General features: G+C 41.0%; 62 protein-coding genes and 3 pseudogenes (1 of these 65 only partly in view). 45 read left to right on the plus strand and 20 right to left on the minus strand.

Annotated features, from left to right (window positions below):
* Positions 1-173: 173 nt before the first annotated feature.
* From ACMZ6Z_RS02505 to ACMZ6Z_RS02575, 15 genes are all read right to left on the minus strand, one after another.
* Entirely contained in the window at positions 174-626 is a 453-nt protein-coding gene (locus ACMZ6Z_RS02505; protein WP_416131093.1) for a type II toxin-antitoxin system HicB family antitoxin, read from the minus strand.
* A gap of 39 nt (positions 627-665) precedes the next feature.
* Positions 666-848, minus strand: coding sequence for a type II toxin-antitoxin system HicA family toxin (locus ACMZ6Z_RS02510; protein ID WP_416131169.1), 183 nt, complete (start codon positions 846-848; stop codon positions 666-668).
* Between the two features lie 189 nt (positions 849-1,037).
* A complete protein-coding gene (locus ACMZ6Z_RS02515; RefSeq protein WP_416131094.1) occupies positions 1,038-1,415 on the minus strand; it encodes a sigma-70 family RNA polymerase sigma factor in 378 nt (125 codons plus the stop codon).
* 473 nt (positions 1,416-1,888) lie between these two features.
* The gene (locus ACMZ6Z_RS02520; protein WP_416131095.1) at positions 1,889-2,389 is read right to left on the minus strand and encodes a hypothetical protein; all 501 of its coding nucleotides are present in this window, start codon (positions 2,387-2,389) and stop codon (positions 1,889-1,891) included.
* Positions 2,390-2,458: 69 nt separating this feature from the next.
* Positions 2,459-2,899, minus strand: coding sequence for a hypothetical protein (locus tag ACMZ6Z_RS02525; protein WP_416131096.1), 441 nt, complete (start codon positions 2,897-2,899; stop codon positions 2,459-2,461).
* A gap of 334 nt (positions 2,900-3,233) precedes the next feature.
* Positions 3,234-4,757 carry a DNA primase family protein gene (locus ACMZ6Z_RS02530; protein ID WP_416131097.1) on the minus strand — a complete coding sequence of 508 codons (1,524 nt, stop codon included), beginning with the start codon at positions 4,755-4,757 and terminating at the stop codon, positions 3,234-3,236.
* Positions 4,754-5,617, minus strand: coding sequence for a primase alpha helix C-terminal domain-containing protein (locus ACMZ6Z_RS02535; protein ID WP_416131098.1), 864 nt, complete (start codon positions 5,615-5,617; stop codon positions 4,754-4,756). Before ACMZ6Z_RS02535 ends, ACMZ6Z_RS02530 begins: the two co-directional genes overlap by 4 nt.
* On the minus strand, positions 5,614-5,886 hold the full coding sequence (locus ACMZ6Z_RS02540; protein WP_017768772.1) for a hypothetical protein: 273 nt from the start codon (positions 5,884-5,886) through the stop codon (positions 5,614-5,616). Before ACMZ6Z_RS02540 ends, ACMZ6Z_RS02535 begins: the two co-directional genes overlap by 4 nt.
* Positions 5,879-6,229 (minus strand): hypothetical protein, encoded by a 351-nt coding sequence (locus tag ACMZ6Z_RS02545; RefSeq protein ID WP_416131099.1) that lies wholly within the window; start codon positions 6,227-6,229, stop codon positions 5,879-5,881. The genes ACMZ6Z_RS02540 and ACMZ6Z_RS02545 overlap by 8 nt, the downstream gene beginning before the upstream one ends.
* A 78-nt stretch (positions 6,230-6,307) precedes the next feature.
* On the minus strand, positions 6,308-6,514 hold the full coding sequence (locus ACMZ6Z_RS02550; RefSeq protein WP_416131100.1) for a hypothetical protein: 207 nt from the start codon (positions 6,512-6,514) through the stop codon (positions 6,308-6,310).
* Between the two features lie 3 nt (positions 6,515-6,517).
* Entirely contained in the window at positions 6,518-6,715 is a 198-nt protein-coding gene (locus ACMZ6Z_RS02555) for a hypothetical protein (RefSeq protein WP_416131101.1), read from the minus strand.
* Entirely contained in the window at positions 6,675-6,905 is a 231-nt protein-coding gene (locus tag ACMZ6Z_RS02560) for a hypothetical protein (protein ID WP_416131102.1), read from the minus strand. Before ACMZ6Z_RS02560 ends, ACMZ6Z_RS02555 begins: the two co-directional genes overlap by 41 nt.
* Complete coding sequence (locus ACMZ6Z_RS02565) at positions 6,895-7,170, minus strand: hypothetical protein (RefSeq protein ID WP_416131103.1); 276 nt, start codon at positions 7,168-7,170, stop codon at positions 6,895-6,897. Before ACMZ6Z_RS02565 ends, ACMZ6Z_RS02560 begins: the two co-directional genes overlap by 11 nt.
* Positions 7,171-7,558: 388 nt before the next feature.
* Positions 7,559-8,182: a Rha family transcriptional regulator gene (locus tag ACMZ6Z_RS02570; RefSeq protein WP_416131104.1), complete on the minus strand. Its 624-nt coding sequence runs from the start codon at positions 8,180-8,182 to the stop codon at positions 7,559-7,561.
* Between the two features lie 10 nt (positions 8,183-8,192).
* Positions 8,193-8,390, minus strand: coding sequence for a helix-turn-helix domain-containing protein (locus tag ACMZ6Z_RS02575; protein WP_023370983.1), 198 nt, complete (start codon positions 8,388-8,390; stop codon positions 8,193-8,195).
* 161 nt (positions 8,391-8,551) lie between these two features.
* Here ACMZ6Z_RS02575 and ACMZ6Z_RS02580 point away from each other — a divergent pair, with 161 nt between their 5' ends.
* The 10 genes from ACMZ6Z_RS02580 (at position 8,552) to ACMZ6Z_RS02625 (ending at position 16,588) form a co-directional block, all read left to right on the plus strand.
* Positions 8,552-9,283: a helix-turn-helix domain-containing protein gene (locus tag ACMZ6Z_RS02580; RefSeq protein WP_416131105.1), complete on the plus strand. Its 732-nt coding sequence runs from the start codon at positions 8,552-8,554 to the stop codon at positions 9,281-9,283.
* Positions 9,284-9,678: 395 nt separating this feature from the next.
* Positions 9,679-10,824 (plus strand): tyrosine-type recombinase/integrase, encoded by a 1,146-nt coding sequence (locus ACMZ6Z_RS02585; protein ID WP_416131106.1) that lies wholly within the window; start codon positions 9,679-9,681, stop codon positions 10,822-10,824.
* Positions 10,825-10,919: 95 nt separating this feature from the next.
* Positions 10,920-11,156, plus strand: coding sequence for a DUF2829 domain-containing protein (locus ACMZ6Z_RS02590; RefSeq protein WP_416131107.1), 237 nt, complete (start codon positions 10,920-10,922; stop codon positions 11,154-11,156).
* On the plus strand, positions 11,149-11,850 hold the full coding sequence (locus tag ACMZ6Z_RS02595) for a 3-oxoacyl-ACP reductase (RefSeq protein WP_416131108.1): 702 nt from the start codon (positions 11,149-11,151) through the stop codon (positions 11,848-11,850). The genes ACMZ6Z_RS02590 and ACMZ6Z_RS02595 overlap by 8 nt, the downstream gene beginning before the upstream one ends.
* A gap of 170 nt (positions 11,851-12,020) precedes the next feature.
* Positions 12,021-12,467 (plus strand): ASCH domain-containing protein, encoded by a 447-nt coding sequence (locus ACMZ6Z_RS02600; RefSeq protein ID WP_416131109.1) that lies wholly within the window; start codon positions 12,021-12,023, stop codon positions 12,465-12,467.
* A gap of 3 nt (positions 12,468-12,470) precedes the next feature.
* Positions 12,471-13,469, plus strand: a complete 999-nt coding sequence (locus tag ACMZ6Z_RS02605; RefSeq protein WP_416131110.1) for a Gfo/Idh/MocA family protein — start codon at positions 12,471-12,473, stop codon at positions 13,467-13,469.
* A gap of 156 nt (positions 13,470-13,625) precedes the next feature.
* Positions 13,626-15,017, plus strand: coding sequence for a bifunctional UDP-N-acetylglucosamine diphosphorylase/glucosamine-1-phosphate N-acetyltransferase GlmU (gene glmU / locus ACMZ6Z_RS02610; RefSeq protein ID WP_416131111.1), 1,392 nt, complete (start codon positions 13,626-13,628; stop codon positions 15,015-15,017).
* A gap of 15 nt (positions 15,018-15,032) precedes the next feature.
* The gene (locus ACMZ6Z_RS02615; RefSeq protein ID WP_416131112.1) at positions 15,033-15,581 is read left to right on the plus strand and encodes an NUDIX domain-containing protein; all 549 of its coding nucleotides are present in this window, start codon (positions 15,033-15,035) and stop codon (positions 15,579-15,581) included.
* Positions 15,582-15,587: 6 nt separating this feature from the next.
* Entirely contained in the window at positions 15,588-15,884 is a 297-nt protein-coding gene (gene macP, locus ACMZ6Z_RS02620; RefSeq protein ID WP_416131113.1) for a cell wall synthase accessory phosphoprotein MacP, read from the plus strand.
* Between the two features lie 14 nt (positions 15,885-15,898).
* Positions 15,899-16,588: a 5'-methylthioadenosine/adenosylhomocysteine nucleosidase gene (locus tag ACMZ6Z_RS02625; protein WP_416131114.1), complete on the plus strand. Its 690-nt coding sequence runs from the start codon at positions 15,899-15,901 to the stop codon at positions 16,586-16,588.
* Positions 16,589-16,751: 163 nt separating this feature from the next.
* Here ACMZ6Z_RS02625 and ACMZ6Z_RS02630 read toward each other — a convergent pair whose 3' ends face one another.
* Positions 16,752-17,399 carry a metal-dependent transcriptional regulator gene (locus tag ACMZ6Z_RS02630; RefSeq protein ID WP_416131115.1) on the minus strand — a complete coding sequence of 216 codons (648 nt, stop codon included), beginning with the start codon at positions 17,397-17,399 and terminating at the stop codon, positions 16,752-16,754.
* 146 nt (positions 17,400-17,545) lie between these two features.
* On the opposite strand from ACMZ6Z_RS02630, the gene ACMZ6Z_RS02635 reads away from it, so the two are divergent.
* The 4 genes from ACMZ6Z_RS02635 (at position 17,546) to ACMZ6Z_RS02650 (ending at position 21,105) form a co-directional block, all read left to right on the plus strand.
* Positions 17,546-18,481 carry a metal ABC transporter solute-binding protein, Zn/Mn family gene (locus ACMZ6Z_RS02635; RefSeq protein ID WP_416131116.1) on the plus strand — a complete coding sequence of 312 codons (936 nt, stop codon included), beginning with the start codon at positions 17,546-17,548 and terminating at the stop codon, positions 18,479-18,481.
* 174 nt (positions 18,482-18,655) lie between these two features.
* Positions 18,656-19,414 carry a metal ABC transporter ATP-binding protein gene (locus tag ACMZ6Z_RS02640; protein ID WP_416131117.1) on the plus strand — a complete coding sequence of 253 codons (759 nt, stop codon included), beginning with the start codon at positions 18,656-18,658 and terminating at the stop codon, positions 19,412-19,414.
* 1 nt (position 19,415) lies between these two features.
* Complete coding sequence (locus ACMZ6Z_RS02645; protein ID WP_416131118.1) at positions 19,416-20,276, plus strand: metal ABC transporter permease; 861 nt, start codon at positions 19,416-19,418, stop codon at positions 20,274-20,276.
* Positions 20,269-21,105 (plus strand): metal ABC transporter permease, encoded by an 837-nt coding sequence (locus tag ACMZ6Z_RS02650; RefSeq protein WP_416131119.1) that lies wholly within the window; start codon positions 20,269-20,271, stop codon positions 21,103-21,105. The genes ACMZ6Z_RS02645 and ACMZ6Z_RS02650 overlap by 8 nt, the downstream gene beginning before the upstream one ends.
* 52 nt (positions 21,106-21,157) lie before the next feature.
* On the opposite strand, the gene ACMZ6Z_RS02655 is transcribed toward ACMZ6Z_RS02650, so the two are convergent.
* Complete coding sequence (locus ACMZ6Z_RS02655; protein ID WP_416131120.1) at positions 21,158-21,955, minus strand: peptidylprolyl isomerase; 798 nt, start codon at positions 21,953-21,955, stop codon at positions 21,158-21,160.
* A gap of 239 nt (positions 21,956-22,194) precedes the next feature.
* On the opposite strand from ACMZ6Z_RS02655, the gene ACMZ6Z_RS02660 reads away from it, so the two are divergent.
* The 3 genes from ACMZ6Z_RS02660 (at position 22,195) to ACMZ6Z_RS02670 (ending at position 27,065) form a co-directional block, all read left to right on the plus strand.
* On the plus strand, positions 22,195-22,821 hold the full coding sequence (locus tag ACMZ6Z_RS02660) for a YutD family protein (RefSeq protein WP_416131121.1): 627 nt from the start codon (positions 22,195-22,197) through the stop codon (positions 22,819-22,821).
* 721 nt (positions 22,822-23,542) lie between these two features.
* Positions 23,543-25,330: an ABC transporter ATP-binding protein gene (locus ACMZ6Z_RS02665; protein ID WP_416131122.1), complete on the plus strand. Its 1,788-nt coding sequence runs from the start codon at positions 23,543-23,545 to the stop codon at positions 25,328-25,330.
* Entirely contained in the window at positions 25,320-27,065 is a 1,746-nt protein-coding gene (locus tag ACMZ6Z_RS02670; RefSeq protein ID WP_416131123.1) for an ABC transporter ATP-binding protein, read from the plus strand. The genes ACMZ6Z_RS02665 and ACMZ6Z_RS02670 overlap by 11 nt, the downstream gene beginning before the upstream one ends.
* Here the strand turns inward: ACMZ6Z_RS02670 and ACMZ6Z_RS02675 are convergent.
* On the minus strand, positions 27,039-27,617 hold the full coding sequence (locus ACMZ6Z_RS02675; RefSeq protein WP_416131124.1) for a hypothetical protein: 579 nt from the start codon (positions 27,615-27,617) through the stop codon (positions 27,039-27,041). The two genes, ACMZ6Z_RS02670 and ACMZ6Z_RS02675, sit on opposite strands and share 27 nt — an antisense overlap.
* A 103-nt stretch (positions 27,618-27,720) precedes the next feature.
* Here ACMZ6Z_RS02675 and ACMZ6Z_RS02680 point away from each other — a divergent pair, with 103 nt between their 5' ends.
* From ACMZ6Z_RS02680 to asnA, 4 genes are all read left to right on the plus strand, one after another.
* Positions 27,721-28,182, plus strand: coding sequence for a Dps family protein (locus ACMZ6Z_RS02680; RefSeq protein WP_416131125.1), 462 nt, complete (start codon positions 27,721-27,723; stop codon positions 28,180-28,182).
* 127 nt (positions 28,183-28,309) lie between these two features.
* Positions 28,310-28,543, plus strand: coding sequence for a YqgQ family protein (locus tag ACMZ6Z_RS02685; RefSeq protein ID WP_416131126.1), 234 nt, complete (start codon positions 28,310-28,312; stop codon positions 28,541-28,543).
* 35 nt (positions 28,544-28,578) lie between these two features.
* Positions 28,579-29,544, plus strand: coding sequence for an ROK family glucokinase (locus ACMZ6Z_RS02690; protein ID WP_416131128.1), 966 nt, complete (start codon positions 28,579-28,581; stop codon positions 29,542-29,544).
* 284 nt (positions 29,545-29,828) lie between these two features.
* Positions 29,829-30,821, plus strand: a complete 993-nt coding sequence (gene asnA / locus ACMZ6Z_RS02695; RefSeq protein ID WP_416131129.1) for an aspartate--ammonia ligase — start codon at positions 29,829-29,831, stop codon at positions 30,819-30,821.
* An 81-nt stretch (positions 30,822-30,902) separates the two neighbouring features.
* Here the strand turns inward: asnA and ACMZ6Z_RS02700 are convergent, their stop codons facing one another.
* Entirely contained in the window at positions 30,903-31,397 is a 495-nt protein-coding gene (locus ACMZ6Z_RS02700; protein ID WP_416131130.1) for a transposase, read from the minus strand.
* A gap of 22 nt (positions 31,398-31,419) precedes the next feature.
* The gene (locus ACMZ6Z_RS02705; protein WP_416131131.1) at positions 31,420-31,656 is read right to left on the minus strand and encodes a transposase; all 237 of its coding nucleotides are present in this window, start codon (positions 31,654-31,656) and stop codon (positions 31,420-31,422) included.
* Between the two features lie 573 nt (positions 31,657-32,229).
* On the opposite strand from ACMZ6Z_RS02705, the gene typA reads away from it, so the two are divergent.
* The 24 genes and pseudogenes from typA to ACMZ6Z_RS02825 all read left to right on the plus strand — a co-directional run.
* Positions 32,230-34,071 (plus strand): translational GTPase TypA, encoded by a 1,842-nt coding sequence (typA, locus tag ACMZ6Z_RS02710; protein ID WP_416131132.1) that lies wholly within the window; start codon positions 32,230-32,232, stop codon positions 34,069-34,071.
* Positions 34,072-34,103: 32 nt separating this feature from the next.
* Positions 34,104-34,379, plus strand: coding sequence for a DUF3165 family protein (locus ACMZ6Z_RS02715; protein WP_416131133.1), 276 nt, complete (start codon positions 34,104-34,106; stop codon positions 34,377-34,379).
* Between the two features lie 445 nt (positions 34,380-34,824).
* On the plus strand, positions 34,825-36,189 hold the full coding sequence (murD, locus tag ACMZ6Z_RS02720; protein ID WP_416131134.1) for a UDP-N-acetylmuramoyl-L-alanine--D-glutamate ligase: 1,365 nt from the start codon (positions 34,825-34,827) through the stop codon (positions 36,187-36,189).
* Positions 36,182-37,255, plus strand: a complete 1,074-nt coding sequence (locus ACMZ6Z_RS02725; protein ID WP_416131135.1) for a UDP-N-acetylglucosamine--N-acetylmuramyl-(pentapeptide) pyrophosphoryl-undecaprenol N-acetylglucosamine transferase — start codon at positions 36,182-36,184, stop codon at positions 37,253-37,255. Before murD ends, ACMZ6Z_RS02725 begins: the two co-directional genes overlap by 8 nt.
* A gap of 4 nt (positions 37,256-37,259) precedes the next feature.
* Positions 37,260-38,375: an FtsQ-type POTRA domain-containing protein gene (locus ACMZ6Z_RS02730; RefSeq protein ID WP_416131136.1), complete on the plus strand. Its 1,116-nt coding sequence runs from the start codon at positions 37,260-37,262 to the stop codon at positions 38,373-38,375.
* A 160-nt stretch (positions 38,376-38,535) separates the two neighbouring features.
* Positions 38,536-39,726: pseudogene (ftsA, locus tag ACMZ6Z_RS02735) on the plus strand (cell division protein FtsA); the annotation flags it as partial.
* Positions 39,703-39,906, plus strand: a complete 204-nt coding sequence (locus tag ACMZ6Z_RS02740) for a cell division protein FtsA C-terminal domain-containing protein (protein ID WP_416131170.1) — start codon at positions 39,703-39,705, stop codon at positions 39,904-39,906. The pseudogene ftsA and the gene ACMZ6Z_RS02740, both read left to right, overlap by 24 nt.
* Before the next feature lie 17 nt (positions 39,907-39,923).
* A pseudogene (gene ftsZ, locus ACMZ6Z_RS02745) lies at positions 39,924-40,925 on the plus strand (cell division protein FtsZ); the annotation flags it as partial.
* Between the two features lie 57 nt (positions 40,926-40,982).
* Positions 40,983-41,237 (plus strand): annotated as a pseudogene (locus tag ACMZ6Z_RS02750) (cell division protein FtsZ); the annotation flags it as partial.
* A gap of 8 nt (positions 41,238-41,245) precedes the next feature.
* Positions 41,246-41,914 (plus strand): YggS family pyridoxal phosphate-dependent enzyme, encoded by a 669-nt coding sequence (locus tag ACMZ6Z_RS02755; RefSeq protein WP_416131137.1) that lies wholly within the window; start codon positions 41,246-41,248, stop codon positions 41,912-41,914.
* Between the two features lie 9 nt (positions 41,915-41,923).
* Complete coding sequence (locus ACMZ6Z_RS02760; RefSeq protein WP_416131138.1) at positions 41,924-42,520, plus strand: cell division protein SepF; 597 nt, start codon at positions 41,924-41,926, stop codon at positions 42,518-42,520.
* Between the two features lies 1 nt (position 42,521).
* Positions 42,522-42,779 (plus strand): YggT family protein, encoded by a 258-nt coding sequence (locus tag ACMZ6Z_RS02765; protein WP_416131139.1) that lies wholly within the window; start codon positions 42,522-42,524, stop codon positions 42,777-42,779.
* Entirely contained in the window at positions 42,779-43,573 is a 795-nt protein-coding gene (locus tag ACMZ6Z_RS02770; protein WP_416131140.1) for an RNA-binding protein, read from the plus strand. Before ACMZ6Z_RS02765 ends, ACMZ6Z_RS02770 begins: the two co-directional genes overlap by 1 nt.
* A gap of 11 nt (positions 43,574-43,584) precedes the next feature.
* Positions 43,585-44,484 (plus strand): DivIVA domain-containing protein, encoded by a 900-nt coding sequence (locus ACMZ6Z_RS02775; protein WP_416131141.1) that lies wholly within the window; start codon positions 43,585-43,587, stop codon positions 44,482-44,484.
* Between the two features lie 274 nt (positions 44,485-44,758).
* A complete protein-coding gene (gene ileS / locus ACMZ6Z_RS02780) occupies positions 44,759-47,557 on the plus strand; it encodes an isoleucine--tRNA ligase (RefSeq protein WP_416131142.1) in 2,799 nt (932 codons plus the stop codon).
* 194 nt (positions 47,558-47,751) lie between these two features.
* The gene (locus ACMZ6Z_RS02785; protein ID WP_416131143.1) at positions 47,752-48,468 is read left to right on the plus strand and encodes a response regulator; all 717 of its coding nucleotides are present in this window, start codon (positions 47,752-47,754) and stop codon (positions 48,466-48,468) included.
* Positions 48,468-49,808: a two-component system histidine kinase PnpS gene (gene pnpS / locus ACMZ6Z_RS02790; protein ID WP_416131144.1), complete on the plus strand. Its 1,341-nt coding sequence runs from the start codon at positions 48,468-48,470 to the stop codon at positions 49,806-49,808. Before ACMZ6Z_RS02785 ends, pnpS begins: the two co-directional genes overlap by 1 nt.
* A gap of 252 nt (positions 49,809-50,060) precedes the next feature.
* Positions 50,061-50,936 carry a substrate-binding domain-containing protein gene (locus ACMZ6Z_RS02795; RefSeq protein WP_416131171.1) on the plus strand — a complete coding sequence of 292 codons (876 nt, stop codon included), beginning with the start codon at positions 50,061-50,063 and terminating at the stop codon, positions 50,934-50,936.
* Between the two features lie 169 nt (positions 50,937-51,105).
* Positions 51,106-51,954, plus strand: coding sequence for a phosphate ABC transporter permease subunit PstC (gene pstC, locus ACMZ6Z_RS02800; RefSeq protein ID WP_416131172.1), 849 nt, complete (start codon positions 51,106-51,108; stop codon positions 51,952-51,954).
* Complete coding sequence (gene pstA / locus ACMZ6Z_RS02805) at positions 51,947-52,762, plus strand: phosphate ABC transporter permease PstA (protein WP_416131145.1); 816 nt, start codon at positions 51,947-51,949, stop codon at positions 52,760-52,762. The genes pstC and pstA overlap by 8 nt, the downstream gene beginning before the upstream one ends.
* 1 nt (position 52,763) lies before the next feature.
* Positions 52,764-53,516, plus strand: coding sequence for a phosphate ABC transporter ATP-binding protein PstB (gene pstB / locus ACMZ6Z_RS02810; RefSeq protein ID WP_416131146.1), 753 nt, complete (start codon positions 52,764-52,766; stop codon positions 53,514-53,516).
* Positions 53,517-53,546: 30 nt separating this feature from the next.
* The gene (phoU, locus tag ACMZ6Z_RS02815; protein ID WP_416131147.1) at positions 53,547-54,200 is read left to right on the plus strand and encodes a phosphate signaling complex protein PhoU; all 654 of its coding nucleotides are present in this window, start codon (positions 53,547-53,549) and stop codon (positions 54,198-54,200) included.
* 196 nt (positions 54,201-54,396) lie between these two features.
* Complete coding sequence (gene brnQ, locus ACMZ6Z_RS02820) at positions 54,397-55,752, plus strand: branched-chain amino acid transport system II carrier protein (protein WP_416131148.1); 1,356 nt, start codon at positions 54,397-54,399, stop codon at positions 55,750-55,752.
* Between the two features lie 159 nt (positions 55,753-55,911).
* On the plus strand, positions 55,912-56,640 hold the start of the coding sequence (locus ACMZ6Z_RS02825; protein ID WP_416131149.1) for a Tex family protein. It continues 1,404 nt past the right edge of the window; only the first 729 of its 2,133 coding nucleotides appear in the window; it begins with the start codon at positions 55,912-55,914; the stop codon falls past the right edge of the window.

Here is a 56,640-nt window from a genome sequence, read left to right on the forward strand (position 1 = left end):
TACCACGTTATCACTCGAATAGATAAACGCTGCGAAGCGCGTGGTTGACAATTTTGTTGACCTTAACAAGTCAGTTTCAAGCTATTGTCACGCGCAAACCTACTGTATTTTACTGTTTCATACTGTATCCAATAACGCAAAAACAGACCGAAAACGGTGTCGGTCTGCTAATATTAAGCATGAATTCTTTTATCTGCAATAGCGTCTGTTAAGGTCTGTGAGAAATTTAGCCCCAACTCACGCCCTAAAGTATCCGCCCAACGTGGGATAGTTAGAGTTTTCTTTATAGGTTCTTGACTGCCTAAATACTCGGCAACATCAACCATAACCATAGAAATAAAAGACTTACTAGGGTCATAGATAAGCTCTATATCCTCATCATCACGGAAAGGGTTATTATCTGCTAAAGATAAGGTGTTAATAGGGGTAGGAGTGGGAATATCTCGTCCATTCTCAATATAATCAGCTAGGTTAATGCCTAACCAATCGCTAGCCATTGCCATAGCGTCAGCCATATTCTCGCCTTGAGTTGCTGAATGTTCAAAATCTGGGAAAGTGACAAAGTAAGGGGCGTTAGCTCCGTCTGTATCGTCAAAATAAAATAAAGCTGGATAAGTGACAAGCATAGTTTACCTCCAAAATGAAAGACAAGCGGGGGACTGCCTTTATAACAGCCCTGCTTGCTTTTTGATACCCCTTTCGGTGTATTTGTTAATTTCACCGTGGGGAATGGTTATAGGTCGCTCGCCTGCTTTTTCAAGTTTAACGTGTGCCCCTTTACCCCCTTTGGTCTTTGTCCAACCGTTGGCGGTAAGAAGTTTAACCATTTCTTTTTGTGTCATAGGCAGAGCGCTTTTACCTCCTGACAATATCATTATATCATACGTGCAACACGTATTCAAGTAAAAGAAAATAATCTTGTCTAATGTTAGTTATCAAAAATAGCCCCTAAAATCGTTTCTAAGGGCTTTGAGTTGGATTGTGATTAATTTATCGGACAAGATAAAACACGCGCCAAAATAGGGCTTATATTAAGTCTAGTAACGTTCTAACTGATTTTGTAACTGCTCTAAGTTCTTAATGGCTTTTCTTTGTATACTTTGAACTTCTTTACCTTTTAGCCCTAAAAAATTAGCTAGGTTCTTAGTTTTTATGCCTTTGATATATTGTGCCGTTAATACATCACGTTGCCTTTTATCTGATAACTGATTGATTAAGTCAGCCATATATTGCCGTCTAGCTGTGATTTCTCTAATGGCTGTTAGTATTTCAGTTTCTTGGGGTTCTAGTAGTGCTGGCTGTGATTTGAATTGTTCCCTTACCTGTACTAGCTCGATTTCTAGGCTTTCAATGAATGGCTTTAAGTCTCTAGCGTTTCTTAGTTGCTCGTTAATCGTCATATTGATTTCAAACATAATTTAATACCTCGATATGACTATGATTATATCAAAAATAGCGCGTGTTCTTTGCTTTATCTTTGCTTCAATTCTGAGAAGTTTTCATTGTTCGTCCATTGTTCGATTGGGTAAAGTCTCTTGGTTTGCTCTAGGTTCAAACTATAAAATCTTCTCTGTTCATGGGGGATTTTCTCGCTGTTCCCTCGTTGTTCAAGCACTCAATCCAGCAAGTAACACATACTAAAATATCACCATTATTTATTGACCTAGCCTTGTTAAAATCTTGCTAGATTTTCATTCTGTACCTAGCCATAATCTCAGCAATTTTTAGAACGCTTTGCTATTTGATCACGGCTCTTAAATCTGATGAAATCAATGTTTGTAGGTTTTTAGCGTCCATAAAAGTAGGTATTCCGATCACTCGCGATTTACCTCTGGCCGGTCGGTCAAGTGATCTAAAGACTCCTGTTTGAGTTATGACTCGCTGTCCGTTATTTTAATCCCCCCAACCAATAGCTCACCCCTTTATCTAAATAGCTAGTAAACTTTCTGTAATGTTTCCAGTATGTCTTAGCTCTCATTCTTTTTGGTCTGCTAGGAAAATTGTCATAATCAACGTATCCTTTTTCTGGATAGTAACTGGGGTCTATCTTTCTAGCCTCTTTAAAAGCTAGCTCAAAATAATACTGACAATCTGTTTTACTTCGGTTTAGTGTTTTCTTGTAGACTTGTTGACACATTCCACAACCAAAATACAGATATTGCTTATAAAGTTTCCTGCACCGCTTACCACAATCAGGACAAAGAAAGAAGTAGCGGATACCTCCGTAAGTGCCTGGTATGCTAGCTAGTTTTATCTGTTGGCTATCATAGCTAACAGTTAAGTTGTTGAGGTCAATAGTGATAGTCTGACCTCTCAACTGTCCACATGCTTTTGATGACCCTTTTTCTTTTAGTGGTTTGACTATCTTTTCTATGGTCAATTCAATCATTTTCCCCTCCCTTATTGGCAAAACCCAAATTTATTGATTAAACAACAAAAGAGGCGCGTGCCTCTCTGTTCAATCTTTGGCTAGTAGCCCACTGACTGCCACATCTCGGATAAACTGGCTTTCTATCTCTGCTGGTAGCTCTAACAAATCTAGTAACTCACCTAGTGCCTGTTTGTCTGTGCTGGCAATCATTTTCTTTAAGGTGTTTTCGTATTGCTGTTCTAGATAGTCGCAAAATGCCAATCTTTGGGCTTGTGTTGGTGATAGGTTTAAAGTCATATAACAAGCCTCAGCTACCTGTGAGAATAGCTTAGCACGCGCCTCTGGGTGCTTGTACAGTTCATAGATGTTTAGACTAGTATCTTCTGCCTGTAACTTTTGAGCTATCTCTAGTAGTTTGGGAATATCGCCAACTTCCACGGGTGTATCATCAGCAATATAATTTAGGCGGTGTTGTTCAAGTTCTGATCTATCCTTTTCAGCTTGTTCTAGGTAGTCGTTTTCTGTCATTTTTTAGTCTCCATTTTCTGCTTTAAGATAAATTATGTAAACTTTTGCTATTTGTGACCATCTTTGAAAAAACTTGGTCACACCTTTTAAGCTAGTAGTACCAAGGGTTTAGGTGGTGCCAAAATCTTGTGACCGTCTTTTGAAAAATTATTTATATAAAAAAGATGAAATGATTTCCAACTCCTATATATATAAATAAAAATCTTGGTCACATGGTCACATTTTAATAATTTAGGTGTAAAAAGTCAGTATTATCAAGGGTTTCAGCGTGTGACCGTTTTTTAAAATCTTGGTCACATCTTGGTCACACGGTCACAAACTTTGATCCCTCTTACTATTCTTTGTCGTCTTTATGTATTCCCTTTGGAACTCCGCTCAGTTTTCTACCGTAAAACTCATTAGGGTCTAACTTTTTATAATCCTCTATGGGTACTCGACCAGACTTTATGGTATATGTTCCATCACTTTCTTTGTTCAGTACAGCAAGCATTTTCTTGCCGTAACCGTATAGATTGGCGTTTTTGATACCCTCATCCTCTGTAAATTCTTCTAGCCATTGCTTGATAATGGGTAGTGGTACATGTTGCAATTCATGATAGCCGTTAGGGATGTAAGTTCCGACCACAAAAGAATAATAAAAGTCGTTATCCTCCTTGTACTCGTCTAACATGTCTTTGACTGCTTTAGGTTCAATGAATTTATCAAATTCCGCCATATTTAGGATTTGATAGAGTACCCATCCTAAAAGCTCTTTGTTTTTAATAAAATCGTCTTTGATTTCTGGGCGTTCTACTGTACCATTAAAATCAGCGTTAAAGGGTACGATACATAACCGCCTATACCAGCCTTGTGATTTGTTGCGACTTCTAGGGATACCATTACCAGAAAAGATACATAGTAGGCGATAGGTAGCCTCATAGGGCTGTAAATGTTTAGGGTTTACTTGGATAGTATCGCCTGTGACAATACTCATTAGGTCGGAAACACTGTCCAGGTATTTGTCAGAAATATCATCACCAACATTACAAACCTTTCCATTAAGCGCTGAAAGTAGGTGCTGTTCTTGGAATTGGTCTGGTTTAAGGTTGCTGATGTTTTCCTTGCCTATCAGATTTTCTAATAGAGCTTGAAATGTCCCTTTTCCGTTGTTCCCATCTCCAGTTAAAATGACCATCTTTTTGCGCGTGCGGTTGGGATTGATAGCCTCGTTCATGACTTGCCAAAGTAGTGTGATGATTTCTTGATCGCCACAAGCAAGAGTACCTAACCACTTATCAAAATCAAACCAGCCACCAAGTAAAGGCTTTTTAGCCTCTGGGTTGTATGCTGTGGTTATCTTGGTTGTGATAATATGCTTAGGGTTAAATGGTTCTAATTGTTTAGTATGTAAGTTAAAAATGCCATTTCTGACTGGTATTAAATAGCTTTCCTGCATAGGGGGCTTGATTTTTGTTTCTGTCCTTAGAAAAATAATCACTTCTTCGGTAAATCGCTTAGATGTCAGCCTGCTATCAAATTTCAGAATTAACTTATTGACTATATCACGGCTAGCAATATAATAGCCTAAATCTAAATGGTAGATGTATAGCTGGCTACTGTCTGTTAGTTTGCTGTACCCAATAAAGGTAAAATAGCAATTTTTGAGTAAAATATTAGCTACTTCAGCAACACTAGGGCGTGGTATTTTGGTTTCTACCTCGCCTTTTCTGTTACCTTTAGTGATTTCTTTTTCTTCTTTATGTTCATCACGCCAAGCCTCGCCTAATGATTGTAAAAGTTGGTACAGCTCTTTCATAGTTTGGGGCTTTTTAACTTGTTTGGCGTTATCTAATTCTTGTTGTAATTCATTGATATTCACATTCTCGACCTCTTTCTAATTTCAGATTTTACGATACTTTCAAAAGTTCTATCTAACTCCCTTTGTGGGATTGGCTTATTAGTTACGCTGTTAGCTATTTGTGCAAGCTCATAAGCTGTTTCTACGTCACAATCAACCCATTTATTAAGGAGTAGCCCCACAAAACGCGTGAGTGCCACGTTACGCCCTCCCTCGTTACCAAAACCATGTAATAAGGTATCTATCACGCGCATAGTCATGGATTTTCTTTTAGGTTGCTGATTATTTGGTACAGAGTAAGCAGTAGTAGGATGATCAGATAATGGCTGGCCAGGCACGATATAATCATATCCTCTGTTTACAATTATTTGATAATCTACTAGCTCTCCAGTTGTCACTGGTAAGCCTTGCAACTGTGACCAGGTAAGACTTGCTGTGTCATAAGGTAACCCTATTTTTTCAGCTATTTCAGTTACAACTTGCTTATAGGTTGCCTCATTCATCACATTACTAGGCTTAATTACAAGCCTAAAACGCTGTTTTTCGGCTGTGTGCTTAATAGTTGGGTAAATGATATAGGAAAAGGCACTAAGTGCCTCAGAAACGATTTTAGGGAGGTCTATGCCTGTCTCTATATCGTCATAGTCTAAGAAAATCAAATCACGATAGACAAGGCTAACATTATTACGCTTATAACTTCCATTGGTATCTGGTTTCACTTTACCACTCAAACAGTAAGGGGCTTGTGTCCGCTTAAATTCTTCAAGGTCAACCTCTTGTGGTACAACCATAGGCTTAAATTTAGAGATATATTCAAAAGGTTCTAATTTATCGAAAGGGTGCAAGGTATTGCTGAACCCTCTAGCCTCGTATATTGTCATTTCTCTGCTCCTAAAAATATTAAAAGGTCGTCAATTTTATAAAAGACTTTGCGCGTGTCCTCGATAGGAGGGGTAAGCCTTTTTAAGCCTGCACGCTCCCAACGTTGCAAAGTTTTATAATCTACATCCAGTTCATCTTTTATCTGTTTGGGAGTGATTAAGCCTGTTATCCGTGGTTTGGGTTTTAGATATTCTTTTAGAAACCCAGATATTAGTGATAATATGCCGCGTTTTAGACTGTTTTCACTCTCTTTGCTTAAACTAAACATTCATATCAGCCCCTTTCAGTAACTCCTTATAGCTATCAAGGTCAGCATTTAACAAAACACTTAGGCGCTTTTGTTCTTCCTGTACTTGGTTGTAAAAGGCTTTAGCACCGTCTAACAACTCAGCCTTATCTGCTGGGATAAAGTACCCACGATTGAAACCATGTCTTACGCCAATGATAGGAACACCGTAGCGCGTGATTAAACGGCTGATGATACTTTGTACTGTCCTTTCTTCCAACTTCAAAATAAGGGCTATTTCTGCCCCTGTGGTAGGGTTGTCAGCTCCTACCTTGATAAGATTAAGGACACGTCTATAATTCTCTGGTAGCGGTGGTAGTGTCATTCTGTTACCTCCGTTTGCTTATCTGGTGCATTTTCTGGGTTTGGGTAAATGTCTATTGTGTATGTCATGTAATGCCTCCTAGTTAAATTTCTTGCCAGCAAGCCAAATATAAGCCCCATAGTGCTCTTTTACGTGGTCTGTGGTGTTTTCCCCTACCTCATCAATTTGTGGGCTAATATCAAGCTCTATATAGCTCTCATAACGCCATAACAAGACGAGAAAAACCAAACACACGATAATCAAGATAATATTTTGTGTTGGTGTTAGATTTAGTTCATTTTGCATGTCTTACCTCGCTTGATAGTTGTCAATATAGTTTTGTTGCTGGTCAGAGGTCATAGATAAATAAACACTAACTTCTTCGCGTGTCACTTTTTTATCTATAAAATCCTCGATAAATTGAAATAGATTAGGAGTATTTTCTTTTATCTCTGCTAGAAGTTCATCAAATTCTTGTTGTGTCATGTTGTTTAAATTCATTGTCATACTCCTTGAAAAATTTATCTGATAATTCTGTGTGTTCTGAAACAAGATGCTTTAGTCCATTGGTTGCTACTGCTACAAGAGCTGTTGCTTTGTCTTGATCAATATCACTAATAGCTATCTCTAAGGTGCTGATAACATTTTCCAGCTCTGCACATAGCAATTCATAGTTGCTTAAAATCTTATCGTTCATGTTGTCTAATAGCCTCCAATTCTTTATCATCATCACAATTTATCAACTTACAAGCGATTAAATCTAAGTCTTGATATAGCTGTCCAGTTATTTCAAAAATAACGCTAAATGCTTGTTTTGTTTGATGATGTAAAATAGTGCTATCTGCTCCAGCATTATCAGCAAGTAATAAAGCATTGCCTAGCTGTTGGATAATTTCAATACGTGGGAGCAACTCAGCGATTTGGTTGCCTTGTTGCTTGATGTTTCGTGTGCTTAATGCCATATTTTGATACCTCGTTATCATATTTTTCTGTGTAATTGCCTCATGCTCTCGGTCGCCTAATTTCTGAGTGTGGGGCTTTGGTTGGTGCTTTTCAAATTGGTTTCTTGTGTTATGCTATTTTTAAGAGTTAGTTCTCTCCGTATGGTCAAGATACCTAAATCATGGTATAATCTAAGTATCAATAAAATACTAAAATCCCTTTAATAACGGCTTGCCTGCCCTATTATTGTGCTTTAGTTTAATTGTGTGAAAAGGCTTGGAAGTTTGGTCGCTATCAAAGCCTTTTTTTATTGCTCTCACGCGCCCACAAGGTGCGTTTTTTAATCATCTTCTGGGCTATCTGTTGTAAATGCCCATAGTAAAAGGTGTAGAAGTGCTGTTAGTGTGCCTATTGTGATTCCTCCGTTTTCTGTCTGAATACCATTGTTTTTATATCTTGGTAACTCATGCCTAGGTTAATCATAGCAATAGCCATGTCTTCTAATGCCTGGTATCTGATAAGCTCTTGACTGGTTAGGCTATCGATGCCATTATGACCGCCACGTTGTGCCATAAGTTGCTTTTTATTCAATCCGCTAGCGCCTTTTAGTAGCAAGTTGTTAACGGTTGGGTGCGCGTGTTTCGGTGCTTGTTCCCATGTCTCTATACTATCGTGCAAGGTTTTGCGCTTTGGCTTTTCTAAAGCCCTCTGATAGCGGAACTCTGCCACCTCTTTTCGTAACTCAAAGAATGCTTTAACTAGGTTTGTTTTGAAATTGACAACCTGAGGAGTGTTATCCAGATAAGTGATCAGCAAAGTGGCCTGTTGCTCGTTTAAGTGATAGACCTTTTTGGGTCTCCCTTTTCCATTTAATTTATGGATTTCAAATCCATAAAATCCAAACGCCTCAAATCGTTCTTTATGATTTCTTAATAGGCGTGTAACAGTGTGGTGCTGTACCCCAGCACATTCTGCGATAATCTCGCTAGTGGTGTACGGCTCTTTCTTGCCGTCCATGTAAACAATGTTCATTGTGCGCCTCCTAGTTTTCTACTGTCAGCAGTTCATCAATAGTTACACCTAGATAATCAGATACCTTTTGTAAGGTTTCAATATCCGGGCGCTTAGTACGCTCATAGTATAGTGAGATAAGTGCGCTTTTTGATATACCTGTTGCCTCGTGAACGTCACTAACTTTTTTACGTTGTTTTGCCAATATGACACGAAAATTATTATTCATATCGTCAACCTTTCTTTTAGTTATTCTATGCAATAATTATTGCACAAAATAATAATATCCAATAAAAAATAAATTGTCAACAAAAAAATTATTCTTCGCGATAATTTTTTGTTGAGTATTCTGGAAGATAATTGTAAAATGAATATAAAGGAGGGATGGTTGTGATAAAAAATAATTTAGCAAATATCTTGAAGACAAAAGAAAAAACAGCTGCATGGCTATCGGTTAAAACTGGGATAACTCCAGCAGCCTTGTCTAAAATTGTTAATAACAGTAGTACAAAAATAGATTACATAACATTAAATAAAATTTGTTTGGCGTTAAAAATAGAGCCCAAGGATTTTTTTGACTTTTTACCCTATGATTATGAAGTAGAAAGTATGTACGAAAATAAAGATATAAAAGTTTCTCTAAAATCATTTGAATTAGATGAAAAACCGAACAGTTCTCAAATAGAGAGCTTAGATTTTTATCAGCATCAAGCTGATAATATAGATATTGAAGTTAGTTGTGATTTTGGGTTAGAAGTTAATTTTATGAATACCCCTATGGGAGATAATTATAGTATCTGGTATATCTCAGCTTACTTTTATGATTTGGATTATAATTCTTTTACTGTTAGCATAGATATTGACGATGATAGTATTGGTTTTCTAAAAAAATATATTGCACCTTATGATAAGGGAGAATTATTCAAAAAAATTAAGCGTGAAATAATTTCAAAAATTCAATCTAATTATTCTAATTGGTTCGAAAATCAATATGGAAAAGTTAGTAAAGAAGAATATGGATTTTTAAAATCATTAGATTGGTGGATTGGTGAAGGTACTCGAGTTTACAAAGTGAATGATGAAGAAATTCAAAAAATGATTGATATTGAAAATAAAGATTAACCTACGCGCCTATATAGGCTTTTATGCTCACATTTGCCAACATTCCAAAACCTGAAAGATAGACTTTTCTAGGTTTTCTGCGTGCTACACCTTAAAAAAATGTCTAGTTTTGTCAAGTTTTGTAAAGACATCTTTCATCATATTTCAACAAAATTAGTATTTTTTAGTAAAATGCGCGTGGTACAAAATTGTTTTACCTTACCAAAACCTTACCATTTCATAAAGGCGCTCAAATGCTTTGTATAGCGTTTTAACCCCAATAAATATAAATAGACTATCTACCCCAAATAAACGAAAATAGGGGCTTTCTCGTAAGCCTCAGCATGATATAAACCTAATAACTCAAAATCTTTTTAATAATGGCTTGCCTGCTGATGTTTAGAAAGGTTTTTATCATGAAAATCAAACCAATTACAAAGAAAAACGGTACTATCGTGTACCGAGCTAATGTTTACTTAGGTACTGATCAGGTAACGGGTAAGAAAGCTAAAACAAGCGTAACAGGTAGGACAAGAAAAGAGGTTAAGCAAAAAGCAAAGCACGCGCAAGATGAATTCATTTCTAATGGCTACACGGTTACTAAAGTTGTGCCAATAAAGAATTATCAAGAATTGGCCGAGTTATGGCTAGAAAGTTACCAGCTTACGGTAAAGCCTCAGACATTCATAGCAACTAAGAGAATGCTCTATAATCACTTAATACCAGTCTTTGGTGCTTTGAAATTAAATAAGCTATCTGTTAGCTATATTCAAGGCTTTATCAATGATTTATCTACTGAGTTGGTACATTATAGCGTTGTCCACTCAATCAATAGGCGTGTGTTACAATATGGGGTATCTCTCCAGTTATTGCCATTCAATCCTGCGCGTGATGTTATATTGCCTAAAGTACCAAAAAGGGAAAATAAGGCTATTAAGTTCATAGCTCCAGAAGATTTAAAAGCGTTAATGGCTTACATGGAAAAGCTAGCCAATAAGAAATTTAGCTATTTCTTTGATTATGTTCTATACAGCGTTTTACTTGCTACTGGTTGCCGATTTGGGGAAGTAGTAGCCCTAGAATGGTCTGATATTGACCTAGATAACGGCACTATCAGCATAACAAAGAATTACAGTAGGTTATTAAAGTTAATTGGTGCGCCAAAAAGCAAAGCAGGGGTTAGGGTCATCAGCATAGACAAGAAAACAATCAATCTGCTACGCCTTTACAAGAATAGGCAGCGACAATTATTTATAGAGACTGGGGCGCGTATTTCTGCGGTGGTGTTTGCGACACCTACGAAAGAATATCAAAACATGGCGACTAGACAGGGCAGTCTGGACAGGCGGTGTGCTGAAATTGCTATCCCTAGATTTACCTTTCACGCTTTCCGACACACTCACGCTAGTTTATTGCTAAATGCTGGTATCAGCTATAAAGAATTACAATACCGCCTAGGTCATGCTACTTTAGCTATGACTATGGATATTTACGGACACCTATCAAAAGACAAAGAAAAAGAGGCTGTTTCCTATTACGAAAAAGCCATAAATTCTTTATAAGTCCACAAAAAGGTGAACAAATTTATATTTTAGAACTCATAGGCTAATTGAAAAGCCTATTAAATCAACGATTACAGACGATAAAGGAGAAAATCATGACATTTGAAGAGATTTTACCAGGGTTAAAAGCCAAGAAAAAATACGTTCGTGCTGGCTGGGGAGGGGCTGAGAATTACGTTCAGCTCTTTGAGACGATTGAGGTTAATGGTGAGAAGTTGCCAGCGACGCCGTATTTCCTGATCAATGTGTCTGGAGAAGGCGAAGGCTTTAGCATGTGGAGTCCGACTCCCTGCGATGTTTTAGCCAATGACTGGGTGGCAGTGGATGACTAAGAGCGTTTTAGTGACGGGGGCAGCATCTGGGATTGGTCTTGCACAAGCACGTCTTTTTTTGGAAAATGGCTACGCGGTTTATGGGGTCGACAAGTCGGCAAGGCCAGACTTGTCTCATCCAAACTTCCAGTTTTTTCAGATGGATTTGACCAAGGATTTGGCGCTGCTTTACGAACAAGTTCCCGAGGTTGATATCCTATGTAATACCGCTGGCGTCTTAGATGACTATAAGCCCCTATTAGACATTTCTGAGGCGGCGTTTCAAGCGATTTTTACGACGAATGTGTTTGCAACAGTAGCTATAACGCGTCATTATCTCGCTAACATGGTGGCCAAAGGTTCAGGGACAATCATTAACATGTGCTCTATTGCAAGTTTTCTGGCTGGGGGCGGTGGGGCTGCCTACACTGCTGCCAAGCATGCTCTAGCAGGATTAACCCGCCAGCTGGCCTTAGATTATGCCAAAGAGGGGATTCAAGTTTTTGGCATTGCTCCAGGGGCTGTAAAGACAGGCATGACCGCAGCGGATTTTGAGCCAGGTGGGCTAGCGGATTGGGTAACCCAAGAAACGCCTATCGGGCGTTGGACTGAACCAGCTGAAATTGCTGAGTTAACCCTGATGCTTGCCTCCGGTAAACTCGCTTCCATGCAAGGAGAAATCGTCAAAATAGACGGTGGTTGGAGTTTGAAGTAGGCACCACAAACGAGAAAAAATCAGAAAAGAATGATGAAACGAAAGAACAATCAAACCAAGGAGAGATGAGGCCGTAAGGAGAATGAGTGTTCACCAAGGTGTGTGAACGGCTTATTATTTTGATTGTCAAAGAATAGTGATCAAGGATAGGGTAGTATTGGAGGTTTAGGATGAAAGCAGTAGAGATGTGGCAAGAATACCAGAACGTTAATCCAAGGATTGGAGATGAGATGGATGCTTGGGCGTTTGGTGTTGAGCCAGACTTACTGGCCCAGTTAGTATTAGACGGAACCAAAACAGCGACGGCATCGGCATTTGATTTGTATGATCAGGAGAGAGAACCGCTCCCTAAAGAGGGATCTTACGACCTTATCTTAGATGGTCAAGGCGAGGCTGTCTGCATTATTGAGACTACAAAGGTTTCTGTGGTGCCTTTTAAAGATGTGTCGGCAGAACACGCTTATAAGGAGGGCGAAGGCGATAGAAGTTTGGCTTACTGGCGAGAGGTTCACGAACCCTTGTTCACAGCATGGCTGATGGAGGCTGGTCTAACTTTTAACCCAGCGTCAAAAGTTGTTTTAGAAGAGTTTAAAGTGGTTTTTAAAGAAGGAGAGTAAGGTATGAAACTAGTATTATTAGGTACTGGTATGATTGTCAAAGAAGTTTTACCAGTCTTAAAAGACATTGATGGCATCGAGTTGGAGGCAATCTTATCGACACCACGATCACTTGATACGGCGCGTGAGTTGGCAAGCACCTATGCCATTCCTCAAGCCACCAGTGACTACGATGAGGTGTTGATCAACCCAGCAGTCGATACGATTTACATCGGTCTACCAAACCATCTGCATTATGACTATGCCAAGAAGGCTTTGTCTGCGGGCAAGCATGTTATTTGTGAAAAGCCATTCACACTGCGCTTGGCAGAGTTAGAGGACTTGATAACAATCGCTGAGCAAAGAGGACTTTTCCTACTGGAAGCCATCACCAATCAATATTTAGAGAATTTTACCTATATCAAAGACAATCTTGACCAGCTAGGTGACATCAAAATCGTCAACTGTCAGTACGCTCAGTATTCGTCGCGCTATGATGCCTTTAAGCGTGGGGACATTGCACCAGCTTTTGACCCAGCCCAAGGTGGCGGCGCTCTTCGTGATTTAAACATCTACAACATCCACCTCCTTGTCGGGCTTTTTGGACAACCTAAGCGTGTTGACTACCTGCCTAATATGGAGAGAGGAGTTGACACCTCGGGTATTTTGATGATGGATTATGGCAGATTCAAGGCAGTTTGTATCGGTGCTAAAGATTGTAGTGCTGAGATCAGATCAAGTATCCAAGGCAACCAAGGTTCTATCGCGGTGCTAGGTGCGACCAATACCATGCCACAAGTCAGTTTGACCTTAAACGGACAAGAGCCAGTAATTATCAATCACAATAGTGATAACCATCGTATGTACGCTGAATTTGTGGCTTTCGAGCAAATACTCTCACAAAATCAAAAAGCTAAAGCCAAAGCAGCCCTAGAGCATAGCCTCTCAGTCATGGCAGTCCTAGAAGCAGCCCTAGAGAGCATGGAGAAGACTGCAGTTGGTGAAGGCTCAAATAATGATTGATAGAAGATGAGACCTTACTTAGTTAGGGTTTGTAAAGAGAGTTGGTTGATAAGGTTTGTTTTCTAACTTTTTCAAAGGCTGTCATTATGCTATAATAGATAGTGCTTAAAGTTTGTAGGAAAGGTTGTTGGATGATTATCTGACAAAGACAATAATATGACGAATTATGCCATTATCTTAGCAGCGGGAAAAGGAACTCGGATGAAATCTGACCTTCCCAAAGTGATGCACAAAGTCGCTGGCCTTCCCATGCTAGAGCATGTGTTTAGGGCCGTTTCAGCTATCAATCCTGAGACAATAGTGACTGTTGTCGGTCACAAGGCTTCATTAGTGCAAGAAGCTCTGGCTCAGAAGACACAATTTGCCATGCAGGCTGAGCAGCTAGGGACTGGTCATGCGGTTATGATGGCTGAAGAGGTCTTGGCTGGTCTTGAAGGGCAAACCCTCGTAATTGCTGGTGATAATCCCTTGATCACTGGTGGGAGCCTCAAGAGCTTGCTTGATTACCATATTAGCCATAAAAATGTCGCCACCATTTTGACGGCTGAAGCTTCTAATCCCTTTGGTTATGGTCGTATTGTTCGTAATAAAGACCAGGAAGTCACCAAGATTGTTGAGCAAAAAGATGCCAATGATTATGAAAAAACCATCACCGAAATCAATACAAGCACTTATCTCTTTGATAATAAACGTCTTTTTGAAGCTCTTCAAAAAATCACAACCAATAATGCTCAAGGGGAGTACTATTTAACAGATCTTATTGGTATTTTTAAAGCGTCTGGTGAAAAAGTTGGTGCGTATAAGCTGCGTGATTTTCAAGAGAGTCTAGGTGTCAATGACCGAGTGGCCCTTGCGACAGCAGAAAAAATCATGCGTTACCGTATCAACAAAGAGCATATGCTTAGGGGGGTGTCTTTCCAAGACCCAGAGACCACCTACATTGATAGTGATGTTGTGATTGCTGAGGAGGTTGTCCTTGAGGCAAATGTCACCCTGAAAGGTCATACCAAGATTGGTCCTGCGACCTTATTGACCAATGGCACATACATCAGTGATTCTGAGATTGGCGCCAATGCTATCATTACCAACTCAACGATTACAGATAGCTTCTTGGCTGACGGTGTGACGGTAGGTCCTTATGCCCATATCCGTCCAGGAACAGAACTAGCCAAAAAGGTTCATATTGGTAACTTTGTAGAGGTAAAAAATAGCAAAATGGGTGACAATACCAAGGCTGGTCATTTGACTTATCTGGGCAATGCTAACATAGGACAAAATGTTAATATTGGTGCTGGGACTATTACTGTTAATTATGATGGTCAACGTAAATTCGAGACGGTTATTGGTGACCAGGCCTTCATCGGGAGTCATTCAACCCTGATTGCGCCTCTTGAGGTAGGAGATAATGCCCTTACAGCAGCGGGGTCAACCATTACCAAAGATGTTCCTAAAGATAGCGTTGCTATTGGGCGATCGCGTCAGGAGACTAAAGAGTTCTACGCTCTTAAACTACCACACCATCCCAATAACCAATCATCAAAACATTGAGAGTGAGGATTTTCCATGGCATTTGAAGAAAAAACCCTAAAGCGTGAGACCGTTTTTGAAGGACAGCTATTGACGGTGGTGGTTGATGACGTTGCCCTACCAAATGGCTTAGGCCAGTCCAAGCGTGAGTTAGTCTTTCATAGTGGCGCTGTTGCAACACTGGCTGTGACACCTGAGGATAAGATTATTTTAGTCAAGCAATATCGCAAGGCTATTGAAGGGATTTCTTACGAGATTCCAGCAGGAAAGCTAGAGGTTGGCGAAGCCGGTTCTGAAAAAGAAGCTGCTGCGCGTGAGTTAGAAGAAGAAACAGGCTACACAGGAGCGTTGACTTTCTTGTATGAGTTCTACACCGCTATTGGCTTTTGTAATGAAAAGATAAAGCTTTATCTGGCAACTCATCTAAACAAGGTTCCCAATCCTCTGCCTCAAGATGAGGATGAAGTTTTGGAAGTCTTAGAACTAAGCTACCAAGACTGTATGGACATGGTCGCATCAGGTCACATACAGGATGCTAAGACCATTATGGCTTTACAATATTATGCGCTTCATATAAGGAAATAACCGCTTATGGGAAAACCATTATTAACCGATGAGATCATTGAGCGTGCCAGTCGTGGTGAACCATTAGATGGTCTTTATCAGGATGATGTTGAGATGAGAAAATCAGAGGCTATATCGACTAGCGAGCTGTTGCGGACTTCTCCTCAGCTGCCTTTCTATGCCACCCAAAAAAAGAAACCGATGATTAAGAGTCGGCGGATTGAGAATGCTAAGCGTCAGGCTTTTCAGACTAAAATCAATCGGATCTTGCTCATTGTTCTTCTGCTTTTTGCCCTCTTGTTGCTTGCGACCTTTTATATTTAAGTGAGAAAATTAAGATGAAAATTGGAATTATTGCTGCTATGGAGCAGGAACTGCGTCTGTTAGTGGAAAAACTTGTGGGGAAAACTGAGGAAATTGTCCTTGGGAATACTTATTATAGTGGGCGTCTTGGTAATCATGACCTTGTCTTGGTGCAATCGGGTGTCGGTAAGGTCATGTCAGCTATGTCAGTTGCGATTTTGGTGGATCATTTTCAGTGCGATGCTTTGATCAATACAGGGTCAGCTGGTGCAGTGGCTGACGGTCTAGGGATTGGAGACCTTGTTGTGGCTGATAGGTTGGTTTATCATGACGTTGATTTGAGAGCTTTTGGTTATGACTATGGGCAGATGTCTATGCAACCGCTCTATTTTGAATCCGATAAGCAGTTTGTTCAGGTTTTTCAGGATGTTTTGGCAGAGGCTTCTGTCAATGCTCAATTAGGCTTGATTGCGACAGGAGACAGTTTTATTGCTGGTCAAGATAAGATTGATGCCATCAAAGCACAGTTTCCAGAGGTGCTGGCTGTTGAGATGGAAGGAGCAGCGATTGCTCAAGCGGCTCAATCTTGTGGGAAACCTTTCATTGTTGTTCGTGCCATGAGCGATACAGCTGCTCACGATGCCAATGTGACCTTTGATACCTTTATCATAGAGGCTGGGAAAGCTTCAGCCCAAATGGTAACAGCCTTTTTGGAAAAATGGTAAGGCCCATCAAAAATCAATTTTTTGATGGGCATACCTGATTATTATCACGGTGACTTAAAAAATGAGAGTGGGACAAGATCAATCATTCGTCAGAAGTTGATCTTGTCCCATTCTCACTATCCGGTATCGGATAAGAAAAAATTAGGGTAAGGTCAGTCGATGGCTATGGCTGTTCAACAAATAGTTGTTCCGTGATGACTGTTGGTAAAATCAGGGTTTTATGCTGGGTTTTTAGCGTCATGGTTTGGGTATAGTGATCGATTTTTTGCAACTCAAAGCGATCTCCCAACTGCAGCTGATTTTCTTCAAGATAATTGAGGAGATCCAGATGATCATGATACCTTTTTAGCTGATAAGTGCCAAGTTCTTTGACATCTGACAAGCGCTTGGTGTAGGTTTCATGCAGTAATTCGTTTTTTCGAGGAATACGACTGCCGTGTGGACACGTTTTTGGAAAATCGAGAATGGCCTCTAGGCGATCAATAAACTTATCTGAAACACTATGCTCTAAAATTTCAGCTTCTTCATGCACTTCTTTGGTCGAGTAGCCCAAATCTTTGATTAAGAATAATTCGATCAGACGGTGTTTACGATAAAGACTTGATATCAAAGCCATTCCCTTTTGAGTGATCAGGTAGCCTTTTTGCTTGTCTTTAAGAATCCAATCTTCTTGAATCATTTTTTTAAGCATTTCAGAAACAGCAGGGGCAGAAACCCCCATCTGGGCAGCGATTTCTTTATTGGTGATTTTGACCTGGCCTTCACCTAATTCATAGATGCGCTTGAGGTAATCTTCTTTATTAGGGGTCATAGGGTATTGCCTTCTTTGTTAGTCTATTAAGATAAGTATAGCAAAAATCAAGAAAAAATGTTGACAAAAGAAATAAAATAAGGTAATCTATTTATAAAATTAAGTATACCTAATTTATTTTATAAACATATTTAAGGAGATTTTAAATGAAAAAAATATTGACATCATTAGCTTTCTTGATGCTGCTGGTCTTTGGCTTGACGGCCTGTGCTTCCAAAACGAGTCAGCCAAAGCCTAACCAAGGCAAAGAGCCAGTTGTTACCGTTACGACTTCTTTTTTAAATGACATGGTCAAGCAGTTGGCTGGAGACTACGTCAAGCGCGAATTGATTATTCCAGCAGGGGAAGACCCTCATCTGTATGTGGCTAAATCCAGTGACCTAAAAAAATTACAGGCAGCTGACTTGGTTTTGTATCACGGTCTGCACTTTGAAGGTAAAATGATTGATGCTTTAGAAGCAAAGGGAACGGCTGTGACCAAATCCTTTTCTAAAGATGAAATTGCCACCATGGATGAAGATGGCGAAGAAGTGGTAGACCCTCATTTTTGGTTTGATATTGACTTGTATAAAAAGGCTGTCACAGAAAGCTCAAAAGCCTTGATAGCTTTGGTACCAGAGCATAAAGAGGCTATCGTTAAAAACACCAAAGCCTATCTAGCTGACTTAGATGACTTAGACCAGTGGAACAAGGAGACTCTATCAGTGATTCCAAAAGAGAGTCGTTATCTGGTAACGCCGCATGATGCTTTCAATTACTTTGCCCGTCGCTATGATTTCACGCTCTACGCCCCACAAGGTGTCAGCACAGACTCAGAGGTCGCAAACAGTGATATGATTGAAACGGTCAATGTGATTAAGGAGCACAATATCAAGGCAATCTTTACGGAGTCAACAACCAATCCTGAGCGTATGAAGAAATTACAGGAAGCTGTTGCCGCTAAAGGTGGCAAGGTCTCTGTCGTAACAGGTGAAGGTAAAGAGTTGTTCTCAGACTCTCTCGCAGCTGAGGGAGAAGAAGGTGACACTTATATCGACATGTACAAGCACAACACCAAACTCATTGTGACGTCTTTGCAATAAAGACTATACTTGGTGGGACATAAGGTCTACTCTAAAAAAGCAAGCCTCAAAAATTTAGGTTCTTGCTTTTTCTTGAGTACGAGATGATTTCTCTTGCTTGTTGACCCTCTTTTTCCCTTTTATTTTTTTAGGAAAGGAATGAGCACTCAAGAAGGGTGCTCATCTATTGATGTTATGGAAACAGCAATTCATATTAAGGATTTATCCGTTTCATATCAATCTCATTTGGCCTTATCGCAGGTGGCTATCGACATCCCTAAAGGGAGTCGAGCGGCGATTGTTGGTCCAAATGGAGCTGGTAAATCAACGCTATTAAAAAGCATTCTTCAGCTAGAACCAATCCAGTCTGGCCAGATCTCTTTGTTAGGGGAGACAAGCCCCAATGCGCAATGGCTAGCTCAAAAGGTAGCCTATATCCCTCAGGCTAATTGTGTTAATTGGCAATTCCCAGCAACGGTTTTTGACATTGTATTGATGGGACGCTACCCTCTTATTACTCATTGGCTCAAAAGACCTGGAAAAAAAGATAAGGAAGCTACCCTAGAAGCTCTTGAAAAACTGGATTTGCTGGATTTGCAAAACCGTCAAATTGACCAGCTATCTGGTGGGCAACGGCAGCGGGTTTTTCTAGCTCGAGCCTTGGCGCAAGAGGCAGAGCTCTACTTGATGGATGAGCCCTTGGCAGGTGTTGATATTAAGACAGAAGAGAAAATCATGGCTCTTCTTTGTGATTTTCAAAAGGAGGGAAAGACCTCTGTTGTCATTCATCATGATATCCAAAGTCTTTCCACCTACTTTGACTATCTGGTTTGGCTCAACAAGACGACCATTGCCCAAGGTCCTATCAATCAAGTCTTGACAGAGGCTAACTATCAACAAACCTATCACAGTCAAGCAAATTCTCTATGGTTACCCAAGGCAAAGGAGTTGTAGCATGTACGGTATTTTGACAGATTATGCTTTTGTGACCGTGGCTTTTGGGACATCTGTATTTGCCCTGGCATCTTGCCTTCTAGGCTCGATCAGTGTTCTCAAACGCCAGAGCCTTGTGGGTGATGCTCTAGGCCATGCCTCTTATCCAGGTGTTATTTTGTCCTTCATGGTTTTTGAGTCGCGCCATCCCTTACTATTGATGCTGGGTGCGATGCTGACAGGTTTGCTTTCTTATAGCTTGATTTTTCTCATTCACAGCTATAGTAAGCAGAGCTATGTCAATGCTCTTTCCTTGGTATCGGCTTCCTTTTTTGGACTGGGAATGGTTTTGAAAAACCTTCTCCAGGGCAATAGTCACTATCAAAAAGCTTCACAAGCAGGCCTTCAAAATTACCTGTTTGGTCAGGCTGCCTTCATCCAAAAGTCAGATCTTTATCTTATTATGGGGGTATCTTTGCTAGTGATTGGGCTTTTTTGCCTTTTATTTTATCAGCTTAGTCTCTATCTATTTGATGAGAATTTTGCTCAAATTGCAGCAGTGCCCATAAAAGCTATTAAGATAGGGCAGATTATCTTAATGACTGCCCTGATTGCTGTCGGGTTAAAAGTGGTGGGGGCTATCTTGATGAGTAGCTTTTTGATTGCGCCCAGTGTTTTTGGTCTGCTTGTAGGAAAAACCTATCGCCACAGCTTGATAGCAGGTAGTCTCATGGCTGTTTTTTCAGCCTTTCTAGGCAGTTTCTTAAGCTCTATGATTAAGGGCATGTCTACAGGGCCTAGCATCATCATCGTGATGAGTCTTTTTATCGCCTTAGCTTTTATGTGGTCAACTTATGTGAGAAAGGAAAATCGACATGCCTGAAGTTCTCTTGATTATGGTAGTGCTTGCCATTTCGTGTAGTATGGTTGGTAATATTTTGGTCATCACCAATCAGAGTATGCTTGCGGATGCCTTATCCCACTCGGTCTTGCTGGGGATTGTTCTAGGTTTTTTCCTTGTTAGGGATCTAAATTCGCCGCTTTTGATGATTGGTGCCAGTGTGTTTGGGGTCTTAACCATCGTTTTGATTGATCGCATTCATAGTCAAAAAGTTGCCCACGATGCTGCGACAGGCTTGGTTTTCACCTGCTTTTTTGCTTTGGGGGTCATGCTCATCTCTTTGTTTGCTAGAAATGTCCATCTTGATTTGGATATGGTTTTGATGGGTGAGGTATTGTTTGCCCCTTTTGTCAGAATGGATTTATTTGGCCTTAGTCTGCCTTTGGCATTGGTTAAAGGCTTAATTTTTCTTCTAGTTATCAGTACTTTCTACCTGCTTTTTTTCCGTCACTTGTCTCTCTTTTTGTTTGATCAGACGCAGGCAAGACTAGCAGGAGTCAAGGTTTCACTGTTAATGGTTAGCCTTATGTTTTTGACGTCTTTAAGCATTGTAACCGCTTTTGATAGTCTAGGGTCCATCACAGTGATTAGCTTTTTAGTAGCTCCGGCCATGCTAGCGAGTTTGGTCACCAGACGCTTCGTCTGGTTTAGTGTCTTAAGTTCTCTTTTTGCAGTAGCTATAGCTAGTATAGGCTATTATATCAGTCTGGGACTTGATGTGACTGTTTCTGGCGTAACAGCCCTAGTCGCCTTGATCACTTTTTTAATCGCTTTAGCCTTCAAAAAGTTGCTAGGTTTGAGACGGTCATAATCACAAAAGCACGAGTTCTTCTTAGCTTAAGATGAACTCGTGCTTTTTGTGATTAGTTGATTTTGGCTTCTTTGATAACGGTTATTGTTTTGATGGTGACGGCCTCTTTTGGCTTGTCTGCCTCACCTGTTTCAACAGCTGCGATTTGATCTACAATAGCCATACCATCGATTACCTGACCAAAGACGGTGTAAGAGCCATCAAGGCTTAGATTACCACCATGTTGATAGGCTTCAATGATTGGTTGAGGGTAGTCACCAGGTTTGATATGATCAGACTGGCTATTAGGGTTTTGGTTGATAAAAAATTGGCTACCATTGGTATTAGGACCAGCATTTGCCATCGAAAGAGCTCCACGAAGGTTAAAGAGATAAGGTGTGACTTCATTTTTAAAGCCAGTACCTGAATCAATGTTTTTATCTTTTCCTTGCCAGATGGATTGCCCGCCCGTGCCGTTACCATTTGGATCTCCTGTTTGAATCATAAAATCCTTGATGACACGATGGAAACTCAAGCCGTCATAGTAGCCCTCCTTAGCGTGAGTGATAAAGTTTTGGACAGCTAAAGGAGCGTATTTGGGAAAGAGCTTGACGCTGATATCCCCCATGCTTGTTGTGATGATGACTTGGCTTTCATCTTGAGCAAGGGTTTCAGACAGCTGTGGGAAGGCTTCTTTACCAGCCTTCAGAGCTTTTTGGATCTCTTTTTTGGCACTGCTTTCAGCTTTTTTGGCTTGATTTAAAGCCTCTTTTTGCTCAACATAGTGATCGCCTTTTAGAGAACGTTCAATCTTATCACAAGCGGTTAAAAAAACAAGACCAGTCAAGGTGATTAATAGTATTTTTTTCATGAGAACCTCTATTTTTTATTAAAGTAGTAACATTATACCACAACCAGAAAGGCTTTGATACCAAAAACTGATATGATCTGGATTGATGATACCGTCGTCTGATAATGATTGTTTGTATGGTCACAAATGTTTTGAAATAGTGTATAATAAAAAGACATGAACAAACAGCTGCTAATGCTTTTAACCCCACTATATTCACAAAATGAGGTGTTTAGCAGATCAATCAGAAAGGATTCCCCTTGCGAAAAGACGTTTTACCAGAACAACTTAACTACCATAAATTTCCAGGTCCTACCTTCCTTCACTTTGGTGATGTGGTCAAGAGTGAAGCAGGTGACATTCAGTTCACACTGGTTCACAATGAGAAGGATGCTTTTAACCCCGAAACATTTGGGCAGCGTTTTTCAGAATGGCTCTTAACCTATGATTACTTGGTCGGAGATTGGGCGAGTGATCAGTTGAGAATCAAGGGCTTTTATAAGGATAGTAAGGCTAGTGCTAAGTTTAGTCGTTTTTCGAGGATTACGGAGTATTTAAAGGAGTACTGTGCTTTTGGCTGTGCTTACTTTATCCTTGAAAATCAAGAACCTGTCAACCTCATGACTGAAGAGGAGAGTTCTTCCCAACATAAGCGCAGACATCAGCAGAAGTCATCTAAGACGTCCAAAGCTAATACGAGTTCTCCCAAAGAGACATCTAGGAAGCCTTCGTTTAAGAAAAAGACCAAGGCAGTCAAAGCTCCATCTGATAAAGACTCTGTCTCCCAACATCAAGGACGATCTAAGCATCGCTCATCAAAGAAAAACCCTGTCAAGCCTGCAACATCCTCCCAAGGACAGCATTTCACCATTCGTCAAAAAAGTTAAGACAGAAGGTATGACATGGTTTTGTAATCATTTATGCGTTTCTGATTTTTACGATTTCACAATTTTTTGATGCTTATAGAGAATAGGAATGTTAAGCGTGGTTTATCTTAGTCGGTAGTGAGGTTGGGACAAAAGTCCTAGCCTCTCAATTATTTTTTGAATTGTCAATCGAGACGCAGTGGTTGAGTGAACTCTAATACGCTGATTTTATCAGCTTTTACAGTCCTACTCAACTGTGCGGAGGTGGGAGTGAAACGGTCTTTGGATAGACCGTTTCAGCCCGAACCTAGACATAAAAGAGTGAGGGAAATCGAATTCTGACGAATGACCGATTTTTGTCCCACTCTCTTTATTTTCTTTTCCACTAAATACTTAAAAAAAACAATCATTAAGACAGCTGTTTTTGAATGAATATGCTATAATAGATTGTAAAAACAATAAGATTATAGATAGCGGTTTCAAAAGTTTCTTATTGATGAGCTTTATCATCAGTGAGTCTTGGAATTTGCTCATCATATAATCTAAACGATTATACTATGTAATAGTAGGTTAAAAAAGAAAACAGAGAAAGTGACGTCAATGTCGATAGCGCTAGCCTTCGCCTAAAGCGACTTACGGCTTTTCTAACCTGTACAATCACTATAACGATTTGGGAAGTGAGATATGCTCTGATTGAGTGAGCATATCTCATTCCCTTTTCCTATGAATCAAAAGGAGCATTATGGAAAACACATCACCTAAAACCAAACCCAAAACTATTTTACTAAGACTAGGCTGGTTTTTCAGATTAGAGAAAAAAGCCTATAGTTTAGGGATAGTTGCTTTGATTTTGGTCGCACTTTTAAATTTAATTCCCCCGATGGTCATGGGGGATGTGATTGACAAGATCACCACGCAGCGTTTGCGAGCCTCCGCATTATTAGCTCAACTCTTATTATTAGTCTTGGCAGCCTTTGGGATGTATGCCTTGCGATATGTATGGCGCATGTATATCTTAGGAACGTCCTATCGTTTGGGGCAAATCATGCGTTCACGTCTGTTTAAACACTTGACTAGCATGTCACCATCTTTTTACCAAAAGTATCGGACAGGTGATTTGATGGCTCATGCAACCAATGACATCAATGCCCTCACTCGCTTGGCAGGTGGAGGTGTTATGTCAGCTGTTGATGCCTCAGTGACAGCAGCTGTGACCCTTTTGACCATGTTTTTTAGTATCTCATGGCAGATGACCTTAATTGCGATTATTCCCCTACCTTTGATGGCTTATGCTACCAGTCGACTGGGACGTAAAACACACAAGGCTTTTGGGCAATCTCAAGCTGCTTTTTCAGACCTTAATAATAAGGTTCAAGAGAGTGTTTCTGGGATTAAGGTCACCAAGTCCTTTGGCTACCAGACCGACGAACTGGCTTCTTTTCAAGAAACCAATGACATGACTTATGAGATGAATCTATCGACAAAAAAGTACGATATTCTCTTTGACCCCTTGGTTCTTTTATTTATAGGAGCTTCTTACACCTTGACCTTACTTATGGGGTCGGTCATGGTCTCAAGAGGGCAAGTAACAGTTGGCCATTTAGTGACCTTCATTACCTATCTGGACATGCTAGTTTGGCCATTGATGGCTATTGGCTTTTTGTTTAATATGGTGCAGCGAGGTGCTGTTTCTTATGATCGTATCGAAAACTTATTGGATCAAGTGTCTGATGTGCAAGATCCTAAAAAGCCACTCCCAAGTATTCAAAATGGTGATATTGTCTTTGCCATCGATCAGTTTACCTATCATGATTCAGCAACCACGACCTTAGAGGCCATTCAGTTTACCGTAAAAAAAGGGCAAACCCTAGGCTTAGTTGGTCAGACAGGTTCAGGAAAGACGACCTTGATCAAACTACTCTTACGAGAATATGATGTTAATCAAGGTCATATCAGCCTAGATGGGCATAACATTAAAGATTACAAGCTTTCTGAGCTTCGTCAGCTGATGGGCTATGTTCCCCAAGATCAGATGCTCTTTGCGACCAGTATTATCAATAACGTTCGCTTTGGAGACACTAGCCTGAATCTAGAGCGAGTGATGGAAGCAACGAGACTGTCTCAGGTTTATGATGATATTAAGGATATGCCAGAGGGCTTTGAGACGGTGATTGGCGAAAAAGGGGTTTCTCTATCAGGTGGTCAGAGGCAGCGTATTGCCATGAGCCGTGCCATGATTTTAGATCCAGATATTTTGATTTTGGATGACTCTCTCTCAGCAGTTGATGCTAAAACAGAACATCGTATTATTGACAATCTCAAAGCAACGCGTCAAGATAAAACAACCATTATTTCTGCGCATCGTTTATCTGCGGTAGTGCATGCGGATCTTATTTTGGTGATGCAAAATGGTCGTATTATTGAGCGTGGTAAGCACGAGGAACTCTTGGCACAAAATGGCTGGTATGCTAGAACCTATGATTCACAGCAATTAGCCCAAGCAGTAGAGGAGGTGGCTTATGACATCTAAAGCACAACAATGGCAGGTATTTAAACGCCTTATTGGCTATTTAAAACCCTACCAATTATGGACGGTAGCAGCCCTAGCCTTACTCTTATTGACCTCTGTCGTAAGGAGTTTGATTCCTTTACTAGCTTCTCACATTATTGATCGCTACCTCTCTGATTTGACTGGTTTTGCCTCGGTGGTCTTGCTGGGTTACTATGGCATGTACCTTTTACAGACCTTGATCCAGTATATGGGAAATTATTTCTTTGCTCGCGTTTCTTATAGCATTGTCCGTGATATTCGTCGCGATGCCTTTGCCAATATGGAAAAACTAGGCATGTCCTATTTTGATCGAACGCCAGCAGGAACTATTGTGTCACGTATTACCAATGATACAGAGGCGGTTAGCGAGATGTTTTCAGGTATCCTTTCCAGCTTTATTTCTGCCATCTTTATTTTTACAGTAACGCTTTATACCATGCTGACCTTAGATGAGTGGCTGACAGGGTTAGTGGTGCTTTTCTTACCCTTGATCTTGATATTGGTCAATCTCTATCGCAAGCAATCCATGCCTGTCATCTCTAAAACGCGTGCCTTCTTGGGAGAGATTAACTCCAAACTAGCCGAAAGCATTGAAGGGATCCGCATTATCCAAGCTTTTGGTCAAGAAGCCCGTTTACAGGCCGAATTTGATGCCATCAATGATCAGCACTTTGAGTATTCCAAACGCTCCATGTCATTAGACAGCCTTTTGTTAAGACCAGCTATGAGTTTACTGAAACTGTTGGCCTATGCTGTTTTGATGGCCTATTTAGGCTATCGTAGCAATGACTTAGGCATCACGGCGGGGATGATGTATGCCTTCATCCAGTACATCAATCGTCTTTTTGATCCTCTTATAGAGGTTACGCAAAATTTTTCAGTCTTGCAAACGTCAATGGTTTCAGCCAGCCGTGTCTTTGATTTGATTGATGAGACAGTCTACGAACCAAAACAAGACGCTCAAGACATTCAGATGACAGATGGCAATATTGTCTTTGAGAAGGTGTCCTTTTCTTACGATGGCAAACGCCAGATTCTAAATAACATCTCCTTCAAGGTCAAGAAGGGACAAACCATCGCCTTTGTTGGACCAACAGGATCAGGAAAGTCCTCAATTATCAATGTTTTAATGCGTTTTTATGAGTTCCAATCCGGTCGCGTGTTGATTGATGGCCTTGATATTCGCAACTATCCAGCTCATGAGTTAAGAGACAATATGGGGCTGGTTTTACAAGATCCTTTCTTGTATCACGGTAGCATTAAGTCAAATATTGCCATGTATAAAGATCTTACAGATGAGGAAATCAAGGCAGCTGCTAGATTTGTTGACGCTGATGATTTTATCCAAAAGTTGCCTGATGCTTATGACCATGCCGTCTCAGAACGTGGCTCAGGTTTTTCAACGGGGCAACGTCAGCTACTAGCTTTTGCGCGAACAGTCGCTGCCAAGCCCAAAATCCTCATCCTTGATGAGGCGACTGCCAATATTGATTCTGAGACAGAGACCTTGGTTCAAACGTCCCTAGAGAAAATGCGTCAAGGACGTACCACCATTGCTATCGCCCATCGCCTATCAACCATTCAAGATGCTGATTGTATCTATGTCCTTGATAAGGGGACAATTATCGAAAGCGGTCGTCATGAAGACTTGCTGGCTTTAGGTGGTACTTACCAAAGAATGTACCAACTACAAGCTGGTATGATGGATGATTAAAACAAGAAGATAAGCAAGACTAAGGTAGGGAACAAAAGCGAGTTCTCTATCTTTTTTAGTGGCAAATGCTAAGATGCCTAGAGTGGAAGCGATTTGAACCACCCATAACAGCTCTTGAAACGAGATGACAAAAGACAGCAAGGCTAGGTAAAGAAAGTCACCACTTCCTATTTTGATATTTTTGACTTCAGCGAGTAGGGCAAGTAATATGAGAGCCGTTGTTGTTGATTGCCAATCATGGGTCAATGCCAGAGGGATAATCATCAGTAAGCCGATAATGAGAGGAAAGGCATGTGATGTGACATCATACAAAGATAATAAAAGGCTAGCCCCCAATAGCAGCAGGTGATTGAGTGGCAGGATTTCCCAAAAGGCTAATAAGGCTAGAAAGCCGTAGCAAAAGCTAAGGATAGCACAGTGGTAGGTCAAGTTTAATCGGTAGTAAGGAGAGTGTTTAGCCGATAATTCAAAGGAAGTTCCTGGAAAGAGGTTGAGGATGATCCCTAGAAAAAAGCCGATAGCAGCTCCTGATAACAAGAATAAAACAGTCATACTATCTTATTCGAAAAAATAATGTGAAAAAAGTTATTTTTTACTTGACTTTTATTTAGAATCATTCTAAAATAGACTTATCACTATTAAAGGAGGCCTACTTATGGCATACAACAAAACACAAAGCGTTCTTAATCAAGCAGTAGCAGACTTATCAAAAGCAGCTTCTATTGTTCACCAAGCACACTGGTACATGCGTGGTCCTGGTTTTTTCTACCTACATCCTAAGATGGATGACTTGATGGCTGAATTGGATGAGACGCTGGATCTTGTTAGTGAGCGTTTGATCACTATTGGAGGAGCTCCTTACTCAACCTTGAAAGAATTTGATGAGCATTCTAAATTAGCTGAGGAAGTTGGTCATTATGACCTGTCAATGACGGAGCGCTTAGAGCGTTTAGTAGAGGTTTACCAGTACCTTTCAGAACTGTTCCAAGAAGGTCTTGAAGTCAGTGATGCAGAAGGAGACAATCCTTCAAACGGTATTTTCGCTGATGCCCAGGAGATGGCTCAAAAAACCTTGTGGATGCTCCAAGCAGAAATTGGACGCCCTTCAGGTTTGTAACAGTAAGAGAGTGAGACCAAATTTCCTGGACATCAGGAATAGGGTCTTGCTTTTTTTGCTGTTGACAAAGTGCAAACGCTTGCTAAAATCACTTGAAAAAGACTCTTGTTTTTGTTAGAATGCTTGTATGAAAACACTTTACGATGTTCAGCAAGTTCTCAAACATTTTGGCATCTATGTTTATTTAGGGAAGCGTCTTTTTGACATTGAGCTGATGAAGATAGAGTTGGCTCGCTTACATGACAATGGCTTGATTGAGGAAGAAGTCTATTTGCAAGCTGAGTTGATCCTGAGACGTGAGCATCGCTTGGAAATAGAAGCAGAAAAAAATAAGAGAAATAGGCAATCAGATGATCGTTAAAAGAACAAATCATCTGACGTAATCGAGGTGACAACATGGCAAAAAAACTATTAGGTATTGACCTTGGTGGGACAACCATTAAGTTTGGTATTTTGACTAAAGCAGGAGACATTCAAGAAAAATGGGCGATTGAAACCAACACCTTAGATGGTGGAAAACACATTGTCCCTGATATTGTGGCCTCTATCAAACATCGTTTAGACCTCTATGGTTTGACGGGTGAGGATTTCATCGGTATTGGCATGGGGTCTCCTGGTGCTGTCAACCGTGACGAAAAGACTGTCACAGGAGCATTCAACCTTAACTGGAAAGACCAGCAAGAGGTTGGCTCTATCATTGAGAAAGAGACAGGTATTCCATTTGCGATTGATAATGATGCCAACGTCGCTGCACTTGGAGAGCGCTGGGTTGGTGCCGGTGCCAACAACCCTGATGTGATTTTTATGACACTGGGGACAGGTGTCGGTGGTGGTATTATTGCTGATGGTCATCTTATCCATGGCGTTGCTGGTGCTGGTGGTGAGATAGGTCACATGGTTGTAGAGCCAGATACTGGCTTTGCCTGTACTTGTGGTACTATCGGATGTTTGGAGACAGTGGCATCTGCGACTGGTGTTGTGCGTGTGGCTCGCCGTTTGGCAGAGACATACGAAGGTAGCTCAAGTATCAAAGCCTCTATAGACAATGGTGATGAAGTATCTAGTAAGGCCATTTTTGAGGCTGCTCAGCAGGGTGACTTTTTCGCTGATAGCGTCGTTGATAAGGTCTGCTTTTACCTTGGTCTCGCTGCAGCCAATATGTCCAATCTCCTAAATCCTGATTCTGTCGTTATCGGCGGAGGCGTCTCTGCTGCGGGAGAATTCTTACGATCTCGTGTGGAAACCTACTTTAAACAATACACGTTTCCACAAGTACGCCAGTCAACACAAATCAAATTGGCAGAGCTAGGAAATGATGCTGGCATTATTGGAGCAGCTAGCCTGGTTCTTGAGCACCAATAGCCAGAGTTTTTGATTAAAAAGGATTTACAATACTAAACCAACCAGTCCATCATGTTTTACCAAAGTGGCTATCAAGATATTCTTGTTATAGCTAATGGGTAAAACCTTGGGCTGGTTTTTAGGTTTATGTGAGTGAAAAGGGCGGTGTCATTCAGGTTAGTGATAAGGCTATTTTGCCTTGTCTTTTTCAGTTTAGTCGGACTTGTTAGCAGAGCTGTTTGTTGGCTATCTTTTTGGCAAAAAAAATAGTACAATAAACCATATCTTTTTTTAAGGGGAGCATTATGGAAAAATCATTTATTCATCAGCAAGAAGAAATTTCATTTGTTAAAAATACTTTTACCCAATACCTTATTGATAAATTAGGCATCGTTGAGGTTCAAGGGCCAATTTTGAGCCGTGTTGGAGATGGCATGCAGGACAATCTTTCAGGGGTTGAAAATGCTGTTCGTGTTCATGTCAAACTCATTCCTGACGATGAGTACGAGGTGGTTCATTCTCTAGCCAAGTGGAAGCGTCATACTTTAGCACGATTTAGCTTTGGTGAAGGGGAGGGACTCTTTGTCCACATGAAGGCTCTACGTCCTGATGAGGATTCGCTTGATCCAACACACTCCGTTTTTGTTGACCAGTGGGATTGGGAAAAAGTCATCCCAAGTGGTCAGCGCAATCTGGCCTACTTAAAAGAAACGGTGGAGCAAATCTATAAGGCCATTCGTCTGACAGAGTTGGCTGTAGAGGCTCGTTATGATATGGAGTCGCTTTTGCCCAAGAAAATCACCTTTATTCACTCTGAGGATTTAGTGAGAGATTATCCTGATTTGACACCAAAAGAGCGTGAAAACGCTATTACTAAAAAGCACGGGGCGGTCTTTTTGATGGGGATCGGTGGTGAGTTGAGTGACGGCCAGCCTCATGATGGTCGTGCTCCTGATTACGATGATTGGACCTCTGTTTCAGAAAGGAATTACAAGGGGCTAAACGGTGATATACTGGTCTGGAATGATCAGTTGGGTGCAGCGTTTGAGTTATCTTCTATGGGCATTCGGGTTGATCAAGAAGCCCTAAAAAGACAGGTTGCCATCACAAAAGATGAAGAGCGCCTACAGTATGATTGGCATCAATCCCTTTTGAATGGCGAATTGCCACTAACCATTGGTGGTGGGATCGGTCAATCTCGTTTAGCGATGTTCTTACTTCGTAAACAACACATCGGCGAAGTCCAATCAAGTGTCTGGCCAGAAATAGTACGCCAAGAATTTGAGCATATCTTGTAAATAGACATTTAATATTGTTTTGTTAGGGGAGCATCAAAAGAGTATAGGACAAAACTCTTAGAACCTGTATTCACAAAATTATTAAGCCCTTAAAAGCCGACTAATGTGTGATCGTTTGACAAAAGCAACCTCTGACGATACGGACTTTTCAACATCCTTAGCTAATCTTCGAGAGTGGTTCAACCAAGCAAAAGTTCGCTCAACAACCCAACGTTTGGGAATGATTTGCCAGCTACCCTTAATTTTTTCAGAAATATCTACCGGGCAACCAAATTCCTCCATTATCATCTCCTCAAAACTTTTCCGATAACCAGCATCGGCTGAAAAAGCCTTGATGGTTGGGAATGTTACCATCACTTTTCGAGCTACTAAAAAGCCTGATTTTGTGTCGTGCAAATTAGCTGCATGAACCACCACATCAAGAAGATTTCCCATGGTATCAACAACGATGTGGCGCTTCCTCCCTTTGACTTTTTTACCGCCATCAATCCCACGTTCCTCTGCAACATCTGTTGTTTTCACGCTTTGAGAATCAATGATAGCATAGGTTGGAGTGGCTGCTCTATCGGCTTTCAATCGCTTTTTTTAACCAGTTCCGTCAAAATGGTGTCCCACAGCCGCTCTCCTTGGCACGACGAAAGAAACTCCAAACAGTTGGGTAAGGAGGGAAATCATGAGGGAGCATGCGCCATTGGCAGCCTGTTTTAGTGATATACAAGGTTGCGTTCACGAGTTCTCGTTTAGACCATTTATAGGTGCGGTGTTTGGCGAAATAGGGTTCAAATTGAGCCCATTCTTGATCGGTTAAATCAGTATCATATGCTTTTCGTGTCATATCTTTAGTTTAACATTTTTTGTGAATACAGGTTCTAACTTTGACCAACCTACTATTAAATCTTTTTGTATATAATGCTCGAATAATTGTAAACGCTAAAAGAGTCATAATTAAAACCGCCATTAAAGGTCTCCCAAAATTTACACCACCAACCGGAAACCCAAAAAGAGATAACAAATAGAAATACAGATACTCCATAAAAAACCATCTGCAAATAAAAAATGAAACAAGAAAATTAATCAGATCCAAAATCTAAATATTTATTTTTTTCATACCTCCCCTTGCTGATTCTATTGTAACATAGCGTAACGCTTCTTCTTATGAATAGAACCTTCTTTGAAATTTGATATACAGTTAATAGATTTATCCAAAGAAATTACTAATATTGAAATTGATTGGGAGCTATCATACTAAAAAAATTCAAAACACTACAAGTTCGTGTGAACTTGTGGTATTTTTTCGATGCAAGTATCATAAATAAGAGTGAAAACATTTACACTGTTGTCTTTGTCACCATTTCTGAAATTTTGTGTTATACTTGTACAGTTAATAAAAGATATTTTAGAGGAAAACATGACAAATTTAAGAACTGATATCCGCAACGTTGCGATTATTGCCCACGTTGACCACGGGAAAACAACCCTTGTTGATGAATTACTAAAACAGTCTCAGACGCTTGATGAGCGTAAAGAATTAGCTGAGCGTGCGATGGATTCAAATGACCTTGAAAAAGAGCGTGGAATTACCATCTTAGCCAAAAACACAGCTGTTGCCTACCATGACACACGCATCAATATCATGGACACACCAGGACACGCGGACTTCGGAGGAGAAGTTGAGCGTATCATGAAAATGGTTGATGGGGTTGTCTTGGTCGTGGATGCTTATGAAGGAACCATGCCTCAAACACGCTTTGTGTTGAAAAAAGCCCTTGAGCAAAACCTCATCCCAATCGTGGTGGTCAACAAAATCGATAAACCATCAGCTCGTCCGGCAGAGGTTGTTGATGAGGTTCTGGAGTTATTTATCGAATTGGGCGCTGACGATGAGCAACTGGATTTCCCTGTTGTTTACGCATCAGCCATCAATGGAACGTCGTCTATGTCAGATGACCCAGCCGATCAAGAGGCTTCAATGGCACCGATTTTTGATACCATTATTGAGCACATTCCAGCTCCAGTTGATAATTCAGATGAGCCGCTACAATTCCAAGTTTCGCTACTTGACTACAATGATTTTGTAGGGCGTATCGGTATCGGCCGTGTCTTTCGTGGTACTGTTAAAGTTGGTGACCAAGTTACCCTTTCAAAACTTGATGGGTCAACCAAGAATTTCCGTGTTACTAAACTTTTTGGTTTCTTTGGTCTTGAACGCCGTGAAATTCAAGAAGCTAAAGCGGGTGATTTGATTGCCGTTTCAGGTATGGAAGATATCTTCGTTGGTGAAACAGTCACACCACAAGACGCTATCGAGCCACTTCCAGTCCTTCGTATTGATGAGCCAACCCTTCAAATGACCTTCTTAGCTAACAACTCACCGTTTGCCGGTCGTGAAGGCAAGCACGTAACATCACGTAAGGTTGAAGAACGTCTTCTTGCGGAATTGCAAACGGACGTATCGCTTCGTGTTGAGATGACGGACTCTCCTGACAAATGGGTTGTTTCAGGGCGTGGTGAGCTTCACTTGTCTATCCTTATTGAGACCATGCGTCGTGAGGGTTACGAGCTTCAAGTGTCTAAGCCTGAAGTGATTATCAAAGAGGTTGATGGCGTTAAGTGTGAGCCATTTGAGCGTGTGCAAATCGACACTCCAGAAGAGTATCAAGGTGCGATCATTCAAGCTCTTTCTGAGCGTAAAGGTGATATGCTTGATATGACCATGGTTGGTAACGGTCAAACACGTTTGATCTTCTTGATTCCAGCACGTGGTTTGATTGGGTTCTCAACAGAGTTTCTATCAATGACACGTGGTTATGGTATCATGAACCATACCTTTGATCAGTACCTCCCTCTTGTGCCAGGAGATATTGGCGGCCGTCACCGTGGTGCTCTTGTCTCGATTGATAATGGTAAGGCAACGACTTACTCAATCATGCGTATTGAAGAGCGTGGTACCATCTTTGTCAACCCAGGGACAGAAGTTTACGAAGGAATGATTATCGGTGAAAATGCTCGTGAAAATGACCTTGGTGTTAATATCACAACAGCAAAACAAATGACAAACGTTCGTTCAGCAACGAAAGACCAAACCTCTGTTATCAAAACACCACGCATCCTAACGCTTGAAGAATCTATTGAATTTCTAGATTATGATGAGTACATGGAAGTCACACCAGAGTCGATTCGTTTGCGTAAGCAAATCTTGAATAAGGCGGCGCGTGATAAAGCCAACAAAAAGAAAAAATCAGCAGAGTAAAGCAGTAGCAAGCGACACTAGCAAGGAGAACCATGTTTTATTTATTAGTATTACTTGCCATTGTTCTTTACTACTTTCTTATGGCGCCAAAGACTATCCGTAGCACACTCAATTCGATTGGCTTGATGTTGCTGATAGCCCTCTTAGCGTTTTTATCCATCATTGGAGTCATCAATCTGATTAAGGCGCCTAGTGATGTTCACATCATCGTAGCCATGTCTGTTTTAGGTTTTTGGGCTTTTAGAGATGTTATTCGCTTATCAGTGAGGTCTCGTTCTAAAGGATTCTTAGCCAACAAAACCAGGTGAGTCAAAGGTGACAACATTCTTGAGCTTCTTTCCATCCTTGGTATTCGAACACTAAATCTTGCTAATACGTTTATCTAAAAAGAAGAGGCTGGGAAATCCAGCCTCTTTAAACGATTCTAGAAAACCATTTGATAGTCCATAAACCTATCGTTAAAAAAATCAAATCGTTTTTCACTGTCCTTGTCACTTAGGCCATGGCTTTTGAGGGATAGCCTTCTTGAAAAATGGTTTGATAAAGGGTAAAATAGGACAATAGTAACTGCTACAAAAAAGATAAAAAAATAAAAAAGATTGTTCATGCTTCAAAAATCATCAAAACCCTCCTGTGGGCTGGTTTGCTTGGTATGACTGCTATTGATTAAACCACTTTATCTAGTCTATTTTTGGGGATAATGTGAGCATCAACAACAAGAATCTATAAGAAATGGTCAGGTGTTATGACAACATGAAAAGTGTCTCATTATTTGAAAATCAAAAAGTTCTTGTCTTGGGTTTGGCGAGATCTGGACAGGCAGCAGCCAGATTACTTGCCAAATTGGGGGCTATTGTGACCGTAAATGATGGTAAACCCTTTGCTGAAAACCCATCCGCCCAAGCCTTACTGGAGGAGGGCATCAAGGTGGTTTGTGGTAGTCATCCTTTGGAACTTTTGGAGGAAGACTTTGCCTTGATGGTCAAAAATCCAGGTATTCCCTATTCGAATCCTATGGTGGAGAAGGCTCGTGAGTATGGTATTCCAATCTGGACAGAGGTGGAGCTAGCAGGCCTTGTGTCAGAAGCCCCTATTATTGGGATCACAGGTTCAAATGGCAAGACTACGACCACGACCATGATTGCGAATGTTTTTAACCATTCGGGAAAATCAGCGCTTTTAGCTGGAAACATTGGCTTTCCAGCGTCTGAGATGGCTATGACAGCAAGCGTGAAAGATACCTTGGTGATGGAATTATCATCCTTTCAACTCATGGGAGTAGAGACCTTTAGGCCACACATTGCTGTGATCACTAATTTTGAAGCCAGTCATCTGGATTATCATGGCACGTTTGAGCATTATGTTGCAGCCAAATGGGCTATTCAAAATCAGATGACAGAGACAGACTTTTTGGTGCTTAATGTTGATCAAGACCTTGCCCAAGAATTAGCCTCACAAACACAGGCAAGTCTCATTCCTTTTTCAAGACTGTCAAAAGTCGATGGTGCTTATCTCAAAGAAGGTTACTTGTATTTTAAAGAAGAGCGCATTATGGCATCAGAGGATCTAGGCGTTCCAGGAAGTCATAATATCGAAAATGCCTTAGCAACAATTGCCGTTGCTAAATTATCTGGTATTGCAAACCAAGCTATTAAAGAAACCTTGTCAGCTTTTGGAGGTGTTAAGCACCGTCTGCAACATGCTGGTTCAATCAAGGGGATTTCTTTTTTCAATGATTCTAAATCGACCAATTGTTTAGCCACTCAAAAGGCCCTATCAGGATTTGATAAAGAGCGTGTCCTCCTCATAGCTGGTGGTTTGGACCGTGGCAATGGTTTTGAGGTTCTTTTGCCTGATATCAAGGGTTTAAAAGCCATGTTAGTGCTTGGTGAGACAGCTCCTAAACTAGCAGCAGTAGCCAAATCAGCGGGTATTCCAGTAGTTTTTGCTAAGGATGTGGCAGATGCGACTCGCAAGGCTTTTGCTTTAGCTGAGTCTGGTGATACAGTGCTTTTGAGTCCTGCTAACGCTAGTTGGGATATGTATCGTGATTTTGAAAGCCGCGGAGATGAATTTTTAGCGACAGTGGCAGCCTTGAAAGGGGAAGGTGATGCGTAAGAAAATCGTTTTGACTGGTGGTGGGACGGTAGGTCATGTCACGCTAAATCTCTTACTGATTCCAAAACTTATCAAAGATGGTTTTGAAGTCCACTATATTGGTGATCAGTCTGGTATTGAGTACCAAGAAATCAAACGTTTGGGAGAAAAGGTGACCTTTCATGCGATTGCTACTGGAAAATTAAGACGCTATTTTTCTTGGCAAAACCTGCTAGATATCTTTAAGGTTGCTCTTGGTGTGTTTCAATCATTGGCTATTATTGCCAACATAAGACCTCAAGCACTTTTTTCAAAGGGTGGTTTTGTTTCAGTGCCTCCAGTGATAGCAGCTAGATTGCTTGGTGTACCAGTCTTTGTTCATGAGTCGGACTTATCGATGGGGCTGGCTAATAAAATCGCCTATCGATTCGCCACAAAAATGTACACAACCTTTGAACAAACTCCTCAGTTAACCAAGACTGAGCATATTGGTGCGATTACCAAGATTGATTCCTGCTCTGACTCAAATAAAGATGTGATAGCAGACATTAAAAGACATTTTGATGATAAGAAGAAAAGCCTGCTTTTTATTGGAGGTTCAGCAGGTGCTAGGGTCTTTAATGACTTTATTAGCAAACATATCAAGTCTTTATGTAAAATCTACAATATCATCAATATCTCTGGTGATTCAGGTTTAAATACCTTGGAAGACAATCTTTATCGTATTGATTATGTGACAGATTTATATCAGCCGTTACTAAGTCTTGCTGATGTTGTCATCACGCGTGGTGGTTCAAATACTCTTTTTGAATTACTGGCCCTTAAAAAATTACAGATTATTGTGCCTTTAGGAAAAGAGGCCAGTCGAGGTGATCAGTTGGAAAATGCTGCTTATTTCACAGAACGTGGCTATGCCTTGCAATTAGACGAGCAAGATTTAGATTTAGAACATCTGACACAAGCAGTCGAGGAGCTGATGGCTAGAGCTTCAGCATTTGAGCTAGCCATGGCACAGAGCCAAGAGTTGACGTCGCTTCAAGCCTTCTATCAAGAACTCATGGCATCTATCGAAAGCACAAAAGGTTAAAAGTATGGTCAAAGATATTGAAACAACAAAACAGCCTGAAGAAGAGCCAGTCTTGAGCGAATGGCAAAAACGTAATCAGGAATTTTTAAAGAAAAAAGCTGAGGAAAAGGCTGAACAAGAAGAGGTTGATAAACGTCTCAGAGAACTCAAGCGTTCCCAAGTTTTAGGGGATGTTATTGAAAAAGAGCCGAAAACGAAACTGTCTAAGTACTCACGGAAATCAAAAAAACAGGCAGATCAAAAGAAGAAAGCAAAATCTAAGAAAATAAAGAAGGTCAGAAAAAAAGACCCTCATCGCAATCGCTTTGTGTCGGTTCTTTCTTTAGCGACCATAGTGTTTTTACTGTCGATGTTTATGGTGAGTCCTTTGAGTAAGTCCAAAGAAATCATGGTCTCTGGTCAGCAAGCGACAGACCTAGACACCATTATCCAAGATTCTGGGATTAAAGCTCAGGATTACGTGACACAGGTTTTTTGGCGACGCGACCAGATAGCTAAAAAAATTGTTAAGGCCAACCCTTGGCTTGAGTCTGCTAAGATAAGATTTCACTTGCCAAATCGTTTTACTATCCTGGTGAAAGAATACGATATTATCGCTTATCGGCAGCAGAACGCTTCTTATCAGCCCATACTATCAAATGGTGTGATTATTGATCAAGCCACGCAGACATTACCAGATGCTTTTTTGAGTGTCCACTTAGATAAGGCCAAAGATGTTAGTCGTTTCATAAAGGCAAAGCAATCCTTGAAACAGTCTATTCAAGCCAATATTCAGTCTGTGTCCCGAGAAGACTCCAAGTCAACGACAGATTTGGTCAAACTAACCATGTACGATGGCAATACGGTACTTGTGCCCTTGTCAAAAATGGCAGAACGATTACCTTACTATCCACAGGTGGCTCGCCACATGCTGACACCAGGTATTATTGATATGGAAGTGGGCATCTATATCGCGACAGAAGAGGAAACCTCGTCAGAAGATTCACAAGAAGATAAGGAAAATGCTGAATCAGACAGTGAAACGGGTGATGAAACATCCCAAGCTGGTGACCAATCTCAGACAGATCTTAACCAGCAACAGCAAGGACAGAGTCAAGAAACACCAGTCATTGCGCAATGATAGATAAAGTCGTCTTTACTTGGTTACATTTGTATAACAAAAAGCACAAAAAGTAGTCATCTTGTGCTTTTTTGTGGTATAATATGCTTTGAATAATTCCATAAGTGTGTGGTTTTTAGAAATAGAACAGTAAGTAATTGAAAGAATGAGAGGTTAGGGAATGGCAAGAAACGGCTTTTTTACGGGCTTAGATATCGGTACTAGCTCTATTAAAGTGCTCGTTGCAGAATATATCAATGATGAAATGAACGTTATTGGTGTCAGCAATGTCAAGAGTTCAGGTGTTAAAGATGGTATTATTGTAGACATTGATGCAGCAGCTAAAGAGATCAAATCAGCGATTGAACAGGCGGCTGAAAAATCAGGGATTACGATTGAAAAGATAAACGTTGGGCTACCAGCAAATCTTTTGCAAATTGAGCCTACTCAAGGGATGATTCCTGTCACAAGTGAATCAAAAGAAATCAAAGATGAAGATGTTGAAAGTGTTGTTAAATCAGCATTAACTAAGAGCATTACCCCTGAGCGTGAAGTGATTTCTCTGGTTCCTGAAGAGTTTATTGTTGATAGTTTTCAAGGTATCCGTGACCCACGTGGTATGATGGGGATTCGTTTGGAGATGAGAGGTCTCCTCTACACAGGTCCATCAACCATCCTACACAATCTGAGAAAAACCGTTGAGCGTGCAGGCATTTCCGTTGAAAATATCATTATTTCACCTTTGGCAACAGCCAAATCGGTGCTGAATGAGGGTGAGCGTGAGTTTGGAGCTACGATTATTGATATGGGTGGTGGGCAAACCACTGTCGCATCCATGAGGGTTCAAGAGCTACAATACACCAACATTTACCCGGAGGGTGGTGACTATGTCACCAAGGATATTTCCAAAGTTTTAAAAACTTCTCTACCTATTGCAGAAGCACTGAAGTTTAATTTTGGTAATGCTAATGTCAAAGAGGCAAGTGCTACTGATAGTGTTCAAGTAGAGGTTGTTGGTAGCGATACACCTGTAGATGTTACCGAAAAATACCTTGCTGAGATTATCTCAGCACGTGTTAAGCATGTTTTAGAGCGTGTTAAACAGGACTTAGAGCGTGGTCGTTTGTTGGAATTACCAGGTGGTATTGTGATCGTTGGTGGTGGTGCTATCTTACCAGGTGTGGTTGAAATCGCACAAGAACTATTTGGAACAAAGGTCAAACTATTTGTTCCTCATCAAGTGGGTATTCGAAACCCCATGTTTGCTAATGTAATTGGCTTAGTAGAGTATGTTGGTACCTTGACTGAGGTTGATATCATTGCTCAGTCAGCTGTTACTGGAGAAGAGTTGCTTCGTCGTAAGCCTGTTGAGACTGGTCCTAACTACACAACATCACACCAGTCCAACCAGTCGGCTCAAAATGACTTTGCTTTTAATGATGCAAATTATTTTGACCAAGCGGCGCCTATTCAAGAAATGCCTAAGCCTGAAGAACCTAAACAAAACATTGGTGATAAGGTTCGTGGTATTTTTGGCAGTATGTTTGATTAAAAAAGTGAGGAAATTAAATGTCGTTTTCATTTGATACAGCATCTATGCAAGGTGCCATCATTAAAGTTATAGGAGTCGGCGGTGGCGGTGGAAATGCCATTAACCGTATGATTGATGAAGGTCTTACCGGCGTAGAATTTATTGCAGCAAATACTGATATTCAAGCCTTAAGCTCATCCAAAGCTGAGACAGTTATCCAACTTGGCCCCAAGCTGACGCGTGGACTCGGTGCTGGAGGACAGCCTGAGGTTGGACGTAAGGCTGCTGAAGAAAGTGAAGAAGTTTTAACAGATGCTCTTAATGGAGCGGATATGGTCTTTATCACTGCTGGGATGGGCGGCGGTTCAGGTACTGGTGCAGCCCCTGTTATCGCTCGTGTTGCCAAAAGCTTAGGAGCTTTGACAGTGGCAGTAGTCACACGTCCATTTGGTTTTGAAGGAAATAAACGTGGGAACTTTGCTATTGAGGGGATTCAAGAATTACGTGATCAAGTTGATACCCTGTTGATCATTTCAAACAACAACTTGCTTGAGATTGTTGACAAGAAGACCCCTCTTCTTGAAGCCCTTAGTGAGGCCGATAACGTCCTTCGTCAAGGTGTTCAAGGGATTACTGACCTCATCACTAATCCTGGTCTCATCAACTTAGACTTTGCGGATGTCAAAACAGTTATGGCCAATAAAGGCAATGCACTTATGGGGATTGGTATTGGTTCAGGTGAGGAGCGTATTGTTGAGGCTTCTCGTAAAGCCATTTACTCACCTTTACTTGAAACTACTATTGATGGCGCTGAGGATGTTATTATTAACGTTACAGGTGGGCTTGATATGACCCTTACGGAAGCTGAAGAAGCATCAGAGATTGTGGGACAAGCCGCAGGTAATGGGGTTAACATTTGGCTTGGAACGTCTATCGACGATACCCTTAAAGATGAAATTCGTGTGACGGTCGTTGCGACAGGTGTTCGTCAAGATCGAACCGAGCAAGTTGCTGGGATTCGCGCGACACCACGTTCTTTTAACAACCAAGCGTCATCGTCAGCTCCCTCATCAAAACAACATTCAGAAGAATCCGCTCCATCTTTTGATCGCCGTCAAGTCAACTTTGACATGGCTCAAAATGTGGACATGCCTTCTTCTCAAAGAGCTCCACAACCAGATTTTAACCAACCAAGTCAACATTCTGCTTTTGGAAATTGGGATTTACGTCGAGACCATATTGCTCGTCCGACAGAAGGTGAGTTGGATGGTAGGCTTAACATGTCTACTTTCTCAGGTTCTTCTGATTTGGATGATGAGCTTGAGACACCTCCATTTTTCAAAAATCGTTAAGGAAAATGATGGCTTTAGAACAACATAAAACCAGTATTTTTCAAGACGTTGATCAAGTGGTTGCAGATAGTCATGCTTCCCAGACAGTCACTATTATCGCAGTGACGAAATATGTTGATGTTGACACAACCAGTCAACTCATAGAGCTTGGTGTCAATCACCTTGGTGAAAATCGTGTTGATCAGTTTTTGAAGAAATACCAGGCTCTAGCTAATAAGCCTGTAACCTGGCATTTCATTGGTAGTCTTCAACGCCGAAAGGTTAAGGATATTATCAATTTAGTGGATTATTTTCATGCTTTGGATTCTATTAAGTTAGCTCAAGAAATCAATAAGCGAGCAGACCATGTCATCAACTGTTTTTTACAGGTTAACTTGTCAGAAGAAGCCAGTAAACATGGATTTTTGAGAGATGAGATTGAGCAAGCCTTGGTCGCTATAGCAGATATGCCAAAAATCAATCTGGTTGGTTTGATGACCATGGCACCTTTAGCAGCTAGTCAGACTGAGTTAGAGGACTTATTTGCAGCAACTCATCAACTAAAAGAAATGATAAAAGCCAAAAAAATAAAGAATATGCCGATGACAGAATTAAGCATGGGAATGAGTGGTGACTATCCATTAGCCATCAAACATGGTGCAACATTTGTGCGAATTGGTAAATTGTTCTTTCAATAGGAGAAATTTATGGCATTAAAAGATACATTTGAAAAAGTAATTTCTTATTTTGATACAGATGAAGTCACTGATGTCGAAGAGTTGGAAGATTCTTTACCTCAACAAGACATCAGGCAGTCTAGTGACTACTCTAAACCTCCTGTATCAGAAAGAACCTCTAGAGCAGCTAGTCGATCAGCTACCTCTCATCAACCAAAAGCAACGTCATCACTCCAAGAAGAGAGACGTCTGCGCGAAGAGAAAAAACCTTATAGAAAAGAACAAATGAGAAATTCATCACAACATCAAATGAATCCACCATTATCAAATCAGCCAACGATTGCCCTCAAATACCCTCGTAAATACGAAGATGCGACAGAGATTGTAGACCTATTAGCAGGTAATGAGTGCGTATTGATTGATTTTCAATACATGCTAGAGGCACAAGCGCGTCGCTGTTTAGACTTTGTTGATGGGGCAAGCCGTGTTTTGTCAGGAAATCTTCGAAAGGTAGGTTCTTCGATGTACCTGCTCACACCTCAATTTGTGGTTGTCGATATTGAAGAGATGACCATTCCAAACGCTGGTCAGGATATCAATTTTGACTATGATATGAAACGACGTTAATATGTTTTTATTATATATTATTTTAGAGAGAGTCATTCGCATTTACTCAACACTTTTAGTCATCTATGCGATTATGTCCTGGTTTCCAGGAGCTTACCAGACGCGATTGGGACAACTACTTAGTGCGATTGTAGAGCCAATCTTAGCACCATTTCGACGCTTTGGACTTCAAATAGCTGGTATTGATTTCACGATTGTTGCGGTTTTCGTTGTTTTTGAAATAGCACTGAAAGTCTTTACTTACTTGCTGTTATTCTAATGAAAAAACAAGTCAAGCATCTTTATCAGCATTATGATACTAGCGAGTATGACTTTATTGATAAGTTGAGTAATATCATTTATTCGGTTGAAACGTCTTATGCCATTTATGTGACAGACTTTGTCAATCCTAGACAGGAAGAAATAGCTCACGACTTAGTTGCTCAAACTGCTTTGACCTTGTATTCGAGTAGAGGACTACTTACTGAGGAGTATCATCGGCTGATCATCGCTCCAGATTACTATCAGCTAAATCTTGATGACTTTGAGATTAGCTTAGTTGAGATTTGCTATGCTAAAAAGTTCAATCGTCTGACCCACTCCCAAATTATGGGAACCCTGATTAACCAGCTAGGCATTAAACGCTCTGTTTTTGGAGATATTTTGGTCAATGGTAGTGATGCACAAATATGCCTTAAACAATCAATGGTGACTTACTTTGAAATGACGGTTCATAAAATCGCAAAAGTCCCTGTAAAACTTCGAGAGATTCCACTAGACCAAAAAGTGGCAGTCCTAGAAGAAGGAGATGAGCAACTTTATTTGGTTTCGAGTTTACGATTAGATAAGGTCTTAGCAGCTGTTTATCAACTATCCAGGCAGTTGAGTCAGAACTTGATTCAGTCTCAAAAGACAAAGCTCAACCATAAGCCAACCACCAAGACGACCGAAACAGTCGCTGTTAATGACTTGCTGAGTGTTCGTGGTTATGGTAGATGTCGCATCATAGCACTGGCAGGTGTGACGTCAAAAGGAAAATACAAACTGGTCGTCAAAAAAATCAGACAGAAATAGAGGAGGTTGTAATGGCTATTACAGCACTTGATATTAAAGAAAAAACGTTTAAACTAAAGTTTCGTGGTTATAGCGAAGAAGAAGTTAATGAATTTTTAGATATTGTTGTTGATGACTATGAGATGTTGACACAATTAAATCGTCAACAAGAAGCTCAGATTAAGGTACTTGAAGAAAAATTGGCTTATTTTGATGATATGAAAGAATCCTTGAGTAAGTCAGTCATCTTGGCGCAAGAAACAGCTGAGAAGGTAAAAACCTCTGCGCGTACGGAGTCTGAAAACATCTTGACACACGCCAACAATCAAGCAACACTACTGCTTGAAAAGTCCAAGCAAAAGGCTAATGACATGCTTCGTGAGGCAGCCGATGAAGCCAAACGTGTCGCTATTGAAACGGAAGATTTGAAGCGTCAAACCCGTGTCTTCCATCAGCGTCTCCTGTCGTCTGTGGAGTGTCATTTAGCTTTAGTGAATTCACCGGAATGGGATGAGCTCTTACAACCAACGGCCTCTTACATTCAAAATTCAGATACAGCTTTTAGAGAGGTTGTTGAGTCAGTACTTGAGGGGGGGGATCAAGACCTACCTCAGGGGGCAGATTTTGCGGCTATTGATGCCACACGCCAATTCTCACCAGAAGAAATGGCAGAATTGCAACGTCGTGTCGAAGAGAGTAACCGTCAACTAGAAGAAACCATTGCTGGTCAAGAACCATTATTAACAGATGACGTTTTACTTGGACTAGGTGTGTCAGAAGCAGCCGAAGACTTCTCATCAAGCCATGATGTGACTGATAAAGTTACGCCATCAAGTGTAGACTCTTCTGAAAGTCTGGTAGACGAATCAGAATTATACCTAGATGAGACACAGACCTTTAAATTACATTTTGAAGATCATGTTGAAGATTAAGAAAAATACGATGTTTTAAGCACATGCTTAGCGAGCGGGAGTTGGTGTGAGTCCTGTCATCACTGCTTAAAAGATTATCATTTTCTTGGATTCTAGCTGAAAAAGAGTAAGTTAGAAGGGGTGAGCCTCCTTATCAGCTCAAGAGGGAAAACCAAGCCATGCTTTGCTATGCTGTTTAGAAGCAAGTAGATTTGTGTTTTCTGAATTAAGGTGGTACCACGAGCTTTCGTCCTTTTTAGGATAAAGGCTTTTTTATTTTTTAAGGAGAATTATAATGAAATTAAAAGAAACATTAAACCTCGGGAAAACAGCCTTTCCAATGCGTGCAGGACTTCCTAACAAAGAGCCTCAGTGGCAAGCTGCCTGGGAAGAAGCGGCTATTTATCAAAAGCGCCAAGAGTTGAATGAAGGTAAACCTTCTTTTCATCTGCACGATGGACCTCCGTACGCCAATGGTAATATCCACGTAGGACATGCTTTAAACAAAATTTCTAAGGATATTATTGTGCGTTCCAAATCCATGTCTGGTTTTTCTGCACCTTTTGTACCAGGTTGGGACACGCATGGTTTACCCATTGAGCAAGTTTTGGCTAAAAAAGGAGTTAAACGAAAAGAGTTAGATCTGGCTGACTACCTTGACCAGTGCCGTCAGTATGCTCTGTCTCAAGTCGATAAGCAACGCGATGATTTTAAGCGTTTAGGTATTTCTGCAGAATGGGATAATCCCTACATCACACTAGACCCTGAGTTTGAGGCTGACCAGATTCGTGTCTTTGGGGCTATGGCTGAGAAGGGCTATATCTATCGTGGTGCTAAGCCTGTTTATTGGTCTTGGTCATCAGAGTCAGCCTTGGCTGAGGCAGAGATTGAGTACCATGATATTGACTCAACCTCACTTTATTATGCCAATAAGGTGACAGATGGCAAGGGCGTTCTAGATAGCAATACTTACATTGTGGTATGGACAACAACACCATTTACCATCACAGCCTCACGCGGGTTGACAGTTGGTGCTGATCTGGACTATGTGGTTGTCAAACCTCAAAATGATAGTCGCCAGTTTGTCGTTGCAGAGGCTCTGGTAGATCGTCTCGCACCAACATTTGGCTGGGAGTCATTTGAACTTGTCTCACATCACAAGGGATCAGCCTTAGAGTATATCGTGACCGAGCACCCTTGGGATGAGGCTGTTGAAGAGCTTGTGATCCTGGGTGATCATGTAACGACTGATTCTGGTACAGGTATTGTCCATACAGCCCCTTCTTTTGGTGAGGACGACTACAATGTTGGGATGGCTTATGGCCTTGAAGTTTATGTGACAGTGGATGAGCGTGGGTTGATGAACGAGTTGGCTGGTCCTGATTTTGAGGGGCAATTCTACGATAAGGTTGTGCCGACTGTTCTTGAAAAATTAGGAGACTTACTCCTTGCCAAAGAAGTCATCACGCACTCCTACCCATTTGACTGGCGAACCAAAAAACCTATCATTTGGCGTGCTGTGCCACAGTGGTTTGCCTCTGTTTCAAAATTCCGTCAAGACATTCTGGATGAGATTGACAAAACGGCCTTCCATCCGTCATGGGGTAAAACACGTCTTTACAATATGATTCGTGATCGTGGTGATTGGGTGATTTCCCGTCAACGCTCATGGGGTGTGCCACTTCCTATCTTTTATGCTGAAGATGGTACAGCAATCATGACTAAAGAAGTTACGGATCATGTGGCAGACTTATTTGCTAAGCATGGCTCTGTGATTTGGTGGCAACGTGATGCCAAAGACCTTCTACCCCCAGGCTTTAGCCATCCAGGTTCTCCAAATGGTGACTTTACGAAAGAGACCGATATCATGGATGTCTGGTTTGACTCAGGATCTTCTTGGAATGGTGTCATGAATGCCCGTTCCAATCTCGCTTATCCAGCTGACCTCTACTTGGAAGGTTCTGATCAGTATCGTGGTTGGTTTAACTCATCACTCATTACCTCAGTAGCTGTCAATGGGCATGCTCCATACAAGAGCATCTTGTCACAAGGTTTTGTCCTTGATGGTAAGGGTGAAAAAATGTCTAAATCTAAAGGCAATATCATTTCTCCTAATGATGTGGCCAAGCAATACGGTGCTGATATCCTGCGCTTGTGGGTTGCTTCGGTGGACACAGATAACGACGTTCGTGTGTCTATGGACATTCTTGGTCAAGTGTCTGAGACTTACCGTAAGATTCGAAATACCCTTCGCTTTTTACTTGCCAACACGCATGATTATAAGCCATCAGTGGATGCTGTGGGCTATCAAGCATTGGGTGCTGTTGATAAATACATGATGATTAAGACCAATCAACTGGTTGCTAGCATCAATCAGGCTTATGAGGTTTATGACTTCATGACGATCTACAAAGCTGTGGTAAACTTTGTAACCGTTGATTTGTCTGCCTTTTACCTTGATTTTGCGAAGGACGTGGTTTACATTGAGGCAGCTAATAGCTTAGAGCGTCGTCGTATGCAAACCGTTTTCTATGATATCCTAGTCAAGCTCACCAAGCTGTTGACCCCTATCTTGCCTCATACAGCGGAAGAAATCTGGTCATACTTGGAACATGAAGAGCAAGCCTACGTACAATTAGCAGAGCTACCAGTAGCAGGAGATTTTGAAGGACAAGAAGCTATTTTAGAGGAGTGGGAAGCCTTTATGGTCTTCCGTGCTCAGGCTCAAAAAGCCCTTGAAGAAGCTCGTAATGCCAAGGTGATTGGTAAATCCTTAGAAGCACATTTGACGGTTTATGCTAGTCAAGCAGTGAAAACTTTGTTAGCGTCATTGGACAGTGATATTGCACTTTTATTGATTGTCTCACAATTAACGATCCTTGATGAAGCTGATAAGCCAGCTGATGCAGTTGCCTTTGATGGTGTTGCCTTTAAGGTTGAACGTGCAGATGGAGATGTTTGTGAGCGTTCACGCCGCATTGATCCAACGACTCGAATGCGTTCTTACGGTGTCAAGGTTTGTGATGCCAGCGCTAAAATCCTTGAAGAAAATTTCCCAGAAGCAGTCGCAGAAGGCTTTGACGTATCGGTATAATTCTTAGACGAAAAGCTAGGTTGAGCCCTAGCTTTTTTTGCTCTCTACCTTTTCTGAGAGATGCTAATCATCAAGAACCATCACTCTTGGTGAGGTGATGAATCTGAAGATAGCACCGGCGTTTATGAAAAGTATGAATCGAACACGAAGCAGGTCAAGTCTCTCTATGGTATAATGACAAAAAGGAGTCTTTTATGAACAAACGTGTACTAGTCGTCGATGATGAGCCTTCTATCCTTACCTTGCTTTCTTATCATTTGGCTAAGGAAGGTTTTGATGTTGTAACGGTCGAAGATGGGCGTTCAGCACTTGATATGGGCAAAACTCAGCGGTTTGACATCATTATTTTAGATATCATGTTGCCTCAGCTAGATGGTGTGGAAGTCTGTAAAGCTCTGCGAAAAGCTGGGATTGAGATACCGATTGTGATGCTTTCGGCTAAGGGTGAGGAACTTGATAAAGTCTTGGCTTTAGAATTAGGGGCCGATGATTACTTAACCAAGCCTTTTAGTCCACGGGAACTGTTAGCGAGGGTCAAAGCTATCCTACGTCGTACAGATAAGAACCAGCTGTCTGAATGGTCACCAGAGATAGATCACAAGGACACTAAAATTCAAGTGGCAGATTTAGTCATTTATGTTGAGCGTCATCAGGTCTTTAAATCGCATCAGGAAATAAACCTGACACCGAAAGAATTTGAATTGTTAATTTATCTCTTAAAGCATCCTCGTATGACCTTAACCAGAGAGCGTTTGCTGGAGCGTATCTGGGGCTATCATTTTGGACAAGAGACTCGCCTAGTTGATGTTCACATTGGTAAATTGCGTGACAAAATTGAGGACAATCCCAAGTCACCATCACTCATCAAGACGGTTAGGGGTTATGGCTATAAATTTGAAGGAGAGAGTTGATGTTACCACGGCTTAGAATGAGTCTTATTCTGATGGTGTTAGTCATTCTTTTTAGTCTTTTTTCGCTTGTTTTTCCTCATCTCATTCTGCTCTTTTTGGGTTTAGCCTTTCTTTGTCTGGCAGGTTTACTGTGGCAACTGCTTGGAATCTGGTCTTGGTATGCTGATTTTAAAAAGGTGAGTCAGCTTACCCAACCGTCACGTCGACGTCAGGCTTTTTCGTCAAAACATGATGACCTAAGGTCTCTAGCCAAAGCCATCAATACGCTCGAAGATAATGGGATGATGCGTGAGCAAGATAGAGATGATAAGATTCTACATGTCAGAACCTTTTTAGAACACCTTTCTATGGGGGCTTTTGTGGTTACTAGAAACAAGCAGATTGAGCTGCAAAGCCAATCTCTTGGCAACTTTTTCCCTAGCTTAGATCATAAAATGTTTAAGACCTTGGCAGATTTACGACGATCAGATCTCACTGTTTTAGTGAATCGTGCTTTTGATCAAGAGCAAGTGCTTAAAAAGGAATTAGTTGGCTTAAATGATTCGGACCTTATTTTAGAGGTAACAGTAGTGCCAATCCCCAATTCTCAATGCCAGTATCAGAGAGCGCTTGTTTTTCTTAATGACTTAACCCCTCTTAGACTGTATGAACAGCAAAATATGGATTTTGTTGCCAATGCTTCTCACGAGTTACGAACACCAGTCACCTCTATCAAAGGGTTTACAGAAACCTTATTAGAGATGCCAGCTGATGAAGAACAGCAGGTTAGAAAAGACTTTTTAGGGATTATCCAAAAAGAGAGTGCTCGTTTAGAGCATATTGTTAACCACATGTTGAGTTTATCCAAGTTACATCAAATGAAGCCTCAGCTAGAATCATTTGATGTAGTTCCTTTTTTGAAAGATCTCATGCAAACCTTGCAACCAAAAATCGTGGCAAAGGGATTGGACTATCATCTAAACCTTCCTCAAAAATTGATTTATGAAACGGATGCCCATATGTTATCTCAGATCATGGTTAACCTTTTAACCAACGCTATTCGTTATACTGAAGAAGGCGGGCAAATCAGCTTGAGCTTGATTGAGCGAGATAACTGTCTTGAAATCTCGGTAGCAGATACAGGTATCGGTATAGGCTCTTATCAGCTTGAACGGATTTTTGAGCGTTTTTACCGTGTTAATAAAGGTCGTAGTCGTCAAACTGGAGGGACTGGCTTGGGTTTGGCCATCGTCAAATCTTTTTCAGAAACCTTGGGAGGTCGTATTCAAGTCAGTAGTCAGGTTGGTCAAGGATCGACCTTTACCTTAATCCTTCCTATTACGATTGGTTTAGGAAGCTAATATTAGAGCAGGCTGGGCAATGTTTATTGTCCCAGCTTTTTAGTTTTCCTGTCTTTTTTCTTTACAAAATCTTTACAAAAATCCATAAGATTTCTTTACACTAGCTTAGTATACTGAGAGTGTAAACAAAAGAAATGTCAGTTCTCAAAAGCTTACTCTTAACACGCTTACAAGAAAGCGGATTGTTAGAGTTCTAGGCTAGCAGATTAAACATTTCTCAAAAAATGCGATTAACAGAAAGTGAGTTTACAAATGAAAAAAATGATGACTTTAGCAGCCCTACTCTTAGCGAGCTCTTCCTTGGCGGCATGTGGCAACAATCAAGCCAATACAAACTCGGCAGCCAATGAGACGATCGAAGTTGTTTCTCGTGAAGATGGTTCAGGGACACGAGGTGCTTTTAATGACATTGTTGGCATTTTAGAAAAAAGCAATGGTAAAGAAATTGATCATACGGTCAAAACAGCCATTATTCAAAATAATACAGAGGGAGTGATTTCGTCTGTGTCTGGCAATACTGCAGCGGTCGGCTACGTTTCACTTGGTTCTTTAAATGACAAGGTGAAGGCACTTGATGTTGAGGGCGTGAAAGCTAGTAGTGAAACGGTTTTAGATGGGGAATACAAACTTCAGCGCCCCTTTAATATTGTTTGGTCAAATGAGCTTTCTGAATTGGGTCAAGATTTTATTAGCTATATCCATTCTGAAAAAGGTCAAAAGGTCGTCACTGACAATAAATTTGTTGAAGCAAAGACCAGTAAAGTTCCTTACAATGGTGGCTCTAAATCAGGCAAGCTCCTCATTGTTGGCTCAACGTCGGTTGTTCCCTTGATGGAGAAATTAGTAGAGGCTTACCAAAAAGAAAATCCAGGTGTGGTTATTGACATTACAGCCAATGGCTCTTCAGCAGGTATCACAGCCGCACAAGAAAAAACAGCTGATATTGGTATGGTTTCGCGTGAATTAACCCCTGAAGAAAGCAAGACCTTGAAGCATGATAGTATTGCTCTTGATGGGATTGCCCTCATCGTCAATAAAGCTAATAAACGTGATACGATTGGTATGACTGACATCAAAGACATTTTTACTGGTAAAGTGAGTCAGTGGGGAGACCTTGGTCAACAGTAATCGTCATCACCTCCAGATTATATGAGACTGGTCCTCTGCAAAAGACTTCTTGATGGCTTATTTGAGCAAGTGATTGCTTGTCAAATTTATCTAGGTTGTTAAGGTCTGATATCAAGTTTGTCTTTTGCTTGGAGGTTGTTAGAAAGGAAAGCCTGTGAAACAAGAGAGTATCAAAGAATCATTTGCCAAAGGTCTCTTCTTTGTAAGCGCCGTTACCGCTATTATTACGATTGTTCTGATGTGCTATTTTATTTTTCGAAATGGCATTCCCTTTATTTTAGATTATGGTCTTTTGGACTTTCTTTTGGGGAGAGATTGGTCTCCTTCTAATCAGCCTGCCAGTTTTGGTATTTTCCCCATGGTGATTGGTTCTTTTATCATAACCTTTGGAGCGCTTTTATTTGGCGTTCCGACCAGTATTTTGACAGCTGTTTTTATGATTTATTATTGTCCTAGAAGGCTTTATGCCTTTCTAAAATCCTCTCTTAACTTGATGTCAGCAATTCCGTCTATTGTTTATGGTTTTTTTGGGTTACAACTCTTAGTACCTTGGCTGCGTACCTGGGGTGGTAATGGTCTTAGTGTTTTAACGGCATCTATCTTGTTAGGTATTATGATTTTACCAACGATCAGTAGCCTATCTGAGGCAGCCATTCGAACGGTGCCTAAGACCTATTACTCAGGTAGTCTGGCATTAGGAGCAGGACATGAACGCAGTATTTTTAAGGTGGTTTTACCAGCGGCCAAGTCAGGCATCTTATCAGCCATTATTCTTGGACTTGGACGTGCTATTGGTGAAACAATGGCGGTGATTCTCGTTGCAGGGAATCAACCCATAATAGCGACCACTCTTTTTTCTGGAACAAGAACCCTGACAACCAATATTGTTTTAGAAATGGCTTATGCTTCGGGAGAACACCGTCAAGCTCTTATGGCAACATCAACGGTTTTGTTCACCATCATTCTCATGATTAATGCTTGTTTTGCCTATGTGAAAGGAAAAACACCTCATGACTAATTATCTTTTAAAAGGCGCTGTTTACTTATTGACTGGTTTAACCTTTGCTTCTCTCTTTTTGGTGCTTGGTTTTATCTTATTTAATGGGGTTGCTCATTTGCACCCAGACTTATTTGCCCCTACCTATACCAGTGACAATGTTTCGTTAATGCCTGCGATCATCTCAACCCTTATTTTAGTCGTCGGCTCTTTGCTTATCGCTCTTCCTCTAGGCTTATTTGCAGGCATTTACCTAGTGGAATATGCTCCCAAGGACTCTAAATGGGTGACATGGATTAGAGTTGCCTCAGATACCTTATCAGGGATTCCATCGATTGTGTTTGGCCTTTTTGGGATGCTCTTCTTTGTTATCTTCTTGGGCTTTAAGTACTCGCTTTTGTCTGGTATTTTAACCTCGGTCATCATGATTCTTCCATTGATCATACGCTCAACAGAAGAAGCACTCTTAGCTGTTAGTGATAGCATGCGTCAAGCGAGCTTTGCTTTAGGTGCTGGTAAGCTGAGAACTATTTTTAAAATTGTTTTACCTGTAGCTATGCCAGGGATTTTATCAGGAGTCATTCTCTCGATTGGTAGGATTGTCGGAGAAACAGCTGCTTTGATGTATACCTTAGGGACTGCCACAAACACGCCGACGAGTTTGATGTCATCAGGGCGTTCACTAGCCCTCCACATGTATATGCTCTCTAGCGAAGGCTTACATGTTAATCAAGCCTATGCGACAGGTGTTGTTTTGATTGTAACTGTCTTGATCATTAACAGGATATCCAGTAGGCTATCACGCCAATTTGTCAAAGGAGGAACTTAAGATGGGTGTTTTTTCCGTTAGAAATCTTGATTTGTATTATGGTGATTTCCAAGCTTTAAAGAATATTTCGATTGACCTGCCGAAAGGGCAAATTACGGCTTGTATCGGTCCTTCTGGATGTGGGAAGTCTACTTTCTTAAAAAGTCTTAATCGTATGAATGATTTGGTTCCCAGCTGTCGGATAAGTGGCGATATTAGACTGGATGGTCAGGATATCTATAGTCAGTCCATGAATCTCAATCAGCTACGTCAACGTGTAGGCATGGTCTTTCAACAGCCCAATCCTTTTGCCATGTCGATTTACGATAATGTGGCTTATGGTCCACGAACCCATGGTATCAGAGATAAAGCAACCTTAGATGCTCTGGTTGAGAAAAGCCTTCGAGGAGCCGCTATTTGGGACGAGGTCAAAGAAAAATTAACCAAAAGCGCGCTCTCACTCTCAGGAGGGCAGCAGCAAAGGATTTGTATTGCGCGTGCCTTAGCTGTAGAGCCAGAGGTGCTTCTCATGGATGAACCAACCTCCGCTTTAGATCCCATCTCAACGCTCAAAATTGAGGATCTTATCCAGGAATTAAAAGAGGATTATACCATTATCATCGTTACCCACAACATGCAGCAGGCATCACGTATTTCAGATAAAACCGCGTTTTTCCTCAATGGCGAGATTTGTGAATTTGGCAATACCGTTGATATGTTTACCAATCCTAAGGATAAACGTACCGAAGATTATGTCTCAGGACGATTCGGCTAGTCTAGCAGTCAGTTAAGAGAAGAGGTTATCATGAGAGAACACTTTGATTTAGAGTTACAGTCTTTGGAAAATCATTTTTTAGAGATGGCACAAGAAGTCCTTAAAAATGGTTCAAAGACCTTGCTTGCGATGATGACGTATGATCAGCAGTTGGCAAGCATTTTAGTCGATGACGACAAGCGTATCAATGATTATCAAATCGCTATTGAAATCGCTTGTGCCAATGTTTTAGCCTTGCAACAACCTATGGTCTCTGATCTACGACTAGTGCTTGCAATCATGGCTTCTAGCTCCGACCTGGAGCGTATGGCAGACCATTTTGCAGGGATTGCCAAATCCATCACACGCTTAAAAGAAGTGGAGAGAAGTCCTCTATTTGAAGAGAGACTCCAAGAGATGGGGCAAGATGCGCTAAGGATGCTTGAGGATATGATCCGTATTTTCCCCGCTCATACCAGCAGTTCTGCAAAAGAACTGGCCAAGCAGGATGAATCACTAGATCAGGCCTATTGGTATTTATCCAAGGAGATGATTTCACAGATGAAGCAGCAAGATGTCCATATCCCAAATGGAACAGAGTACCTTGCCATTTTGCATCATATCGAACGATTCGGTGACTACATTGCCAATATCTGTGAACGCTTGGTTTATTTGGAAACAGGTGAATTGGTTGAACTCAATTAAATGAAAAAAGAAAAGTCGCTATGGCGATTTTTCTTTTTAGGCTCTCAAGTTCTGGAGTAAAAATCTCTTTGTCATTTGACTAAAGATGACCAAATCGGTTAATAGGCTTTAAAAGATACTATTTTTTGAAATAGTGCTTGTTTTCATGGCTGTTTTCATGATATAATAGGACAATTTTATTTTAGGAGGTATTCATTTGAAACAAACGTTATCACGAAAAGATTCATTCTTTATTGGATCGATGCTTTTTGGCATGTTATTTGGGGCTGGGAATTTAATTTTCCCAGTTCATATGGGACAAGAAGCAGGTGCTTCTTTATGGTCTGCGAACATCGGTTTTTTACTGACTGCTATTGGTTTCCCGTTTCTTAGCATTATGGCGATTGGTTTATCGGGGGGCAAGGGGGTATTTCACCTTGCTAGTCGCGTTACCAAGCCTTTTGCCTACTTCTTTACGGTAGCATTGTACCTGGTTATTGGTCCTTTTTTTGCCATGCCTCGTCTAGCAACTGTATCTTTTGAAATTGCTTTTGCACCTTACCTTAGTGACGCCATGAAAACACCAGCTTTGGCCATTTATTCCGTCATCTTTTTTGGACTGGCTTACTTCTTATCTAAAAAGCCTGGCAAGCTAGTTGATATTATCGGAAAATACATCAACCCAGCTTTCTTGGTGGTCCTTGGACTTGTGCTTGCCCTTGTGATTATCAATCCTTTGGCTCCAGTGAGTAGTGCAGCAGTTGGTGAGGCCTACCAGACGGCGCCGCTCTTAAAAGGCTTTATTGAAGGTTATAATACGCTTGATGTACTAGCTGGCCTTGCCTTTGGTATCGTTGTGATCACAGCCCTCAAACAAAAAGGGATTGACCAACCCAAGACAATCGCTATTGAGATGACCAAATCTGGTTTGATTGCAATGGGGCTAATGAGTGTGATTTACACCCTTCTTGCTTATGCAGGGACAACCAGCCTAGGTGGCTTTGCCATGAGTGACAATGGCGGTATCGCCCTAGGTCAAATCACAGCCCACTATCTCGGGGCTTTTGGTAGTGTTATTTTAGCCTTGATTGTCTTTCTTGGCTGCTTTAAGACCTGTATCGGTCTGACAACGGCTTGCTCTGAAACCTTGCACCAGCTCTTCCCAAGCAAGTCTTATAATGTCTATTTGATAGGTGTTTCTCTACTTTCAGCCCTTATTGCTAATGTAGGCTTGACACAGATTATCCAACTATCAATACCTGTCCTCATGTTCCTCTACCCGCTCTCTATCGTCTTGGTCTTGTTAGGGCTAGCCTCAGCTCGCTTTGCCTTGTCACAAAAGGTCTACCAAGCAGTGGTCTTCTTTACCTTGCTAGCAGCCATTGTGGACGGATTAAATGCGACACCAGCCATCATCAGTGGTCTAGCACCTGTACAAGCCTTACTGGGCTTTGCGAGCAAGCTTCTACCATTCTTTAGCCTTGGGATGGGCTGGGTTTTACCTGCCCTTATTGGCCTCATTTTTGGCTTGATTTGGCAACAATTCGATCATTCAAAACCTCTTATGGATTGATGTTAAGTGCTTTTAACGTCATTGAGCTTAAGTTGCTCTAAAGTGATGCTATTAACAGCACTGTCTTATAGGGAGTGATTAGGAGACTTACTCAGCGTTTCCTAGTCACTTCTTTTTTAAATAGCCAATCATCATGATTTAAGCTATAATAGATGAGTTATGGAAAATCAACATCTTACTAAAATGACCCAAGAGTTGGGTTTAACCAGTCATCAGATCGAGCAGGTCTTAGCACTGACGGTTGAAGGAAATACCATCCCTTTCATCGCACGTTACCGCAAAGAAAAAACGGGTAATCTGGATGAAGTGCAAATCAAAGCAATCATCGATTTAGACAAATCCTTGACCGCTCTTTCTGACCGTCAAAAAACCGTGCTAGCAAAAATAGAGGAGCAAGGTCATTTGACAGACCAGCTTCGCCAAGCCATTCAAGCAGCTGACAAGTTAGCTGAGGTGGAAGAGCTTTACCTGCCTTATAAGGAAAAACGTCGGACCAAGGCGACTGTGGCGCGTGAAGCAGGCTTGTTCCCACTGGCTCGTCTCATTTTACAAAATGTCCCAAATCTTGAAACAAAGGCAGAAGCTTTTGTCACTGAAGGTTTTGAAACAGCAGAGAAAGCTTTAGCAGGAGCCTGTGATATTCTCATTGAAGCCCTAGCTAATGATAATAAGCTACGCTCGTGGACCTACAATGAGATTTGGGCTAATAGTAAACTAACCTCACAACTAAAAGATCAAGAAAGTGATGATAAGCAAGTTTTTCAGATTTACTATGATTTTGCAGAAGCCCTAGGGACATTACAGGGGTATCGTATTCTTGCCCTCAATCGTGGGGAAAAACTAGGGATTTTAAACCTTTCTTTTGAGCATCAACTGGATAAAATGTGT

The organism is Streptococcus pluranimalium (genome assembly GCF_047785705.1).
Classification (GTDB): Bacteria; Bacillota; Bacilli; order Lactobacillales; family Streptococcaceae; genus Streptococcus; species Streptococcus pluranimalium_A.

Coding starts and splice junctions, on each gene's coding strand:
- ACMZ6Z_RS02585 (WP_416131106.1), top strand. CDS start 9,679: ATGAAAATCAAACCAATTACAAAGAAAAACGGTACTATCGTGTACCGA.
- ACMZ6Z_RS02525 (WP_416131096.1), bottom strand. CDS start 2,899: ATGACAGAAAACGACTACCTAGAACAAGCTGAAAAGGATAGATCAGAA.
- ACMZ6Z_RS02765 (WP_416131139.1), top strand. CDS start 42,522: ATGTTTTTATTATATATTATTTTAGAGAGAGTCATTCGCATTTACTCA.
- ACMZ6Z_RS02650 (WP_416131119.1), top strand. CDS start 20,269: ATGCCTGAAGTTCTCTTGATTATGGTAGTGCTTGCCATTTCGTGTAGT.
- pstA (WP_416131145.1), top strand. CDS start 51,947: ATGACTAATTATCTTTTAAAAGGCGCTGTTTACTTATTGACTGGTTTA.
- ACMZ6Z_RS02725 (WP_416131135.1), top strand. CDS start 36,182: ATGCGTAAGAAAATCGTTTTGACTGGTGGTGGGACGGTAGGTCATGTC.
- ACMZ6Z_RS02760 (WP_416131138.1), top strand. CDS start 41,924: ATGGCATTAAAAGATACATTTGAAAAAGTAATTTCTTATTTTGATACA.
- ACMZ6Z_RS02545 (WP_416131099.1), bottom strand. CDS start 6,229: ATGACACTACCACCGCTACCAGAGAATTATAGACGTGTCCTTAATCTT.
- ACMZ6Z_RS02755 (WP_416131137.1), top strand. CDS start 41,246: ATGGCTTTAGAACAACATAAAACCAGTATTTTTCAAGACGTTGATCAA.
- ACMZ6Z_RS02705 (WP_416131131.1), bottom strand. CDS start 31,656: ATGACACGAAAAGCATATGATACTGATTTAACCGATCAAGAATGGGCT.
- ACMZ6Z_RS02625 (WP_416131114.1), top strand. CDS start 15,899: ATGAAAATTGGAATTATTGCTGCTATGGAGCAGGAACTGCGTCTGTTA.
- ACMZ6Z_RS02680 (WP_416131125.1), top strand. CDS start 27,721: ATGGCATACAACAAAACACAAAGCGTTCTTAATCAAGCAGTAGCAGAC.
- ACMZ6Z_RS02515 (WP_416131094.1), bottom strand. CDS start 1,415: ATGTTTGAAATCAATATGACGATTAACGAGCAACTAAGAAACGCTAGA.
- murD (WP_416131134.1), top strand. CDS start 34,825: ATGAAAAGTGTCTCATTATTTGAAAATCAAAAAGTTCTTGTCTTGGGT.
- ACMZ6Z_RS02570 (WP_416131104.1), bottom strand. CDS start 8,182: ATGAACATTGTTTACATGGACGGCAAGAAAGAGCCGTACACCACTAGC.
- phoU (WP_416131147.1), top strand. CDS start 53,547: ATGAGAGAACACTTTGATTTAGAGTTACAGTCTTTGGAAAATCATTTT.
- ACMZ6Z_RS02555 (WP_416131101.1), bottom strand. CDS start 6,715: ATGACAATGAATTTAAACAACATGACACAACAAGAATTTGATGAACTT.
- ACMZ6Z_RS02535 (WP_416131098.1), bottom strand. CDS start 5,617: ATGACAATATACGAGGCTAGAGGGTTCAGCAATACCTTGCACCCTTTC.
- ACMZ6Z_RS02595 (WP_416131108.1), top strand. CDS start 11,149: ATGACTAAGAGCGTTTTAGTGACGGGGGCAGCATCTGGGATTGGTCTT.
- ACMZ6Z_RS02775 (WP_416131141.1), top strand. CDS start 43,585: ATGGCTATTACAGCACTTGATATTAAAGAAAAAACGTTTAAACTAAAG.
- ACMZ6Z_RS02635 (WP_416131116.1), top strand. CDS start 17,546: ATGAAAAAAATATTGACATCATTAGCTTTCTTGATGCTGCTGGTCTTT.
- ACMZ6Z_RS02730 (WP_416131136.1), top strand. CDS start 37,260: ATGGTCAAAGATATTGAAACAACAAAACAGCCTGAAGAAGAGCCAGTC.
- ACMZ6Z_RS02795 (WP_416131171.1), top strand. CDS start 50,061: ATGAAAAAAATGATGACTTTAGCAGCCCTACTCTTAGCGAGCTCTTCC.
- ileS (WP_416131142.1), top strand. CDS start 44,759: ATGAAATTAAAAGAAACATTAAACCTCGGGAAAACAGCCTTTCCAATG.
- ACMZ6Z_RS02575 (WP_023370983.1), bottom strand. CDS start 8,390: ATGAATAATAATTTTCGTGTCATATTGGCAAAACAACGTAAAAAAGTT.
- ACMZ6Z_RS02665 (WP_416131122.1), top strand. CDS start 23,543: ATGGAAAACACATCACCTAAAACCAAACCCAAAACTATTTTACTAAGA.
- ACMZ6Z_RS02690 (WP_416131128.1), top strand. CDS start 28,579: ATGGCAAAAAAACTATTAGGTATTGACCTTGGTGGGACAACCATTAAG.
- pstB (WP_416131146.1), top strand. CDS start 52,764: ATGGGTGTTTTTTCCGTTAGAAATCTTGATTTGTATTATGGTGATTTC.
- ACMZ6Z_RS02675 (WP_416131124.1), bottom strand. CDS start 27,617: ATGACTGTTTTATTCTTGTTATCAGGAGCTGCTATCGGCTTTTTTCTA.
- ACMZ6Z_RS02590 (WP_416131107.1), top strand. CDS start 10,920: ATGACATTTGAAGAGATTTTACCAGGGTTAAAAGCCAAGAAAAAATAC.
- ACMZ6Z_RS02640 (WP_416131117.1), top strand. CDS start 18,656: ATGGAAACAGCAATTCATATTAAGGATTTATCCGTTTCATATCAATCT.
- glmU (WP_416131111.1), top strand. CDS start 13,626: ATGACGAATTATGCCATTATCTTAGCAGCGGGAAAAGGAACTCGGATG.
- ACMZ6Z_RS02685 (WP_416131126.1), top strand. CDS start 28,310: ATGAAAACACTTTACGATGTTCAGCAAGTTCTCAAACATTTTGGCATC.
- ACMZ6Z_RS02565 (WP_416131103.1), bottom strand. CDS start 7,170: ATGGCATTAAGCACACGAAACATCAAGCAACAAGGCAACCAAATCGCT.
- ACMZ6Z_RS02550 (WP_416131100.1), bottom strand. CDS start 6,514: ATGCAAAATGAACTAAATCTAACACCAACACAAAATATTATCTTGATT.
- ACMZ6Z_RS02645 (WP_416131118.1), top strand. CDS start 19,416: ATGTACGGTATTTTGACAGATTATGCTTTTGTGACCGTGGCTTTTGGG.
- typA (WP_416131132.1), top strand. CDS start 32,230: ATGACAAATTTAAGAACTGATATCCGCAACGTTGCGATTATTGCCCAC.
- ACMZ6Z_RS02600 (WP_416131109.1), top strand. CDS start 12,021: ATGAAAGCAGTAGAGATGTGGCAAGAATACCAGAACGTTAATCCAAGG.
- asnA (WP_416131129.1), top strand. CDS start 29,829: ATGGAAAAATCATTTATTCATCAGCAAGAAGAAATTTCATTTGTTAAA.
- ACMZ6Z_RS02505 (WP_416131093.1), bottom strand. CDS start 626: ATGCTTGTCACTTATCCAGCTTTATTTTATTTTGACGATACAGACGGA.
- macP (WP_416131113.1), top strand. CDS start 15,588: ATGGGAAAACCATTATTAACCGATGAGATCATTGAGCGTGCCAGTCGT.
- ACMZ6Z_RS02560 (WP_416131102.1), bottom strand. CDS start 6,905: ATGAACGATAAGATTTTAAGCAACTATGAATTGCTATGTGCAGAGCTG.
- ACMZ6Z_RS02540 (WP_017768772.1), bottom strand. CDS start 5,886: ATGTTTAGTTTAAGCAAAGAGAGTGAAAACAGTCTAAAACGCGGCATA.
- ACMZ6Z_RS02785 (WP_416131143.1), top strand. CDS start 47,752: ATGAACAAACGTGTACTAGTCGTCGATGATGAGCCTTCTATCCTTACC.
- ACMZ6Z_RS02715 (WP_416131133.1), top strand. CDS start 34,104: ATGTTTTATTTATTAGTATTACTTGCCATTGTTCTTTACTACTTTCTT.
- pnpS (WP_416131144.1), top strand. CDS start 48,468: ATGTTACCACGGCTTAGAATGAGTCTTATTCTGATGGTGTTAGTCATT.
- ACMZ6Z_RS02630 (WP_416131115.1), bottom strand. CDS start 17,399: ATGACCCCTAATAAAGAAGATTACCTCAAGCGCATCTATGAATTAGGT.
- ACMZ6Z_RS02770 (WP_416131140.1), top strand. CDS start 42,779: ATGAAAAAACAAGTCAAGCATCTTTATCAGCATTATGATACTAGCGAG.
- ACMZ6Z_RS02605 (WP_416131110.1), top strand. CDS start 12,471: ATGAAACTAGTATTATTAGGTACTGGTATGATTGTCAAAGAAGTTTTA.
- ACMZ6Z_RS02655 (WP_416131120.1), bottom strand. CDS start 21,955: ATGAAAAAAATACTATTAATCACCTTGACTGGTCTTGTTTTTTTAACC.
- ACMZ6Z_RS02670 (WP_416131123.1), top strand. CDS start 25,320: ATGACATCTAAAGCACAACAATGGCAGGTATTTAAACGCCTTATTGGC.
- ACMZ6Z_RS02615 (WP_416131112.1), top strand. CDS start 15,033: ATGGCATTTGAAGAAAAAACCCTAAAGCGTGAGACCGTTTTTGAAGGA.
- ACMZ6Z_RS02520 (WP_416131095.1), bottom strand. CDS start 2,389: ATGATTGAATTGACCATAGAAAAGATAGTCAAACCACTAAAAGAAAAA.